The following is a 57,671-nucleotide window of genomic DNA, read 5'->3' as shown; positions in this document are numbered from 1 at the left end:
GTTTTTTCTTTTCCCACTCCCCAAACTCACTCCCATCATCCGCTTTAAAACGTATCTGCTGGCTAAACAGCTTTTGCATCATGCCCTGTTTATATTGGCTCAATAGTTCATGTTTTTGAGTTAATTGGCTAATTTTTTCATCCACAGCGGAAAGAAAAGAAGCGATTTGGGTTTGTTCGTCTATTGATGTTATCGGCATCTGAATACGATAAAAATCTGAGTGATTAAGATCAGGGATCGTCGACGCCCCTGCATATTTCAGAATCAAATGCTGAGTCGTATTTTTTCTTAAAAATTCAACAAAGAAGTTTTTATCAACCTGCCTTCTGTCAAAATCGATTTTAAAAAAGTTATTATGAAACGCACCTTCGACATTTGTAACTACTTGACCAGTATTTCCTGTTCTAGTCATCAAAATATCGTCTGATTTACATCTTACTGAGATAGGTGGATTCTCAATAAAATAACTTTTTTTAGCACTCTCTCTGAGAAATTCATTTGTAATATAAAAAAATCTATTTTCACCATTTTCTAGAAAACGATCTTCAATCGCAATTTGTAATCCTTGATTAATTTTACAGAGTTTTTTTAAAGGTAATATAAACCAATCCGCTTCAAACTCTTTAAACCGTAACTTAGGTGAAGCCATTACTTCACCTCCGCAAAAGGTGAATCAATGCCGAGTTCTGCACAAAACTTAGAAATTTCTGCATCAGTTTTTAGACTTTCCACTTCTAAGGCTTGAAGCTGTTTCGCTATTGCATCTAAATCAATTTCAGCTTCCGCTTCAAAAGTATCGACATAACGAGGAATATTCAAATTGAAATCATTGTCAGCAACTTCTTGCAGACTCGCTACGTATGCATATTTTTCAATATTCTGACGATTTTCAAATGCACCAACAATATTATCTAAATGCTCTGGCAAAAGCTTGTTTTGATTCTTTTGCTTATCAAACTCGTTGCTCGCATCAATAAATAAAATATTGTCGCTATGCTCACGGTTTTTCTTCAACACCAACACACAAGTCGGAATAGTCGTGCCATAGAAAATATTGGCAGGCAAACCAATAATCGTATCAATCACATTTAACTTTTCAATTAGATGCTTACGAATATGCCCTTCACTCGAACCACGGAACAAAACCCCATGCGGCAGTACAATCGCCAAAGTCCCATTTTCATCTAACTGATAAAGCATGTGCTGTAAAAACGCCATATCGGCCTTAGAACTTGGGGCTAACTTACCAAAATCACGGAAACGCGGATCACTTAAGTATGACTCACTCGCAGACCACTTTGCCGAAAATGGTGGATTCGCTACAATCGCATCAAATTTCAGTTCCATATGCTGTGGACGTTTTAAAGTATCTTCCTGCTTAATTTCAAACTTTGAATAATGCACATCATGCAAAATCATGTTCATGCGCGCCAAGTTATAGGTCGTACGATTCATTTCTTGACCGTAAATCGCATCTACATCACCAACTTCACGCTTTACACGTAGCAATAAAGATCCTGAACCGCAAGTCGGGTCATATACACTGCGTAGACGTTCTTTACCTAAGGTGACAAGTTTTGCAAGCAAAGTAGAAACCATTTGCGGTGTATAAAACTCACCTGCTTTTTTACCAGCACCTGAAGCAAATTCACCAATGAGAAACTCATAAGCATCGCCTAAAATATCAGACTCAGTATTCGATAGATCAAAATTAATATCGTCCAAATGTACGATCACACGGCTAATCAGCTCATTGCGGTCATCAGGCGTATTTCCTAACTTGGTCGAACTTAAATCCATGTCTTCAAACAAATGCGAAAAATCATCTGCCGCATCTGTACGCAGCGTACTTTGTCAATTGCCTTAAGGGTTTTAATTACATCATCCAAAATGTATTTTTTTGCTCGAGCCAATGTTGCCATACTATGGAACAATTCTTGTGGCGCTAAGAAATAGCCCATACTGGCAAGACATTCTTCACGAACAGCACTCAAATATGCTTGATTAATTTCAGTATCTTCAACCAATTCTGCAAACTTAATTTGATCAGGTGATAAAATTTCGTTGGCATTATTTTGAATTTTTTCAGACAAATATTTGTAGAAGATCAAGCCCAAAATGTAATCACGGAATTCATCTGCCCCCATTTTACCACGCAAAGTATTGGCAATATTCCAGAGTTGTTTTTGCAGTTCTTGAAGCTGGACTTGAGTCATTGTTGTACCAAAAAATGTTTTTAATTAATCATAAAAAAAAGCCGAACCCGAAGGTTCGACTTTTTAGAATTTTGGTGGAGATGGCGGGAGTTGAACCCGCGTCCGCCAGCACTACGCTCGAGAATACTACATGCTTAGATATCGTCTATTGATTTAGCTCTTTGTGACCCGACGAACAGGGTACAAATCGCGATCCTTTAAGATTTAGTATAAGACCCCAAGGCTTGATCTTATACGGACTTGTGTGCGTTCGCTTCAGTCGGGACCCCTAACCACAAGTATTCAGGGATGCGGACAAGCTGCCCTTAGGCAGCTAGAGCGTAAGTTTCGTCGTTTGCGACTAAAATATGCAAATTTGATTTACGAGAGAAAATGCGCTCTCGACATGCATCTATGAGTTTCATCACCAGCGTCGAAGCCAGAAACATCCCCAAAGTAGCGTCATCATAGCATAACTGCAAAAAATTGCGATGCAATTTCGAAACAATTACACATTGATCTGCGCTTAATTACATAATTGCGTTAATATTTTATTTTTCAAGACCGCAAAAGAAAAATATATGAGCTATTTATTGGCACTCGATCAAGGAACGACTTCAAGTCGTGCGATCATTTTTAACGAACATGGACAAGTTCAAGCTACAGCTCAACGGGAAACCCACATTCAAACTCCACATTCAGGCTGGGTGGAACAAGATGCTCAAGAAATTTGGAGCTCTCAAATTGCCGTCGTGCAACAAGCGCTCGCCTCTGCTCGTATCCTTGCCAAAGACATCAAAGCCATTGGCCTGACCAATCAACGTGAGACCACTGTGGTTTGGGATAAACGCACAGGTCAACCACTTGCTCCTGCAATTGTTTGGCAAGACCGCCGTGCAACCGAGTGGTGTGGGCAACTAACTCAACAAAACCTCAATGACCTCATTCACAAAAAGACCGGTTTACGTATCGACCCCTATTTTAGTGCTGGGAAATTGGTCTGGTTATTAGAACACACCCAAGGTCTACGTGAACTCGCAGAGCAAGGTCATGTGGCTTTCGGCACGATTGACAGTTGGTTGGTGTGGAACCTGACACAAGGTGCAGAGCATGTGATTGAAGCCAGCAATGCCTCACGAACCATGCTAATGAACTTGCAGCAACAAGCTTGGGATGAAGAACTCTTAGAATTATTTGATATTCCCCTTTCGGTCCTTCCTAAAATCATTAGTTCAGATGAATATATTGCAGATACCGCTACAGGTTTACTTGGCGCAAACATTCCCATTACCGGCATTTTAGGTGATCAGCAATCTGCGCTATTTGGACAGTCATGCTTTGAAGCAGGAACAGCAAAAAACACCTATGGTACAGGCTGTTTCATGCTCTTTAATACCGGCACCGAAGTTCAATATAGCCATAATAAATTACTCTCAACACTTGCATGGCAAGCTCAAGGTCAAACCCATTATGCACTTGAAGGTAGTGTGTTTATGGCTGGCGCAATCGTGCAATGGCTAAGAGACGGTTTAGGGATTATTCAAAAAAGCAGTGATGTTGAAAAACTCGCGTGCCAAGTGGAGCATACCGATGGCGTGGTTTTGGTTCCAGCCTTTACTGGACTAGGTGCTCCGCATTGGGACAGTGATGCCCGCGCCCTCCTATGTGGAATGTCACGTGGTACAAATAAATCCCACATTGCTCGAGCCGCCCTAGAGGCCATTGCCTTTCAAGTGTCGGATGTATTGACCGCCATGCAGTCAGATCTGTCTAGTCCACTTAAAGAACTCCGAGTCGATGGCGGTGCCAGTAGCAATGATATGCTGATGCAATTTCAGGCCGATATTTTAAATGTGCCTGTACTGCGTCCTAAACTTTTAGAATCAACAGCATGGGGCGCTGCCGCAATGGCTGGACTCAAAGCGGGTGTGTTTTCAAATCTTGATGAAATTGCCGCATCATGGCAATTAGAACGTGCTTTTGAACCAAAAATGAATGCTGATCAAAGTGAATTTCATTTGGCTCAGTGGCAGTCTGCACTCAAACGGGCGCGCTCGGACCTTTAATTTTTTCCAATCAACGCCGTACGCAAAAAAACCGCTCGAATGAGCGGTTTTTTATACTTGATGATATTTAGTGTGCATGACCACCACCCACACCTGCTTTAGGTCGTGGACAGAGCCAAATGATCAATGCAGCGAATATAAATATACCCGCCAGTACTAAAAACACATGATTGGCTGAAAGCGTTAAGGCTTCTTTATCCACTAAACTGGAGATATATCCCAAAGCAGCTTCTGAACTCATTCCATGATTCACCAAGGTATTTTGTACCTCAGTAACATGTAAATTACTGACCATTTCACTGCGTGCGACTTTGGTGTGATCATCCCAAATGGTTACTGCAATCGACGCTCCAATCGCCCCAGCCATGGTTCTTAAGAAGTTCATCAAACCTGCTGCAGATGCCATGTCTTGTGGCAGTACAGATGCTAAGGCCATATTTGACAAAGGAATAAAGAAAAATGGCACGGCAAAACCTTGTAATATTTGCGGTAAAGCCAAAGCCATAAAGTCTGCATCCGTGGTCCAAAAGGCGCGCATAAGGGTGACTCCGCCCAAGATACTTAAACCAAAACTCGCCAAAGCACGTTGATCGTATTTGGTTGCAAACTTTGCAACAATTGGCGACATGGTCAAACTACCGACGCCCATAGTTGCAGTAAGATAACCGGCCCACGTTGCGGTATAGCCCAAGTTAATTTGTAACCACTGCGGAATCAGGACAATACTGCCAAAGAAGGCACCAAAACCAAACGCCAAAGCCAAGACCGAAATGGTAAAACTTCGGTACTTAAACAGCAGTATATTCACCACTGGATGCCGCTCAGTCAGCTCCCAAATCGTGAAAATGATCAGCCCAACAAATGCCGTCAGTGCCAACACCACGATAAATGGATGATTAAACCAATCTCGCTCATGGCCTAAGTCCAACATCAATTGCAAGGCACCGATCCACAACACCAACAGCAGCAAGCCACCGCGGTCAATTTTCAATTTCTGTGTTGGAGTTTCAGCCGTTTTCAGTAAGCGCATCGCTGCGATAGCACAACCGATTCCGACAGGAATATTGATAAAGAAAATCCAATGCCAAGATAAATTATCACTGATCGTACCACCCAAAATTGGACCTAAAATGGGACCAACGACGGTAGTCATTGCCCACATCCCCATGGCTTGGGATTGCTTTTCAGGAGGGAAAATGCGCATTAACAACGTTTGGCTCAGTGGCATAATCGGACCACCAAACAAACCTTGCCCAATTCGGCAAAACACCAACATTTCCAAACTGGTCGATAAACCACACAGTATCGAAAATACAGTAAAGCCAAACAGGCTGATCACAAAAACCCGTACAGAACCAAAGCGCCCAGCGAGCCAACCGGTTAATGGCACACAAATCGCTTCTGCCACAGCATAGGAGGTAATGACCCATGTCCCTTGGGATGCCGATACTGCAAGGCTACCGGTAATATGCGGCACAGATACATTGGCAATGGTCATGTCGAGCACAACCATAAAGTTCGCCAATGCCAAGACCAAGGCAGCGAGAATCAGACGACCACCTTTCAGGTCAGTCATTTGCATTTGCTGATTCATAGGCAATTACTTCGATTTCAAGTCAATCGTCGCTTCCATAGACAGCCCCACACGGAGTGGGTGTTCTGCCAACTCTTTTGGATCTAAACGTATCCTCACAGGTAAACGCTGAACCACTTTAATCCAGTTTCCTGTGGCATTTTGTGCTGGAATCAAGGCAAATGCTGAACCTGTGCCACCAGAAAAACCAGTGACTATGCCATTAAATTTAACTTTGTCACCATACAGATCAGATGTCAGTTCAACTTTTTGACCCGCTTGCACCCCTGCCAATTGGCTTTCTTTAAAGTTGGCATCAACATATAACTGAGAGACTGGCACCACCATCATTAATGACGTTCCCGGTGCAATGCGTTGCCCAACTTGAATATTACGACGTGTCACCACACCATCAAAAGGTGCTTTGATTTGTGTACGTTCTAAGTCTAACTGGGCTTGTTGTAGACGTGCTTGCGCAACTAAAACATCTGGGGTTGAGTTTTCATTGCTGTCTTGAATTAATGCATCATTCGCAGCTTTATTACTTTGTGCCGCTTTTTGACTAGATTTGGCTTGAGCGAGCCCTGCTTGAGCCACATCAAAGCTGGCTTTAGCGGTATTCACAGCACTTTGCGCTGTGCTTAATTCTTCTTTAGAAATCGCACCCGAAGCAGCCAATTGTTGACGACGTTGTAATTCATCTTGTGCTTTATTCAGATCGGCTTGTGCTTTGGCGACTTGTGCGCTTGCACTATGAATCGCATCATCACTGACAAAGATTTGTGAGTTTAAAGAGCTACTATTCGCCGCAGTTTGTTTGTATTGGCGTTTTGCTTTAAGTAATTCAGCCTGAGCTTGAGCTAAGGCAATTTCAGCATCACGAGCATCAATGCGAACAAGCACATCGCCTTTTTTCACTTGCTGCGTATCACTCACCAAAACCTCTGCCACTTGCCCCGTGACCATCGAGGTAATCGACGCTGTTTCTGCACCGACATAGGCATTATCGGTACTGACGGAATGATTTAGAAATATTGACCAAATCAAATACATCACCAAAGCAATCACGATCAATACAGCCACTATACCAAGGCCTTTTTTTCTGCGTGCTTTTAATTCCTGATCGGTGGGCTGCTCTGTAGATGGGGTTTCTGGCAGGTTACTAACGGTATCTGTCATAGATTTGTCCTAAATCTAGCAGACTTGGTCATGGCATCATGAGCTTTGCAAAGCATGTCAACTTTGCTGTCAGATAATGGTGTCGTGAGAAAGTCTATCTTCTTCAATTTTCCGGCATTTTAAAGCTAAAAAATCATATCCTGAGAATAGAAAATATAACTCGTCAGTCTTTTTTTCGTCGGCAACAGGATAAAATCATGCCCTGCTGCCAATACTGGACTTTATTTTTTCATTATTTTGAATGTGTTAACTTAAGAATGGCTTAATAGGCATACGATGCAATCGCTGTTGCAATCGCTTTACCTTCATCATTGACCATGGTCATACGCATGGTGCAGCCCTTACGACCTAAACGTAAGGTTTCAGCTCGTGCAACGAAATACTGTCCACGTCCTGGCGCTAAATAATCCACACGCATATCGACGGTCGCTAAGCGAGATACCTTTTTACTCGTTTCTACTAGATCTTCAGCTGTGGCCTTTTTATACAATTCTGCCATTGCAGAGATACCACCGATACTGTCGAGTAAGGTTGCCGCTACACCACCATGTAAAATTTGGAATGCGACATTTCCAATTAAATTACTGGCCATGTCGACACGTGCTTCGATCTGACCATCAATCACCGTCATTTTCATGGCATTGTGTACAAAAAATGGGGAGCTGTTAAATGCTTGAGCAATGTTATTTAATAAAGTATCGATTTCAATCTTCGAGTTTAGGTCAATATTACCGGTCCAACTCTTATTTACATCTGTCATAGCCTACTCGAATCGCTGTCATTGAATAAAAAAATAATACGGGGTGCGCCAAACCCTCATTATGCGTCTACAATAGTCAAAGTTTAATACTGATCAATGAGATTGTTATGACCTATACGTTCAATCGTCCAGCTTTTCCTGCCACTCGCATGCGTCGCATTCGTAAAAATGACCAGCTTCGCGCTATGGTGCGTGAAACTCAACTGACGACTGATCATCTCATTTATCCAGTATTTGTGTTGCCAGGCCAGCAACAAACTCAAGATATTCCAAGCATGCCAAACGTACAGCGTCTATCTGCTGACTTGTTACTAAAAAAGGCAGAACGTTTACTCGAATTGGGTGTTTCAAAATTAGCTTTGTTCCCAGTTACACCACAGGAAGATAAAAGTTTAACGGCTGAAGCAGCTTGGCATGAAGATGGCTTAGTCCAAAGCACCATCCGTTTATTAAAAAAAGAACTACCAGAAATGGTTCTCATCACTGATGGTGCGCTCGATCCATACACCACACATGGTCAAGACGGTATCATTGATGATACCGGCTATGTACTGAATGATGAAACCGTTGAATGCTTAATTAAACAAGCGCTCAGCCATGCCGAAGCGGGTGCAGATGTGGTTGCACCAAGTGACATGATGGATGGTCGTATCGGTGCAATTCGCCAAGCCCTTGAAGCCAATGGCCATATCTATACCAACATCATGGCTTATTCTGCAAAATATGCGTCTAGCTTTTACGGGCCATTCCGTGATGCGGTAGGTTCTTCAAGCAACCTCAAAGGTGGCAATAAATATAACTATCAAATGGACATCGGTAACCGTGCAGAAGCTTTACATGAAATCGCACTGGATATCCAAGAAGGCGCCGACATGGTGATTGTAAAACCGGGTATGCCGTATTTAGATATCGTCCGTGAAGTCAAAGATAATTTCGGTGTTCCAACATTTGTCTATCAAGTGAGTGGCGAATACGCCATGTTGGCAGGTGCCATTCAAAATGGTTGGTTGTCTGAAAACGTGATTATCGAATCGCTTATGAGCTGCCGCCGTGCAGGTGCAGATGGGATCTGGACTTACTTTGCTGAAGATGCAGCACTCATGCTGAAAGACATGAAATAACCTGCAAAGCCTTCCTGTAATGGTGACATTCAGGAAGGCTTTTTTATATCTGTAATAGTCAAAAACAGTCATGGACGAAAAACTTCGGCATAGCTGAAGTTTAGATCAAACTCATACATTCATCGGTTAAAAGAACATGAATATTGCCATTATTGGGGCGGGGGTTAGTGGTTTACTCAGCGCATTAGAATTGGTTGAACGTGGTTGTACGGTGACGATTTTCGACCAACAACGCACAGGTTCTGCTGCATCATGGGCCGGTGGTGGCATCCTCTCCCCGATGTATCCGTGGCGATATCCCAATGAAGTCAATGCGCTCGCACGTTATGGCAAGCAGAGCTACCAAAAATGGAATGAAAAATTAAAACCGATCACCGGGATTGATTTTGAAATTCATGAAACTGGCATGTTGATTTTTGACGAAAATGATTTTGAAATCGGCTTAGATTATGCCCGTTTGCATCAAGACCCGATGCAACAGGCGGAATATTTACAATCCGAGCAAATTGAGCAGATTAATCCTCACATTTCAGCACGCTTTGCACATGGCATTTATTTTTCACAATTAGCCAACATCCGTAATCCACGACTTTTGCAGTCATTAACGGCTTATTTACAGCAGCATCCCAAAGTTCAGATTTATGAACATTGTCTGATCCACCAATTAAACCGTACGGACAATCGTATCCAGTCCATCACCACCGCAGATGGTACACAACATACAGCAGATCAATTCGTTATTGCCACGGGCGCTTGGTCAGCCGCGTGGAGTGAACAACTGGACATTGAGATACCCGTACAACCCGTACAGGGACAAATGCTTCTCTTTAAAACCCCGCAGAACTGGTTGCCGACCATGTGCATGAATAAAGTCATGTACTTGATTCCACGCCAAGACGGTCATGTGGTTTGCGGCTCAAGTATGCGCCAATGTGGCTTTGATACTCAGACAACAAATACAACCTTGCAGCATATTCAAGAATCATGCTTTGACATGGTGCCAGAGCTTGCCAACTTTCCGATTGTGAAATCTTGGGCTGGCCTGCGTCCATCTTCCCCTGAAGGGATTCCGTATATTGGGCAGATGCCAAATTTCGACAATCTATGGGCAAATTTTGGGCATTTTAGAAATGGTTTATGTATGGGACCTGCTTCAGCTCAGTTATTGGCTGAACTGATGACTGGGGAAACGCCTTCATTCAATGCAGACAACTATAGTCCAACTCGCCTGTTTCAAGATGCATTGTTAAGCGTCGAATAATGGTCAATCCGTCAAATTCAACTAAGCCAATAAATCCTGCAAGGCTTCTTTTAACGTCGGAAATTTAAACTCAAAGCCTTGCTGTAATAAAGCAACTGGCTGAACCAATTGACCATTTAAAATTAATTGCGATTGCTCACCCAATAAAATTTTAAAAACAATTGCAGGCACATTGAGCCACGGCTTTTTGGCTAATTGACGTGCTGCAATCTGCGCAAATTGAGCCTGTGTCGTTTTTTCAGGCGCAACCAAATTGAAAATATGCGGATCGATTGGCGTGGGTTCAAGCAATGCATGTTTTTTCTCTGCTTGTTTCATTAAAAACAGCATACTTCGGATCACATCTTGTATATGTATCCACACAAAAGGCTGCCGACCGGAACCTATTTTGTTGACCAAATTGAGCTGAATCGGTCGCAGCATTTGCGGTAAGATCCCGCCACCTTCAGCCAAGACCACACCTAGTCGTGTGATAATGGTATTTTGTTCAGGAAATTGGCGTGTGACTTGCTCCCAACTTTGGCATAGCTCTGACATAAAAATGGCTTGTGGTGCAGCATTTTCATCGCACACTTTTGTCCATTGTTCTTCAATATCAATACCATAATAGCCAACAGCCGAACCTGAAATAATGCATTTCGGAAAAATTTTACGTTTTCGTAAATATTGATACAGCGCTTCCGTGGTTTTGACTCGACTTTCTAATAATTGCTGTTTACGCGTCTCTGTCCAGCGACCTTTGCCGATACTTTCACCTGCAAGATTAATCACATAATCAATTCTGTCATGAGGAATTTGATCAAGCTGCTGTACCCAAGTTAAATGTGGTGATTTAGAAATACGCCCAGCCTTACGACTGAGCCCAATCACTTTATAATCCGCAGCTAAAAGTGCCTTGATGAGATGTGTGCCAATAAAACCGCTGCCACCCGTCAGCAGTACTGTGGGCTGATGCATAATTTGTTCTTATCTATATGAAATAATACTGTTATCTATAGAACAAGATCACCAGATGATCAAGCTTTATGCGCCAAACTTTTGAGAAGCCATCCGCTGTGCTTGCGGACCATAAAACCAATAGGTGATTAAATACAAAGGGATAGCCATCAGTAATAACATGATCACCATTAAACTCATAAACTGAGGATGTTGAACATAGAGCATTAAATTTTGCCAAATTTCAGGATCTTTTCTTGAAAAAATTGCGATACCCAAAAGTACAAAACCAAAATTATATAACCAAAAAATCAGGCTAAAACCTAGGGTAAATTTTTTACGTTCTGCCTGTGTCGGTGCTCTCTGATTTTTATTTAAAAACCGAAATAACACCACGATCATGGCAATCAGATAGGGTACGACCGTTAAAATACCACCCACACCCTGTGGCAATAATGCTGCGATCACACCGCAAATACAGGTCATGATTAAACAAATGAAAAAAAACAAGAAAAAATAACGTGTTAAAGACACCATGACCCTAACCCAAGAAGAAGTTGACACCTAGTATAAAAAAAAATGCAATTTTTTTCATTTTCATGTCAACCAATCTGTAAACGGCTACGTTATATAGGGTACAAGGTCTGTAGCAACCGATGATTTGGACGGCATCCACAATGTTTCGGTGACCTTTTTAAAAGCAATAAGCTTCATTTTGAACTTTACTGATGAACAGCAGACATCAATTCAGTTCAAAATAAATTTTTTGACCGGCGATTTCACCATCACTCGAATCGTCGGTCTTTTATTTTGTGCCTTATGTATTCAGCATTTAATTTTTATATTCTACACCCAAAAAAATCAGCCGATAAAATATCGACTGACTAAAAACTTGCTGCAACTTTAAAATAAGTCACAACAGCAAAGCCATGTTATGCAGCACAATAGCGATTACGCCCCTGTCTTTTCGCTACATAGAGGTTTTTATCGACCTGATCCAAAAATTGCATTCGATTATCTAGATCTGATGGAATAATGGTTTTTACCCCCATGCTGAGTGTGACGAGTTCAGACACCGCTGAAGCTTTATGCGGTAATCGTGCAGCACGCACGGCCTCTATAATTCTATCGGCCATCACTGCTGCTGCTGCCTCATTGGTTTCTGGTAAAATCCAAGCAAATTCCTCACCACCAAAACGCGCGACTAAATCACGAGGTCGTGTACAACAAGATTCCAAACTTTTCGCAATTTGACGCAGACAGGTATCCCCAATCACATGACCATTCAAGTCGTTGTATTGTTTAAAATAATCCAAATCGATCAGAATTAAACTCAGTGGCTTTTGTGTGCGTATCGCGTTCAACCATTCGCGTTGATAAAAGTCATCAAACAAACGTCGATTGGCAATACCGGTTAAGCCATCTTTATATGAATATTCTTCGAGCTGACGTTGCAATTTTTGTAACTGTTCTTCTTGTTTTTTACGTTCGGAAATATCAAACATAAAGCCGACAAGACAATCTACATCACCATTTGGTTTACGCACGACATGCACAACATCACGTATCCAAAGATATGAACCATCCTCTTTAAGTGCGCGATAATCTACCTCATGATCTATACCAGCCATCGACTGCGAAACACAATAATTCAGCACAAAATCACGGTCTTCCTCATGCATACGTGATGCCCAGTCCTGAACGGTGCGCCAAGTATTTTGCTTCCAACCGAGCAACTTTTCAATTTGCGGTCCAATATAGCTGAATGTTTTACTGTCCCAATCAATACACCAAGGAATGGCTAATGTAGACTCTAATAAAGTCTTATACACCATACTATTTGCAAGTTTTTCTTCATCAAAAGGATTATTTGGCATGTTGCATCTCCTGCTACCCCAAATGCAGGTAATACACCTGCTGTACAACAATTGATCTATATACAGGATTAGAACAACATTTTATATTCCTATTTCTTGGTATTTTTTAACCTAATTTCAAATCACTGTCATTTGAAATGTGCAATCCATCAAAGAAAGAGTAATAACAATGAACCAGCTTTGCTATTTTGAAATTCAAAGTTCTGATCCAAAGCGTGAGGTTGCCTTTTATTCTGCGGTTTTCGGTTGGTCGTTTACCCCAGTCGAAGGGCTGCCAATTCAGTACTTCCGTATTGAAACTCAAGGCATTCATGGTGGCCTGTTAGAACGCCCTGCTCAGATTCCACCGATGCACTGCGGCACCAATGCATTTACCTGTAGTTTTGAAGTTGAAGATTTCGGCCATATTGCTGAGAAAATTTTGGCGCAGGGTGGTCAAATTGCTATGGAAAAATTTGCGATACCCGGTCAATGTTGGCAAGGCTACTTCTTAGACCCAGACCACAATACCTTTGGCCTTGTGCAAGTCGATTCAAATGCACAGTAACACAGTTACCGCTTGGTTTAGATTTGGGGCGTTGTAACAGTCGAGAACGGCTTAGTTTGACGTATGAATGATTAATCGCCCTCGAAAATGTGACCATCTGTGATACTTTATAGCCCAATCAATTTTTTGATTTTTTGGTGCTTGCATGACTGTTCGTTTTTTTCATACTTCAGATTGGCATTTAGGACAATTTTTTCATAATCATGAGCGTGACTACGAGCACAACCAATTTTTAAATTGGTTACTTGAGCAAATCCAAGAAAAACAACCGAATGCATTACTGATTGCAGGCGATATTTTTGATGTGGTGAATCCAGCATCCAGTGCACAAAAACAACTGTATCAATTTTTAACCGATGCCCATGCTATTGCCCCACATATGCAAACCTTGATGATTGCAGGTAACCACGATTCGGGTTATCGCATTGAACAGGTTGAGCCTTTTTTAGCGAAGTTTAATGCCAAAGCCGTGGGGATTATTTCAAAACAAAACCAGCAATTTGACCTCGATCGTTTACTTGTCCCGATTTATGATGCTAATAAAAACATCATTGCATGGTGTTTAACTTTACCTTATTTACGCAGTGCTGAAATCACAGGTTTAAATGAGCAAACCACCAACAGTCAAAATGCCATTGCTTATTTACATCAGCAGTTGATTGCGGCAGCAAAAGCTCGTAAACAGCCTGATCAGGCTTTGATTCTGATGTCACATGCACATATGCAAGGTGGTGAAACGTCTGATTCGGAACGCCCGATTGTGGTCGGTAATGAAGAAGCCTTATCAACAGCATTGTTTGATGATGTGATTGATTATGTGGCACTTGGACATTTGCATAAACCGCAAAAAGTGGGACAGACGCATATTCGTTATAGTGGCTCACCGATTCCCCTGTCATTTAGTGAAATTAATTATAAGCACCAAGTGCTTGAGATCAGTATTGATCCAACTCAAACAGATGAATCACGCTTTCAAATGGAGTCCTTAGCAATTCCGCGCAGTGTGCAATTGCATCGCATTAAAGGCACAATTCCAGAAGTTTTGGCACAATTATCTGCTTTGGCAAGCGGTGAAATTGAAGATATTGATCAGCGTGAATATGTCGAAATTGAATATCATACCGACACCCCGCCTGCACCTAATTTAAGACAGCAGTTTGAAGAGGCTTTAGCGCCAAACCGTTATCGTTTGGTGCGCATCAGCCGCCGTTATTTAAATTCAGATCAAAATAATCAGCAGCAAGCTGCTATCAACCTTGATCCGCCTACGCCTGCAAAATTATTCCAAAATCTTTGGGAAAAACAAGGCTATGGTGCGGATGACACCGTAATGAAAGATTTTTTAAGTTTGGTCGATGAAGCTCAAAAATCACTAGAAGATGATGCGAACGCTTAAGGAATTGCCATGAAAATTTTATCTATACGTATTAAAAACTTGGCATCTTTAGCAGGTGAGCATTTTATTGATTTTGAATCTGAGCCTTTAGCCAGTGCAGGTTTGGTAGCAATTATTGGTAAAACAGGTGCAGGTAAATCCACCATTTTAGATGCCATGTGTTTGGCGTTATTCAACGAGGTACCACGTCTAAAACACAGCGATGGTAAACTGATCGATATCGATGGTTCAGAGTTGCCAACCAACTCACCGCAAACCGTATTACGCCGTGGCACAGGTCAAGGCTTTGCCGAACTCAGCTTTGTTGCTCAAGACCAAAAAGTCTATGCTGCGCGTTGGGAAATTAAACGTGCCCGTGAAAACCCAAATGGTAAATTGCAAAGCGTACAGCGTTCACTGAAATGCTTAACGGATGGCAGTGTCGTTGCAGATAAAACCAAAGCGGTTGAGAGCCAAATTTTACGCATTACTCAGCTCAGTTTTGAACAGTTCACCCGTGCCGTTTTACTGGCTCAGTCAGAAGTGACCGCTTTTTTAAAAGCGCGTGATAATGAACGTGGCGAGCTATTGGAGTATCTAACCAATTCCAGTATTTTCGGGAAAATTGGTCAATTGGCCTTTGAAAAAACCAAGCAAATTGCCAATCAGCGTAAGGCTTTGGAAGTTCGACTCGGTGATATTGAAATTTTATCGGATGAAGATCTTGCCTTATACACGGCGAATTTTCAAAGTCATACAGAGTCTTACCAAAAATTCGAAAGTGAAAAGCAGCAATTGCTCAAACAGCAGCAATGGTTTCAACACAAAGATAAACTGATTGCGGATATTCAGCAACGTGAGCAATATTTGGCTGTTCAACAGCAGCAACTCGATGCACTGCAGCCGCAGAAGCAGCAATTGCAGCAACTGGAAAAATTCGCCTCAATCCGTCCAAGCATCATTCAACGCAAGAATTTAAGTACTGAAATAGCAACGCTGCAGCCTCAATTGGCTCAAGCACAGCAGCAGTTCAGCGCAATTGAAATTAAGTTTAATCATGAAAAAACTCAATTTAAACAACTTGATCTACAGCAAAAACAGCAGCACCAATTTGAAGTTGATCATCAAGATCAAATTGATTTAGTACGTGCGCGGATTGCCGACCGCCGAGTGCTAGGCGATCAGCTCATTGCTGTGAAAGATGAACTCAAAAAACTGCAAGAGCAGCATGCCCCGCTACTTCAATCCGAACAGCAATTGCAACAAGTGCAGCAGCAGTTAGAACAACAGTTAGAGCAGCAAAATACCCTACTGCTGCAAACAGCACATTTTCAAGTTTTAGATGAAGCGCTGTCTGCACATCTCAGCCCTTTACAGCGCTTTATTCAAAGTTATGTGCAATTTGAGCAGCAATATGGTGATGTCGCTCAAGCCACGGAGCAACTCGCACAAAAACAACAGCAACTTGAGCAGCTCATCCAGCAATTTGGTCATGACCCAGCGCTTAACACTAAAATTACGGGCTTACGTACAGCGCGTGAAGAGTTATTACATCGTCTCAATCAATTGGATGTCACAAAGAGTCATTGGCAACGTTACCACGCTATACATCTTGAACATCAGCAAAAATTGCAAGAGCAACAAAAACTGCAAAGTGATCTCGCACAGCATCAGCAGCAATGCAGCACAGCTGAAACTGAGTTTCATACACAAAAATCGGCTCGAGAAAGTTTGCAAACAGTGTTGCAGCAGCAGCGATTACTGCATGCAGAAAATATTGAACAGCTCAGAGCTAATCTGGTCGCAGGAGAAGCATGTTTAGTCTGTGGTAGTACGGAGCACCCATATACACATAACCAAGATGAGCTTTCCCATGAACTGTTGAAACTGCAAGAACAGCAGGAACAGCAAGCGCTAGCGCAGGAAAAAGTAGCCTTTGATCTGTGGCAGCAACTGCAAAAAAAATGCACACAGCAATCCACTGCATTTGAAGCCAATGCACAGCAACTCATCGCAATCAGCACACAACAAAGTAATGTCCAAACCCAGCTTGAACAATCACTTAATGCACTGAATATTCCATACGATTTGCACTCAGATTTGAGCTTGCTTGAGACGGCTATAACGCATCATATTGCACAAACACAGCAGTCTTTGCAGCAAACAGAAGCTGATTTAAAAACCCATGAACAGGCGCAGCAAAACAGCCAAACTTTGTCTCAATACATTCAGCACACGACAAAACAGCTGACCGATGTACAGCATGCAGAACAAAATATTCAGCCTATTTTGTCTATACTCAATGACACTGAAAAACATGCATGGCAGCAATCGACCCGCACCGCTGCTGAACAGGTTTATGAGAAACTACAGCAGCGCCTTCATACGTTAAAACAACGCAATGAACTGAATACACAACTGAATCAAAAAACACAGCAGCTGGAACAGGCGAAACAGCAAAGTAAATTCAGTCAAGAGAATATTGCTGCAACTGAAAAACGAATTGCGAAACTGTTAGAAGAAGGTAAACAAAATAGCGATCTTGCAATCCAAGCTATTTTTACCATGACCCAAGTAACCGTTGAAAAACCGCATGAATGGTTATTGCAGTTTGAGCAAAATCGACAACAGCTGCAAACTCAGTTTAATACGGTACGTCAACAATTTGAGCAGCGACGCCAAGCCTTTGATACGGCACAAGCAACACTGCAAAAATATCAGGCACAGCAACTACAGTTGCAAACTCAACAAAATGCAGCCGCGTTGAGTATTCAACAGTGGTTAGCGCTGCATATTGATTTTAATAACACCTTGTTGCAGCAGCTCAGTGAAATTACACATGAGCAAGAGCTGCAACTGAAACAGCAAATTAGCTCGGCTGAACGTGCATATAGCGATGCTCAGTCTGCTAAGAAAACATTGGATGAGCAACTACAGCAGCACTTAATGCTGCAGCCTGAAATCGAATTTGAAGCACTACTCTCACAATTACAAAGTTTGGTTGAACAAATAACCCAAGTGATGGAACAGCGTGATGAAGTGAAACTCAAACTCGAAGTACATCAACGCAATGTAGCAAAACAGCAGCAATTTACCGATCAGATTCAACAGATCCAATCTGAGGAACATCGTTGGAATAAGATTTCGAGCTTAATGGGCGATGCAACGGGCAAGAAATTCCGTGATTTGGCACAGCAATATAACCTCGATATTTTAATTGAATATGCCAATCAGCAATTGGCGATGCTTTCACAGCGCTATACCTTAAAGCGCCTTGAAAACTCATTAAGCCTAGCCATTGTCGATCATGATATGGATGGTGAAACCCGCTCGGTCTCTTCGCTTTCAGGCGGTGAGTCTTTCTTAACCGCGCTCGCTTTATCCTTAGCCATTGCGAGCATGGCATCAGGTACAACAAAAATTGAAAGCCTATTTATTGACGAAGGATTTGGTACGCTAGACGCTTCAAGTCTGCACATGGTGATGAATGCTCTGGATCAGCTACAAAACCAAGGGCGTAAAGTCGTGCTAATTTCTCACATTCAAGAAATGCACGAACGAATCCCTGTGCAAATTCAAGTCAATCCTGTCGGAGCAGGTGCAAGCACCATCCAAATCGTATCTTAAAAAAAGCCTGCTTAAAGCAGGCTTTATAATTTTTGATTCTCTAGATCATTACGTCCCGAGTGGACGTAGCGTTAAAATCTGTTCACTACGCCCAAATGGGCCATGGACATCATGCAATACAGAACTACTCAAACCAACACCATCCGCTCCATACTGCTGCACGGTTTCCAGACCTAACCACTGTCCCTGTGGTAAACGGTGCAAATGGATTTGTAGATCCAGATTTGGAAAGCCCCAGCCAAATGGCCAATCCTGACGCGGAACAATACCATTGGCGGTATCAACCATGCCCATTAAACGGACAAAATCAGCAGTCGGCTCACCTTCAACCATGTCATGCTGTGTTCTCAGCCACACAATGCCTTGACCTGCACGGCGCCCATGGCTTCTTGCTTCAATCGACTGAATATATCCCCCCGGCCACTGACGGATACCGTCCCAAATCGGCGCAGTTTCTGGCCCAGTCACATCAGCATCCTCCAAACCTTTCACGGACTGGCTATTTTGCGTCATCATGCGCCAAGTGCGTGCCACAATGCAGGTTTTGCCCTGAGCCCGCATTTCAGATTCAATCAGTTCAATGGTTTTTCCCGGACGAATCACTTGCGTGATTATTTCAAACTCGCCAGCAGGAATTAAGCCCAAAATATCGAGGCTAATGCGCCCGATACGCATATCATGACGTGGTGAAAAACGGTCTAATTCAGCACAAATAATGCCTGTAGCTGGTGCCATGTGTTGCTCATGTGCATTCCATGCACCTTGTGCTAAATTGGTCGAATGGTAATGTGCCGTGACACAGCCTTGCGCATCTACGTCGCGTTGAATCAACTGATAATATGCCGTCATGAACTTCCCTATTTGTCCAAGTGTGAATTACTTCAATATCAAAAACATCCTGATTATTTTGTACTCAACTTTAATGGAAAGTTCAAATTAAAAGGCTCACTTTGAACCCATAGGTTTCATCTATTGTGAAAATTTATCTGCTGTGCTTACACTTTATAAGCCTAGTTTTTGAAAGCAGGCTGAATCTTCTGTCCTATTTTGAATAATCACGTGCGCCAAACAATGCTGTCCCCACGCGAACCATCGTTGAACCCGCAGCAATCGCATCAGTCATATCGCCTGACATCCCCATACTTAATGTATCCCAATCTTCAGGTTTCGCATGCTGTGCTTTGACGTGTTCAAAGAGCATTTTGGCATCAGCAAACGCTTGCGGATTGTTTGGAGCAGGAATCACCATCAGTCCACGTAAGCGTAAATTCGGTAGCGTAGAAATCTGTGCGACCAAACCTGCTACTTCATTCGGCTGACAGCCATCCTTCGTATCTTGCGCATCAATATTGACTTGTAGGCAAATATTCAAAGGTGCTTGCGTCGCTTCTCGCTGGCTTGATAAACGCTCCGCAATAATCAAACGGTCTACCCCATGCACCCAAGCAAAGTTTGAAGCCAAATGTTTGGTTTTATTGCGCTGTACATGACCAATGAAATGCCAATCAATCTCTAAATCTGCCAAAGCCTCAATTTTTTCAAGCGCTTCTTGCAGATAATTTTCACCAAATGAGCGTTGCCCCGTTGCATACATTTCTCTTAGCATTTCAGCAGGATGCGTCTTAGATACAGCCAACAATTCAACCGATTGCTGTGGTCGACCCGCAAGTTGGCAAGCCTGCTCAATTTGCTGCAAGACTTGATTTCGTGCTTCTTGAAGTTTATTCATTGACGGGGTTCTCATTTCGTTCATCTTTTTTTGCATTGCTCTGCAACTAAGTGTTGGTTAAGCTGTGGGAAAGCCTTATTATTCTATCAAAATAATTAAGATTTAATTTTTATCTCGGGGATTTTATGGACATTACAGAACTATTGGCCTTTGCTGCCAAAAATAACGCTTCGGATTTACATTTATCTTCTGGTATGCCACCAATGATTCGTGTGGATGGTGAAGTTCGTCGTATCAACCTTCCTGCTCTTGAACACAAAGAAGTGCACAAATTGGTTTACGACATCATGAACGATAAACAGCGTCGTGATTACGAAGAAAAATTAGAGACTGACTTTTCATTTGAAGTACCTGGTGTGGCTCGTTTCCGTGTGAACGCATTTAACCAAAACCGTGGTGCTGGTGCCGTATTCCGTACCATTCCTTCAAAAGTACTAACCATTGAAGATCTTGGCATGGGCCAAATTTTTAAAGATATTTGTGAATATCCACGTGGCATCGTACTGGTGACTGGTCCAACGGGTTCGGGTAAATCTACCACGCTTGCTGCGATGGTCGATTACATTAACGACAACCGTTATGACCATATTTTAACGGTCGAAGACCCGATCGAATTTGTACACGAATCTAAAAAATGCTTGGTCAACCAACGTGAAGTACACCGTGATACGCACGGCTTTAACGAAGCACTTCGTTCCGCACTGCGTGAAGACCCGGATATTATCTTAGTCGGTGAGATGCGTGACCTTGAAACCATTCGTTTGGCGCTGACAGCTGCTGAAACCGGTCACTTGGTCTTCGGTACACTCCATACAACCTCTGCCGCAAAAACCATTGACCGTGTGATTGACGTATTCCCTGCTGAAGAAAAAGACATGGTTCGTGCCATGTTATCTGAATCACTTCAAGCCGTAATTTCACAAACCCTACTCAAGAAAAATGGCGGTGGTCGTGTGGCTGCCCATGAAATTATGATTGGTATTCCTGCGATCCGTAACTTGATTCGTGAAAACAAAGTTGCGCAAATGTATTCAGCGATTCAAACGGGTGCCAACTACGGTATGACCACACTCGATCAAAGCCTAAAAAATCTTGTCGCAAAAGGCATTATTAGTACGCAGACTGCACGGACTGCAGCGAAGCAACCCGAATCTTTCTTGTAATTTTTTTATTTTTTGGGGCGATCGTTATGGATTTTAACGGCTTACTTGATTATATGGTGGAGAAAAAAGCATCGGATTTGTTTATTACAGCCGATGTTGAACCCTCGATTAAGATCAATGGGCAAATTTTGCCAATTGGCTCGACTAAGTTACCGGGCCCGACTGTCGGTCAAATCTTACATTCGATTATGTCTGACAAACAGCGTAAGGAATTTGCCGATACGCGAGAATGTAACTTTGCCATTAGTAATACCAGTAAATCTGCTCGTTTTCGTGTCAGCGCCTTTCAACAACGTGACCAGCCAGGTATGGTTCTGCGTCGTATCGAAACCGTTATTCCAACGATGGATGAGTTGAAATTACCGCCGATTTTAAAAGAATTAGCGATGACCAAGCGTGGCATTATCATTTTCGTAGGTGCAACGGGTACAGGTAAATCAACCTCTTTGGCATCTTTGATTGGCTATCGTAATGAAAATAGCAAAGGTCATATCATTACAATTGAAGACCCGATTGAATTTGTACACCAACACCGAGGCTGTATCATTACCCAACGTGAAGTGGGTATTGATACCGACTCTTTCGAAGTTGCCTTAAAGAATACGCTACGTCAGGCACCTGACGTGATTCTGATTGGTGAGATTCGTTCACGTGAAACCATGGACTATGCGATTGCCTTTGCTGAAACGGGTCACTTGGTTTTTGCTACTCTGCATGCCAACAACGCCAACCAGGCCATCGACCGTATCATTCACTTCTTTGAAGCGGATCGTCATAGTCAGCTGTTCATGGACTTGTCTTTGAACCTAAAAGCCATGGTTGCGCAGCAGTTGATTCCAACCATTGATGGTAATTCACGTCGTGCAGCCATTGAGATTTTGATCAACTCACCTTTAATTTCAGACTTAATCCGTAAGGGTGAAGTGCATGAAATTAAAGACCTGATGAAGCGTTCTCGTGAACTGGGTATGCAAACCTTTGACCAAGCTTTATATGACCTATATAAAGCCAAGCAAATTAGCTACAAAGATGCGCTCAAACATGCCGATTCACCGAACGACCTGCGTCTACAAATTAAATTGTCTGAAGAAGGCGGTGAGCATTTACTGCGTGCAAATTCAAATATTACCTTTGATGGTCAACATTAATTTTGCTTAAACGCTTTCGGAAATAAAAAACAGACTTCACATGAAGTCTGTTTTTTATTCATTCTCATCCGCATCGGATTATTTTTTACGATATGCTTCTTGGCATTCAGGCGCATCACAATAGCCATAAAGATTTAATGAGTGGCCAGTCAGTTGGAAACCAAATTTTTCTGCCACTTGATGTTGCTCATGCTCAATCACATCATTAGTAAATTCCACCACTTTATTGCAGTTTTGACACACAATATGGTCATGGTGATCTTCTTGCATAATCTCAAAAACAGAATGATTGTTTTCAAAATGATGGCGTTGAATAATACCTGCAGCTTCAAACTGTGTTAACACGCGATACACAGTTGCTAAACCCACATCTTCACCCTGTTCAAGTAAAGTCTTATAAATATCTTCTGCGCTTAAGTGATGTTGTCTTGAATTTTCAAGCAATTCCAATATTTTAATTCGTGGAAGTGTAACTTTAAGTCCAGCTTTACGTAAATCTTGATTTGAAATAGGCATGAAAAAAGGTCTCTCAACAAAATTAAAGTTGGAATATGCAACAAAGTTTAGATGCAGTATGATCTATCCTTGGATCAAATGCATCATAATTAATTTGGGATAGTTTAGCAAAATGCAAAAAATCATGCTGACGTTATTTGTCACTTCATTGCTCGTAGGCTGTTCAACCTTGGGCGTTTATAAAGTTGATATTCCACAAGGTACACCTTTAACTCAAGCACAAGCGGCTAAAATTCAAGTGGGAATGAGCCACCAACAAGTTCGCTTTTTGCTAGGTAGTCCAACTGTTGCCGATCCAATGAATCCGTTACGTTGGGACTACATTTATAAGTATACCCCAGGAACATATGCTAAAAAAGCCAAGATTCCTGCTGCACATGGTCAACACTTAAAAATCTTCTTTGACCAAAACGGTATCGTTCAAAAAATTGAAGGCTTAGAAACCATTCCAGAGTCTCAACCTGGCTTACCAGGTTCTAAAGAAGCGATTTTAACTGCGCCACCACTATAGTCGCTTTCAGATAAAAATAAACCCCTAAATTTAGGGGTTTTTTTTATAAGTACAATTGTTTGAAACGATTGCCTCGACAATAACGACCAACGGGATTTTTCTTGGCGCGATTACGACGAATATCTTTCGGATTAATGGTTAATGCACGATAGATTTCGACACGATCACCTGCTTCAAGTAACTGAGATGAATCGCTTACACGCGCCCCGAAGATTCCTAGTGTTAATACTTCTGGTAAATCTACTTGTTTTCGAATGCCACTTTGCACAATAGCATCTTCAACCGTCATACCGGGATTAAAGATTAGAGGAATTAATATCTGCTGTTCCACGCTCGCATAAGCCACCCACACTTGTAACTGAGCTGTCATTAGAATAACTGCCCAATCACAGCCACCAATGCCAATATTATTGACAAGGGCACTACGATACGTACAGCAATACGCCAAATATTATAAAAGGTTTCATGACTGAAGTTCATTGACTTACGTAGATGACTAATCTTCATAATCCAACCTGCGAAAATCGCATAAATCAGACAAATAATTAAGCCCCAAATCAACAAGGCAATATTAAATACTGGAACAACAGTGCTCAGTGCCCATACAAAAACCGCAACCAATAAAATCGCCCATTGCACCACTATGGCCAATTGGCGTTGTTGTAATTGTTCACGTGCCATTTGAATCAGCAATGCTGAAGCTGCGACTAAACCCACAACCAGTGCTAAAGCAGATACTTGTGCTTTTGCTGCGAAAAAGGCAAAAGCAACCACTGCCAAAAGTTGAGCGATCCAAATCGGAAATACCGTTTTGCTTGCAATCTCTTGTTGCTTCACGGCTGGTAAACTTGACTGCCAATACAAGCCCATCCCCAAACCACTTGCTACGAGCGCCAAGACAGTTGCATTGCCCCACTCACTAAATTCGAGCGCAGTCATTTTCCACTCTGGCAATGCCGTTCCCATAACATTCGCTAAAACTACTGCAGCAATCACACCAATAGCGGTCAAAATCACTAAAAATTGGCGTGGTACAAACGACAATGCAAATGCAATGACCGCAAGGACAGCCAAAATAATGCTATAGGCAAAGCCATTAGCTGTAAAAATTGCCACATATTGCGACGCGGCTGAAAGCATGGCACCTGCTAAAAATGGAATAAATACTACGGCAAGCCAACCGACTATACGCCATTTGGGTGAAGCATCCGCATCACGTGTTAGCGAAGACAGTGCTTGAACTGCTGTAATTTTTGAACGTTTTGCTAAAGCAATTTCCAAATAACATAGCGGTAAAGCTAAAATAAGCATTGTACCTAGCCACAACAGCCAGAAATCTAGCTGACGTTCAATTTGAATACCTGTTACCGGTGCTAAAGTTGCAATAATGATAAAAGATAAACAGAACGCCATCAGTGGCGATAACCATTTCGACATCGCATTGTCCTGCATGACAAATTCCTTTGAAAATTCTAGCGCTATTTTGCCTTGCTGTGCCTTGAAAATCAAAAACAAAAAGCAAATCACCTTAAAGGTGATTTGCTGCGCAAATGATATTATTAGAATTTAATTGTTTTTATTTCATTTTTTGAGGTTATGAAAAGAAACGTGCAAACCAATTTTTGCCTTTTTTCTTTTCTTTTTCTTTGATGATACCCATCATATTTTCTTTAACCGCACCGACATAATCAGCATCATCGTGCTGAATATGGTTAATCAGCCATTTTGAAAGCACTTCATGTAATTCATTTTCAATCGCATGCCCCATTTCAAAACGGTCACGGTAAGATTCAATTTTTTTAATAAATAAATCATGTACGCGTTTATGTGGCACACGATATTTATAACCCGCTTCTTCTTGTAAAGATTCTTCGAAGGTAAAATGTGATTGCGTGTAATCAATAATGTTTTCCAGAATTTGTTTTACACGATCACGATCTGTATTTGCGTCAATGCCATCAATTTCATTGATGTAGTCAAGAATCCGTTTGTGTTGATCGTCAATCACATCGATACCAGTATTGTATTCTGGAACCCATTTCATTTTCATTACGACCACCTATAAATATGAAGGACTTATCACGTAAATTTCATCATATAATTAAAGAACTTAAATAAAAATGAAGTAAAAAGGTTGGTTTTAATTGAAATACTGCCATTTATATTGTAATCAATTGTTTTTATTATGTTAATTTATTTAATCCCGAGTATAAAGCTAAGATATTTTTTAATCAATTCAATATCTTAGAAAACACCCTTAATTCAATAAAGTGTAAGATATTCATTTTTATCTCTGTACACGACAAATTTCATAGGATCCTTGTCCTATCAGGCTTTTTCTTTCTTAAAATTGCTAGCACTTTCTTAAATTCTTCTTTTTTTCCAAAACCAATCAAACGTAGAATAGCCATTTGAACATAGTCCAAACCGTAGCGAAATAAACTTACTGAAAGTCGTCCATGCTTCTTTATTTTTATCGCTTTTTTCCGATCATGTTGCCATTCACCTGTTAAATAGCACCAACAGAAACCGATAGCTAGCACTGCTATCAATTTCTTGACTCGTCTAGGGTCTGTTAAACGAGTATTTTCAAGATTGAATCCACGTCCTTTGAGACAACTAAATAAGGTTTCGATTTCCCAGCGTAATGCATAATCACGAATAGCAGAAGCATTAAACATAGGAGAAACAACAAGTAAAAGTTCTCCATCTTCTAATCGTAGCGCACTAATATACAGTTTTACTCGACCAACCCAAATACGTCGTTTACGACATTCAGTTTGACCAACTTGAAGATGACGAAATAAATCACTAATTTTATGATTCCTGGCTAAGTGATTGGTCACAATAAAGTTTTTTTAACACGTATACAGAAGTTAATGTCATTTTCAATTAACCATGTAAACCATTTCTCACCGATAAATTCTCTGTCTGCGAACACATTCACAATACGGTCTTTACCAAAAATAGAGATAAAGCGTTGAATCAAAGCAATACGCTCTTTTGTATCTGAATTTCCACGTTTATTGAGCAATGTCCAAACAATAGGTATCGCTATTCCACGATAGACGATGGCTAACATCAAGATATTGATATCTCGTTTTCCCCATTTCCAATTGGTTCTATCTAAAGTCAGTTGCACTTTGTCGAATGAAAATATATTGAAAATTAACTGAGAAATTTGACGATAATCAAAATACTGACCTGCAAAGAAGCGTTGTATACGTCGATAAAATGATTGTGGTAAGCACTTGATGGGTAAGGCTTTAGATGCAGAAGAAAGATTACATGTCTGTTTTACAATTAATGCAATCATAATCAGTGTAAAACATTTTACATGTGACTTGTTCCACTTTAGATATTTGTTTAAGATGAGATGTAACTCATTGAAATGTGTCATCATATTCGTCGTCAGAAAACAAGTATTATGCCATTATTTCAATGAGTTATCTTTTTTTGTCGTGTACAAAGCATTTTTATAATGAATATCTTTCATTCAAAATTAATACTGATCTGCACGTGTGACACGTTTTAAAGATGGGTCCAGCCGCTCACGTTCTAAACGTTCAACAACCGTCTTTGCAGCACGAATTGGACGACCATGTTGAAATAAAATCATTTCACCCGGCTCAAATGCTGTCCAAACTTCGTTTTGCGTTAGGGGTTCAGTGGTAATCACGGCAACACGGTCTTCAGGCGTAGTGACTTCACTAAAATCGACTTCAACATCAATATCAATCAACTGTGCAGGCTGAAATGGAAACTCTCGAACCAGCCAATGCAGCTTGGTAATCGCATAACTAAATAGCGCCTGCCCATTCGACAAACAAAAATTAAAGGTGCCATGTTCTGCAATTTTAGGAGAAATTTCTAATAACAGATCAAACACCTGATCGAGTGTAGGTTCGGTATAACCAAAACGTTTCACCATTTGCTCGAGCAAATAGCAAAAGGCCAATTCACTGTCGGTATTGCCGACGGGGCTGAAGCGCCCTGTGAGCTCAGGCTGAAAGCCATGTAGGTCGCCATTATGTGCAAAAATCCACTGTCTGCCCCACAATTCACGACTAAATGGATGTGAGTTTTCAAGATTAATTTTGCCTTGTGTCGCTTTACGAATGTGTGCAATCACATTGCGAGATTTAATCGGGTAGTTTCGGATCAGCTCAGCAATCGGAGACTCTACAGCAGATTGATTGTCGACAAATAAACGACATGCTTTATCTTCAAAAAAAGCGATACCAAAGCCATCACAATGATCTGAGGTAATTCCTGCTCGCTGCGAAAATCCCCGAAACGAAAAAGTTATATCGGTAGGAGTCGCACAATTCATTCCGAGCAGCTGGCACATATCGATCATTTCAGCAGTAAATCTATGATTTCTCTATTGTGCATGACAGTTTTAGTTGTTGTAAATCTAAAATCGGCGCCATTGTAAGAGTTTTTATAATCCAACAGGGCAAATACATTATTTGATCTTTTCAAAAGTTACTTAGCCAACTGATAAATAATAAAAAAGCCTCAAAAGAGGCTTTTTTATATCAAAAAATGCTAAGTATCTTAAGCTTTTTTCACATTGGTTCGATTGGTTATTAATGTACCCACACCATGATCCGTAAAGATTTCAAGTAATGTTGCATGAGGTACACGACCATCAACAATATGTGCGCTGATTACGCCGCCTTTGACTGCATCTAATGCACAGCCAACTTTCGGAATCATGCCGCCATAGATCACGCCAGTTTCAATCAAACGATCGACTTCTTGGGTGGTTAACCCAGTCAGCAGATTTTTATTTTCGTCTAAAACACCCGTGATATTGGTCAATAAAATTAGCTTTTCCGCACCCAATGCTTCAGCCACTTTACCTGCAACCAAGTCAGCATTGATGTTATAGGTGTTGCCGTCTTCGTCTACACCTAATGGTGCAATCACAGGAATAAAATCGCTTTGGGTAAACATTTCAAGTACGTCAGTTTTCACACCAACCACTTCGCCAACTAGACCTAAATCAATCTGTTTTACTGAACCATCTTCGGCTGTTTTTTCCATCAATAATTTTTGCGCACGGATCAAATTACCATCTTTACCCGTTAAACCAATTGCACGGCCACCGTGTTTATTGATTAAGTTCACAATCGATTTGTTCACGCTGCCGCCCAAGACCATCTCGACAACTTCCATCGTTGCAGGATCAGTCACGCGCATACCGTCGATACGATCAGACTCACGGCCTAATTGTTTGAGGAATGAATCCACTTGTGGACCACCGCCATGAACCACAATCGGATTTAAACCAACCGTTTTCAGCAGCACGATATCACGTGCAAATGAGCTCTCAAGCTCAGGATCGGTCATGGCATTACCACCATACTTCACTACCAGCGTCTTACCCGCAAAACGTTGAATATACGGCAAAGCTTCCGTCAGGATTTGTGCTTTGTCGATGCCAGTATGTTGATGTGGCATTTGCCTCTCCTTATTGAGCATCTGGAATGTCATGAGCAATGTCTGGATAGTGCTCAACTAACATGGAAACAAACAGATCTCGTATTTCTTTTAAGCGTGCTGATGAGTTGGCATCAAAGCGTAAAGTGAAATACTCACCTGTATTCGATGCTCGAATGATGCCAAATCCATCATCAAAATCAAGGCGTATTCCATCAATTTTACTGATTTGTGCCAGAATTCGCGTAGAATTGGCTTCAACCTGCTTTAAAACTTCCGCTGGATCATGCTGATGCGTACTGACATATAAATCTTCGGTACTAAAGCGCTCTGGATATTTCGCCAAAGCTTCTGACAATGTCAGCCCCTGAGTTTGAATATATTCTAAGACCCTTAAGGCAGCATATAGACCGTCGTCATAGCCACCACCACGACCGTCATTAAAAACATAATGCCCTGCGTATTCACCACCAAAAACCGCTTTGCCTTTAGATTGGGAAATATATTTTCGCAAGAAACTACTGCCCGTTCGAATCATGACAGGCTGCGCATCTAAATCGCACACGGTATCCCGAATCATTGTTGAACATTTCACATCAAATACCACCTCTGCATGTGGTTTTTGAGTCAAACAAATTTCAGCAAATAAACACAATAATCGATCTGCAGAAACGACTTTGCCAGTTTCATCAATCAGCACTAAACGATCACCATCACCATCTAAAGCAATGCCAATATCGGCTTTTTGTAGCTGTATGGCTTGGCGGAGATGGGTTAAATGTTTGAGCTGTGATGGATCTGGAGCATGATCAGGGAAATGTCCATCAGCTTGGCAACGTAATGCCAAAACTTCACAGCCTAATTTATTTAATAATAAGGCTGCACAATGCCCAGCTGAACCATGCATGCCATCGATCACAACTTTAAGTGGTTGCTGTAAATGAATGTCATCTAAAATAAATTTCTGATAGGCCAAACAATATTCAGGCTTGATTTCGTGTGGCTCAATTTCAGTCATCAAATGCACACGTTCCGATGAAAAACAATTTCGTGCTTCGACTGCAACGTGTTGAATCATCTCTGGACAAGGTGGCTCACCTTTGATAATCCACTTGATACCATTATCTGATTTTGGATTATGGCTCGCCGTCACCATAATGCCATTGCCTTGAAATTGTCCCGCAATAAAATACAACATCGGGCTTGAGCAGCAGCCAATAATTTCCGCTTCAAGGCCAGCCTCATGGCAGACTTTTTGAATTATTTTTGCATAGGTTGGACTGGTTAAACGCGCATCATAGCCAATGGCAAGTCTCTTTTGCCCTACATCTAAATATTGTTTGACTAAGCCACAAGCAATTGACTGAACTAAATCAGCATTTAAGAGCGATATTTTCCCGCGAATGTCATATGCACGAAAAATATGTTGCGGAAAGTGACTAAACAGTGAACCCATACTATGTTCTTCTAATTACATCTTTATTAATTAAAAAATCTTAAATTCTATTTAGAATTTAAGCTTTTAATTAAAGGATAAAATCCTGAAAAAAAGTGTAGCTTTTTTATAACAATTTTAGTTAATAATCAATTAATAATATTTAAACACTGATCAAAAACTTAAAATCAATCCAAAAACACCTATTATCTCTAAATTATTTTTTTAAATAAATCAAAACTTTACAATTTATAAAATATCAAACCACGCGTTCATCTATATTTATTTTACTTTTCAAACATTTTTAAACCCCTCTTCCACTCTGTACAAATATAGTAAATTGATTAAATTTAAATCAACAAACAAGGCTCAATTTATTCTTCTCTATTAAAATATAAACCGAGTAATTTCATCAGAATTAAATTTTTCGAGATAAGCCTATAAACGATATTGATAAAAGCCTAAACACTCTAAATATAGGTTTGATTTTTAATAAATTAAAATGATATAAATAAAAACCATCACGAGGATGGTTTTTATTAGCTACTTGATTGTAGGCATTTACTTGTCAACACACTGGATCAAAAGTCTTGCGCTGATTAGTTTTTACCTGTATGACCAAAACCGCCTGCTCCTCGTTCAGTGGCTTCAAACTCATCCACAATATCAAACTGAGCTTGTACAACTGGCACTAAAACATATTGTGCTAAACGCTCACCCGGCTCTAGGCTAAATGCCGTTTGGCTACGGTTCCAAACAGATACCATCAATTCACCTTGGTAGTCTGAGTCAATCAAACCGACCAAGTTACCCAACACGATTCCGTGTTTATGACCTAAGCCTGAACGTGGCAGAATTAAACCTGCAAAGTTAGTATCTTCGATATAAATCGATAGGCCTGTTTTTACCAGAACAGTTTGACCCGGTTCAATTACGGTGGTTTCTTCTACACATGCACGGAGATCAAGACCTGCCGAACCTGCTGTGGCATAAGTTGGCATTGGCCATTCCGTACCTAAACGTGTGTCGAGAACTTTAACTTGAACTTTCATGGTTCATTCCTGTTTCAATAAAACGAATTTCAAAAAATAAATAAAATATTCTACGCTTTAAGCTTTAACGCTTAATCAGCGCGCGTAAATTTTCTAAATAATGCTGTGCTTGCTGTTTAGGATCGATATCCCCTGCCAGCTTTTTCTTGCGGCCTAACCACTCCAATTCATCTTGTGGCAGTTCGTCCAAGAAACGGCTTGGTGTCATTTGTCGCATTTGACCACCGGCTTTACGTTGCTCTGCTAGAGTCATAGTTAAGCCTTGACGTGCACGAGTAATCCCCACGTACATCAAACGTCGTTCTTCCTCGACCGTGTCAGCAGCAATGGAGTTTTTATGCGGTAGAATTTCTTCTTCCAGACCAATCAAATAAACGAATGGAAATTCCAGACCTTTCGACGCATGAAGTGTTAACAAATTGACTTTATCGGTGTCTTCTTCTTCTTGTTGCTGTTCTAACATATCGAGCAGCACCATTTTACGAATCACACTTTCAATGTTCTTTTCATCTACATCTTCAGCGCGGTTTATCAAACTTTGAATACTGCTATATAGCACTTCAATATTATCCAGTTTGGTTTTTTCCTGCGCAGGAGTAGCTGCAGATTCTTTAACATAGTCGATATAACCTGCTTCAATCATCATGCGACGAATGATCGGAACAGGTTCATCATCTTCTAATAATTCACGAGTAAAGGTCGAAATAAAGTCCGCAAATTCGGCCAATTGGGTTGTGGCTTTTTTCGGAATCGCCATGCTTAAGCGCTGGTCACCTGCTGCACTGAGTAAGGATAAATTACTTTCCTGCGCAAATAAGCCAAGCTTTTCCAAAGTCACAGGACCAATCGCACGTTTTGGCGTATTGATAATTCGTAAAAATGCACTGTCATCTTCAGGGTTGATGATCAAACGTAAGTAGCTCATCAAGTCCTTAATTTCAGCACGAGCGAAGAAAGACTGACCACCCGATAATTTATACGGGATCTGCATTTGGCGTAGCTGTGTCTCTAGAGCACGCGCTTGGAAATTACCACGGTATAAAATGGCGTAGTCTTTCCAATTTTTACCGTTCATCAGCTTGTGCGTAATCAAGTCTTTTACGACGCGTTCTGATTCATCATCGTCATTACGACAAGTAATCACGCGGATTACTTCACCATGGCCTTTATCTGACCAAAGCTTTTTATCGAAAATATGTGGGTTATTGCCAATAACTGTATTGGCAGCTTTTAAAATACGACTGGTCGAGCGATAGTTTTGCTCAAGCTTAATCACTTTCAGATTACGGAAATCTTCCTTCAATAAAGCCATGTTCTCAGGCTTAGCACCACGCCATGCATAAATCGATTGGTCATCATCACCTACCGCAGTGAATTGTCCCATGACACCCACGAGTAATTTCACCAAAATATATTGCGCGGTGTTGGTATCTTGATATTCGTCGACCAATAAATAGCGGATTCGATTTTGCCAACGATCACGCACTTCTGCATTTTCTTGTAATAAGCGCGTTGGCATGACAATTAAATCATCAAAATCAACGGCATTGTACGCACGTAAATTACGCTCATACAGTTGATACAAATGCGCAAATTGAACATCTTCTGCTGTTTCACAAGTGGTGTGCGCTTGCTCAGGTGGAATCAGATCGTTTTTCCAATCTGAAATCATTTTCATGGCTTTGGCAATCAGCTCTTTACTTTCTGCACCGGATAAATTGTCGCGATGCATTAAGTCCATCAAAATGCGTTTGCAATCATCTGCATCTAAAATTGAAAAGTTATTTTTTAGCGGTGTATTTTTTAATTCCAAACGGAGCATGTTTAGCCCAAAGTTATGGAAGGTAGAAACCGACAGCCCTTTTGCCTCTTCACGGCTCATCAGCTTCGTCACACGCTCTTTCATTTCTCGCGCGGCCTTATTGGTAAAGGTCATCGCGGTGATGCGGTGCGCAGGAATACCACAATGCTTCACCAAATAGGCAATTTTACGGGTAATAACCGATGTTTTGCCTGAACCTGCCCCTGCAAGTACTAACAAGGGTCCTTGAGTGTATTTCATTGCTTCAAGTTGCTTGTCGTTCAACTGACTTGCCAGTGACATAGTCTTTCCTCTTTTTAATTCGAGGATGATTATAGTCATCTGAAACGATCTTGCCTAATGCAAAATGTATTTTATCGGTCATTAAAAATGCCATAAAAAAAGCCACCCGAGGGTGGCCTTTCGTTTCGAACTAAAACTTATTTAGTTTCGTAAACTGAGATTTCTACGCGACGGTTTTGTTCACGACCTGCAGCAGTTGAGTTATCCGCTACTGGAGAAGTTGAACCGTAACCACGTGCAGTAATACGAGTTGAAGAAATACCTTGAGACGCTAGGTAGTTTTTCACTGAGTTTGCACGGTTTTGAGAAAGTGGGTTGTTGATCGCATCAGAACCTGTGTTATCTGTGTGACCGTGTACAACGATTGCAAGTTTGTTTGCAGTACCGTCTTCACGCAATACTTTAGCAACGTCATTCAACGCAGATTGGAACTGAGATTGAATAGTTGAAGAGTTAGTTGCGAAAGTTACTGATGGCATAACAAGGTTGATCGAACCATCTGGATTACGACCTACGTCAACACCAGTACCAGCCAATTCTTGTTTAAGACGTTGTTCTTTCTTATCAAGAAGAAGACCAGCACCCGCGCCAACTACAGCACCAATTGCTGCTGCTTGACCCATTTTGTCTTTATCAGCATTAGAATAAGCAATACCAGCGCCTAAAAGAGCACCTAAACCAGTACCGATTGCTGCTTTGTCATATTCCATGTTTTGACAACCAGTAAGTGCCATTGCCCCAACTACTGCCGAAATTACTAGTGCACGCATTGCATGCCTCCTTCTTTGTGTTTTGTTGTATGGTTGAAATGATGAAGTAAAACAAATGGCTGAACCATTGATTTTTTGTTAATAATAAAACGTTTAGTTACAATTTGTAATATGAATACGAGATTTATTTGTTAATTCCATCACAATTTCTTCACAGTTCAGCAGATGCCCTTTTTTATTTAATCAACTCGAACTATATTTACTAGAATCAATCATTATTTGGACAATTTCCGCTAGGACTTTTTATATGTCATCTCAAACAAATAAGCAACCGACACTAAAAAAAATTAGCAAAGGACTTACCGTCGGTTCTGTTATGACAGGCAGTACTTTTTTCCATGGTCCTCCTGTTTTAGCCCTTGGTCTGACCAAACTCTTTAAAAAATCAAAAAAGGTTGATGAAACCAACATTAAAATCACCAACAGTTGGCTCACCGTCAATAATTGGCTGATTGACCATGTTCTGCCCAATACCGAATGGGACATTACCATCGATGAAGACCTCGATTTAAATTTGCAGGGTCGTTATCTCATGACCTGTAATCATCAAAGTTGGGTCGATACGACAGTCAACCAATATTTTGGTTTAACCCGTATGCCTCTGACGCGTTTCTTTACCAAATGGGAACTCATTTTCATTCCATTTGTGGGACAAGCTTTTAAAATTTTAGGCTTCCCAATGATGAAACGTCATAGCAAAGAACAAATCGCGAAAAATCCTGAACTTAAATATCGAGATATGGAAGAAGCGCGTAAATCTTGTGAACAGTTATTGAGCCAGCCTTTTACCCTGCTGAACTATTTGGAAGGCACTCGCTTTACCCCTGAAAAGCATGCGCAGCAGCAGTCGCCGTATCAAAACCTTCTTAAGCCAAAAGCGGGTGGTTTAGCACTAGCACTCAATATTTTAGGGGATCAAGTTGATGCCCTCGTAGATATGACCATCGTCTATCCAAATGGTGCACCAGGTTATGGCGAATTTTGGCTCGGTGAAGTTCCACGTATCGCCGTGGATTTACGTAAAATTGAAATTCCAACGTGGGTGCATGGCGGCAACTATGAAGATGATGCAGAATTCCGTGAAAAATTTCAGCATTGGGTAGATGAGCTGTGGACGGAGAAAGACCAACTCATTACTCGTATGAAAGCTAAATACTCAGTTACTGAATAATTAAGAAGAAGTTTTATGTCGCAGAACAGCATGCCGCAAAACAAGAAATCTAAATATCATCATGTCAATCCAAACAGTTGGTCATTCAAACTGTTTTTGATTTATGACATATTCATGGTGTTTATTATTGTTTTTAACTTGTTCTGCCTGTGCATGAACTTTTTCCTCATGAGCAATCTTGGCAGTTGGTTCTTTAACAGTATCCACCTGCCCGATGTGCTAAGTTTTTACCGTGAACATTTGCATCCATGGGTGATTACCACCGAAGCGTGGTTTATTATCTTTTTGATAGTCGAATTGTTGGTGCGCTGGGCGATTGCCATCATCAACAAGCACCATCAGCGCTGGTTCTTCTTCCCATTTATACATTGGTACGAAATTTTAGCCATTGTGCCGCATTTACGTTTCCTGCGTTTATTTCGCGCAGGCGTGATTGCGTATCGACTATATGAAATGGGTTATCAGATCGTGCCATCAGCATGGCAAAAGAAAGCTTTGTTTTATTATCGTGTGGTGATGGAAGAATTGTCTGATCGAGTGGTACTCACCGTACTCGATGGGGTTAGACATGAGTTAAACACCAGTACCACACATAAAGATTTGATTAGCAATGTCGTTCAGCATCACCGCGAATTATTCACCCAATTCTTGGCCGAAATTTTGCAAGAAAATTTAAGCAAAGAGCTGCGTGCTGAACGTGAATTGATTGCCAAAAATGTCGGACAGATTGTCAGTCAGGCCATTGAAGACACCCCAGAACTCACGCAGCTATTGCGTTTAGTGCCGATCGTTGGCAGCCGCATTGAACAGCAGATTCAAAGTATCGGGCAACGCTTAGGTGAAAATATTACCCAAGGTTTAATTTCCCCATTGGCTTATCCCAATACATCGACGGCTCAAAAACCCAATCTATATTTAGACATTTCACAGCGTGTTAGCCGTATTGAAATCGAAAATAATGCCCAGCTGGATGAGTTGGTTCGCTCTGCGGTTTTTGAAAGTCTAGAGGCTATTCGTAAGCAAGTGAAAGTAAAACAGTGGCAGCAGATTATGCAGGAACAGGACCAAGCTACAGAATAAACACTTAGTCAAAAATAATTGCGAACTCCGCTAGAGTATTCATGCAAATTGTTCTAGGATTTGCTCTATTTACAACATAACTACTTCGGCACAAAAGTAATAGTTAGAAGTCTCAAGGATTCAATATGGCTGATATACGGATAAAAGGCAAAATGGTCAATGCGATTCGCATTCACCTCGATACCAATGATCATGATGCGATCCGCCAGCAACTTACTCCAATGTTCCAAAAGGCTTTTCCACCTGGAACATTAGCCGTGATTGAAAGTACGGTTGATCAAGAACTAATTGCATTGATTCAACTACTTATTAGTATTGAAATTCAACCGATTGGTGTCACTGAAGGTCCGCTATCGGACCAAGCACGTGCTATCCAATTTCCCGTAGTTCCTGCGGATCGCAAACTACAACAAGTTAAACCGACACGCGAACAAGTGGTTGAAGAACCCGCGCCTGCAGAAGAAAAAACCGAAGATAAAATTGCTGCAGTCGAAGTACCGACCATTCGTCATGCTACGTCGTATCACAATGAAATCTTACGTACAGGTCAATGTTTAGTCCAAGACCATGGCGATATCATTATTAATGCTGGTATTAATAGCGGTTCAGAAGTAATTGCTTCAGGAAATATACATATTTATGGTAGTGCTCGTGGTAGAGTCATTGCCGGAGCTGGTGGGAACACGGCTGCACGTATTTTCTGCCATTCATTAGAAGCTGAATTGGTTTCAATAGCAGGGACTTACTGTGTCGCTGATGATATTCCACCTCATGTGGTCAAACAGCCAGTACATATTTATTTGAATGACCAGCAAGAGCTAGTATTTGAAGCTTTGCAATTTTAATGTATAAATAATCACCAAACCCCTAATTAAAAAAGGGGATTTAAACCATAACAGGAGTGGATTCGGTGGCGAAAATTGTTGTCGTAACATCAGGTAAAGGTGGCGTAGGTAAAACAACTACAAGCGCATCTTTTGCAACAGGTTTAGCCCTTCGCGGCCACAAAACTGTTGTGATCGACTTTGATGTGGGTTTACGTAACCTTGACTTGATCATGGGCTGTGAACGCCGCGTTGTATATGACTTTGTAAACGTATTGAATAACGAAGCTCGATTACAACAAGCGCTTATTCGCGATAAAGATATTGAAAATCTCTACATTTTGCCAGCATCTCAAACACGTGATAAAGACGCGTTAACAGATGAAGGTGTAGCACGTGTGATGGACGAACTTTCTCAAGAGTTTGATTACATTATTTGTGACTCACCTGCGGGTATCGAACGTGGTGCAATTTTAGCAATGTATCATGCTGATGAAGCGATCATTGTGACGAACCCAGAAATTTCTTCGGTACGTGACTCTGACCGTATTATTGGTATGCTCGACAGCAAAACCAAAAAAGTAGAACAAAACGAAGGTCGTATCCGTAAGCATCTCTGTATTACACGTTTCAATCCAGAACGTGCGGATAAACAAGAGATGTTGACGATTGATGACATTTCAAAAGATATTTTACGCGTACCGACTTTAGGTGTTATTCCTGAATGTAAAAGCGTTCTACAAGCATCGAACGAAGGTAAACCAGTGATTCTGTTTACAGAAGAAGCGGCTGGCCAAGCGTATGATGACCTTGTTGCACGTTTCCTTGGTGAAGAGCGCCCTTACCGTCACATTACGGTAAAACCTAAGGGTTGGTTAGCACGTCTATTTGGAGCGTAATCATGGCAGGATTCTGGAGCAAACTTTTTAGCAGCGACGAGAAACCGTCAAGCGCACAAACGGCAAAAGACCGTTTAAAAGTCATCGTGGCATCTGAAAATGGTCTGGGTAAACGCCTCAGCCAAGACAAGATCGACATGATGAAAAAAGAAATCATGCAAGTGGTAAACCGCTATGTTCGTGGTGTAGATGAGCAACATATTCAAATGTCTGTTCGTTCTGAAGCGAATATTGAAATGCTTGAAATGAATATCAATTTGCCTGAAGAACGTTAATCTGAATTCTGATTAGCCAAGTAAATTGAATCAAGGCAAAATGTGAGGCTGGATCAGTAAAGCGCTGCTTTACCCAGCCGCAAGACGAGAAGCTTTGCTTTGAGTGGGCTGGATTAGTTTTATTCCTTTGTCAGATCAAAAGTTTTGCTTCGGGTAAACGGGATAACAAAAAATAACTTTTGATCCAACCATAAAATGAGTCGCTTAACTTAGAGATGGCGAATAAAACCATTTTACTTGCGTACTCATTTTTGCCTTTTTGTATTTTTAAACCAGCAAGGAGATTGCGATGGCATTATCTCAGCCAGCAACGTTCAACGAAGAATGGTCAGATGAGCGTGTATTTGCCTACCTTACTCAGCTTCCTCCTGAAGGAGTGAATGGCGACTTTCACGTGCTTTACCATGCTTTCAAACATATGCGTCCAAATGACTATGAGCGTCTTTTGACTCAATTCGTTGCCGATGGCCGTGATGTGAACGCAACTAATCCTGAAGGTCAGCGTATTCATGACGTGATTGCTCAATACCCACGTCAAAGCGCAGGTTTCCTCGAAGTATTGGCAAAATTTGCTTAATTTCGAGTAACAAAAAAAAGCCCGCATGATGTGGGCTTTTTTTATCTGATTTAAAATCAGGGTGATAGTATTTCAGCATGATTAATGCACGATCAACATGAGCAATGGAAACATCAAGCCAAAACCAATGGTTTGTACACTAATAATGGCCGCCATCAGTTGTGAATCACCTTGATAATAGCGTGTCAAAATATAAGACGATGATGCAGTTGGCAAAGCAAAAAAGACCACTAAAATCATTCGCTCAAAATCAGTCAGACCCATCCAAGTACTCAATAGATAAGCAATACATGGCATTAACATGAGACGCCCTATCGTATTTAAACTTAAACAACGTAGATCGGCGCGCATTTGCTGAAACTGTAATGCTGCCCCAACAGAAAGTAGTCCGAGCGGTAAACTCATGGCTGCCAATATTTTTAATAATTCAGGTAAGCCATGAAACAGACTCAAGCCTGATAAATTAAACAATACCCCTGCCACACAGCCTAAAATTAAGGGATTTTTTGCGATGGACTGACAGGTCTGCCCCAATTGCTTCACACTTAAATTTGAAAAAGCCAATACTGAAATAATATTAACTAAGGGCACAGCAACGGCAATTAACATGGCAAACATTTGCATGCCTTCTGAGCCAAACAGCGCCCCCATTAATGACAAGCCAATATAGGTATTAAAACGAATATGACTTTGGATATACACGCCAAAACGCTGCACGGGGATATGCATAAACTGCTTGATCCCCCACAACACGATGCTGATCAAACAGGTGCCCGCAACCAGTACTGTCAACATTCGTGAAACAGTGTTCATATCCAATTGCACGGCTGATACATTCAAAAATAGCAGCACAGGAAATAAAACGTAGTAATTGAGTTTTTCTGAATTTGCCCAAAATTCATCCTGAACAAACTGTGTGTATTTAAGGATATAGCCCATCGCTATTAATGCAACGAGGGGAAACAATGCGACGACGATATTCATGCTGTACGCCTTGAAATAAACAAGCTATTTCATCTTTAACCATTTATGTAGCACAATATAATCCTCATCTAGACTCATAACAAAATGAGCAATTACTCATGGCAATGACATTTTCTCAGCTTGAAATTTTTATTAAAGTCGCAGAACAACAAAGCTTTACTCTCGCTGCTCGGCAACTGGGAATTACTCAGTCGGCTGTCTCTCATGCATTAAAGTGTTTAGAGCAACATTGGAATGTCAGCTTATTTAGCCGTGAGCAAGGCGAAATAAGCCTGACCCACATTGGTCAGCAGTTATTGCTGCATGCCAAAGAAGTCATCAATACCGCACAAATCATGCAACAAGAAGTGCATGCCGCACATGGTATTCAACAAGGAACACTGAGAATTGGTTCTTTTGGTTCTTCTAGTTCGATTCATCTGCTTCCAGAGCTATTAAAGGCGTATCGAGAACGTTATCCGCATATTGAGATCTATGTCGAGGAAGGCACCGATGCAGAAGTGTCTCGTTGGATTTCTGAACGTCAAATTGATGTGGGTTTTGCCGTACTCCCTAAGCCGCAACTGTTCACCTTCCCCTTAATCCAAGATATTTTCATTGCCTTGATTCCAGATAGTTATTCAGTTTCCAAACACAGTCATTTAAATATCCAAGACCTACAAAACTACCCCTTTATTATGACCCGTGCAGGCAGCCAGTCCCATGTCGAAAAACTGCTTAAACAACACCAAATACAACCTAAAATCACCTATCAAATGTCGCAACTGCTAACCATTTTAAACATGGTGAATTTACAGGAAGGGATTGCTATCGTTGCGGATATGGCGATGCCTGCTGAGCTGTTGGCGCTACATCCACATGTGGTTAAACGTCCACTCTTTCCAAATACCCAACGGCAGATTGGACTCGCCGTAAAAAATCAAAAACTCATGAGCCCGGCCTGCAAAGCTTTTATCGAACTGGCCCAGTCCATGTTCTACCAAGAAGAGTTCACAATCTAAAAATAAAAAAACCTGCCGAAGCAGGTTTTTTGTTTTAGGACTTAGACCAAAATATCTCGTTTACCATTTGGCCCCATCCCACTGACGATACCATTTTCTTCCATCTGATCAATAATCCGTGCAGCACGGTTATAGCCGAGACTGAATTTACGCTGTAAAGATGAAGTCGATGCTTTACGTGTTTCCAAAACGAAACTAACACATTGATCATACAGCGCATCACGGTCTGATCCACCATCACCATCTTCAAAACCGCGAGATGTCGGCTCTTCATCATAAGGCGTGAGGATCTCATCGACATAATTCGGTTCACCGCGCTCTCGCCATGCATCACAAATACGGTTCACTTCATCGTCTGAAATAAACGCGCCATGTACTCGTTCAGGTTCAATTTTACCCGGTCCGAGGAACAACATATCACCATGACCCAGTAAGTCTTCCGCACCACCAGCATCTAAGATAGTACGTGAATCCAGTTTACTGTTGACACGTAACGCAGCACGGGTTGGAATATTGGCTTTGATCAAACCCGTCACCACATCTACGGTTGGACGCTGTGTCGCCAACAGCAAATGAATCCCTGCTGCACGTGATTTTTGTGCAAGACGGGTAATCATTTCTTCGGCTTTTTTACCCACTTGCATGATCATGTCAGCAAATTCGTCGGCAACAATTACGATCAACGGCATTGGCTGTAAACGTGGCGCACGACTTTGGGTTGCAGAGTCATCTGGCTTCCAAGTTGGATCAATCAGATCTTCACCATTGGCCATTGCTTCTTCAATTTTGCGGTTAAAGTCAGTCAGCTTACGCACTTTCATCAAAGACATCAGCTTATAACGACGCTCCATTTCATTCACACACCAGTTCAATGCACTCACCGCATCTTTCATGTCAGTTACAACAGGCGTTAATAAATGTGGAATATCGTTATAGTTGGCAAGTTCCAACTGTTTCGGGTCAATCATGATGAGTCGCAGTTGCTCTGGTGTGTATTTCAACAACATCGACAACAACATGGCATTTACTGCGACTGACTTACCAGAACCCGTAGTACCCGCCACCAACATATGCGGCGCTTTCGCCAAATCTGCTAAGACAGGATTACCCGAAATATCTTTACCCATCGCCATACTGAGTAAGGCATTTGGATCACGGTATGCCGGCGTTTCTAACAGCTCAATAAGACGAACCATTTCACGTGAACTATTCGGAACTTCAATCCCGATATACGGTTTACCCGGAATGACTTCCACCACACGTACAGAAGCCATAGACATCGAACGTGCCAAGTCACGTGAAATATTGGTGACTTTAGACGCTTTCACACCAGGTGCCAAGTCAAGTTCAAAACGTGTTACGACTGGTCCCGGCTGTGCCTCTACAACTTTGGCTTTGACATTAAACTCTTGCAGTTTAATTTCTAAAAGTTCAGACAAGCGAGACAATTGCTCTGCAGTGAAATTGACTTTCTTGTTCGGATCTACAGGATCTAAGATTTCCAAGCCCGGCAAAGTCGGTAAATCCAAGCGTTTTTGTGCCACTTGCATCGCACGTGACATTGGACGACCAGAAGCATCAGTTAAAGGCGCATCAAAGTCAAAATCATCTTCGAGATCTAAATCGATGTCTTCTGGTTTACCCGCCGTTTCTTGCCACACTTCACGGAAGGCATCTTTATTCGAGCTGATTAAGGCTTTTTCATCATCAGATACAAAAGTCTGCGGCTGCGTATTAATTTCAGCACGAACCAAAGGCGTAGATTGCGCATAACGACTGGTTGTACGAACCGGCTGCGCCTGTTCTATTGCTTGCTCTGCTTCTTCAACCAGCAAATCATCGAGATCATTAAATTCAGTTTCAGCACTGATATTTTTCGGTGTGGTCAGCGGTGTAATCTGTGCAGCTGCCACACCTAAACCTGCAACTGTGGGAGCAGCACCTGTAGCAAACTCATTTGAATGCGTTGCAGGACTTTCACTTTGCGCTGTATTAAATGGGCTATGCACATCCGTCGCTGTTTTACTATTCGGGACAGCCGCTAACAGCTCATCGAAGATTTCATCATCATCCCAATCGACTGATTTTTTAGCAGGTTGCACCGCTTCTGTCGGAGAAGTCGAATGCACATCTGCTGTTTTGTTGAAATATTCAGTTTGATTGGCAGGCTGCTCTTCTTCTGCAGCTTTCAGTAAAGCATCAATATCTTGTTTGTGGCGTTGGTCATCATTGGAATGTAATGCGCGCCAAACTTCACCTGTTGCAACAACACGTTGTTTATCTTGTTCAAGCTGATGCACTTTCGCCAAGGTATGTTCAAAATCTTCATCAGATGGTGTAGCAGTCTCTGCCAAGTCGACTGCAGATGAATGTTGTGCGTTCCATTCTTTGTCTGCCCATTCTTTATCGGCAATATCATCAAATAAACGTTCAGCGACGCGATCACGTACCACAGGATCGACATCGACCGCATGATGTTCATCGGCTGGTGTTACTGGTGCAACCACTTTTGATGCATGCGCAGCAGCACTCTCTTTTTTAGTCGTTGGCACTGTACGGTCAAAAGCGGTATCGCCTTCAGGGACATTACGATAGAACAAATCTTGCAGATAAGCTGGTGTGGATTTCATGGTTGCCCATGTCTTATTCCACTTAATGCCAAAGGCCAAAGTGAACAACATGATCCAAAATGCAATAAGAAATATTGCTGCACCATAGACCGTTAATATTTGTTCAAGACTTTGACCCAGTTCATAGCCAATGATCCCGCCCGATGCATTTTCTAAAGTATCTTCAGGGACATTCCAAAACAGGAAAAGTAAACTTGAAGTTGCCAGTAAAATAAAGAACTGAGCGGCATAGCGAAATGGACGGTTTAGAAAACTACGTGGCCACCACACTTGAATTGCTTCGAGAAATAAATAGACAGGTATCAGCAGACTTGCCCAACCTAAAAATCCATAGAGTAAATCAGCGATCCATGCACCTGCGACGCCGCTGGCATTTGAAACTTGCTGAGTATCACTGGATAAATGCATCCATCCCGGATCAAATGGCGTATATGTGACTGTTGCAAGGAACAGATATATCCCAAATGAAACAAGGAATAAAGTCATTATTAAGCGCTGTGCATATGCACCCGACACCGCTGTCATATACGTTCCTGTAACCAATTCTTCATGAATGTTTTTGTCATTACCCACAACAAAAATGGGCTGAATCTAAACCTGTTATTATGCACCTGTTCAATAAAAAAGATGCAAGATAATTTAAGTATAGTTGTTAACTTTATTGTATATAGCTCAAAACGATTTCGATGATCAATAATATCGACTTTAATCTCACACAATCGTTTCAAACTTTGACGTATAATTCCACAAATTATCATATAAAAAAAGGATTCTACGGATGAGCGCTCGTCACTCACGTCTAATTATTTTAGGTTCTGGTCCTGCAGGTTATAGCGCTGCGGTATACGCTGCCCGTGCGAACCTGAAACCGACACTCATCGCAGGTATTCAATTAGGCGGTCAATTGACTACAACGACAGAAGTAGACAACTGGCCAGGTGGTGCAGAAGGTTTAACAGGCCCTGCCCTAATGGAACAAATGCAAGCTCATGCTGAACGTTTTGGTACAGAAATTGTGTATGACCATATCAACGAAGTGGACCTCAATGTTCGTCCGTTCGTGCTTAAAGGCGATATGGAAGAGTTTACTTGTGATGCATTGATTATTTGTACAGGTGCAACTGCACAATATTTAGGTCTTGAATCAGAAGCTGCTTTCATGGGTCAAGGCGTAAGCGCATGTGCAACATGTGATGGCTTCTTTTATAAAAATCAAAAAGTCATGGTTGTCGGCGGTGGTAATACTGCTGTGGAAGAAGCGCTGTATCTTTCAAACATTGCTTCTCATGTCACTCTTGTACACCGTCGTGACACTTTACGTTCAGAGAAAATCCTTCAAGATCATCTTTTTGCAAAAGAAAAAGAAGGTAAAATCAGTATTATCTGGAATCACCAAGTGGATGAAGTTATTGGCGATAACACCGGTGTGACTTCTGTACGTATTAAATCTACGCAAGATGATTCAACTCAAAACGTTGATGTCACTGGTATGTTCGTGGCGATTGGTCACAAACCAAATAGCGGTATTTTTGAAGGTCAATTGAACTTACGTGATGGCTACATCCAAGTTCAAAGTGGCACCGCAGGCAACGCAACACAAACGTCTATTCCAGGCGTATTTGCTGCGGGTGATATTGCCGATAGTATCTACCGTCAAGCGATTACTTCTGCAGGTTCAGGCTGTATGGCTGCACTCGATGCTGAAAAATACCTTGATGCACTCGGCGAATAATCTTTTGCTTCATTCATTTGCTTAGCTAAATAGTTTTAAAAATTAGTCGACCTGATGGTCGGCTTTTTTATGCATGATAAAAATCCGTATACCTCAATAAGAAGCTTGGCATGCCGATACTCCCTCCTTCTGAATTTACTTTCCCCGATCCTGTTGAATGCGATCCCGAAGGTGAAGGCTTAATTTGCATCGGTGCTGACCTCTCCCCTTCCACACTGTTTGAAGCCTATAGTCACGGTCTTTTCCCATGGTTCAGTGAAGGTGATCCAATTTGTTGGTGGTGTCCTGAACCCCGCTGCATTATTCGACCGCATGACTATCATCCGAGCAAATCGTTATTACGCAGCATGAAAAAAATGGACAATAAGATCACCATTAATCATGCGTTTGAAACTGTGATTCGCTCATGTTCTTTGCCGCGTAGTTATGCCAATGAAACATGGATTTCAGAAGATATTATTCAGGGATATTCTGCGCTGTTTGACGCAGGCTATGCTTATAGCATTGAAGTTTGGGAAAATGAGACCGTTGTCGGAGGACTCTATGGCGTCAATATTGGCCATGGCTGCTTTGGCGAGTCTATGTTTAGTACACGAACAGATGTCTCTAAAATGGCGTTTTACACCTTAATGCTCATCGGGCAAGAGAATCAGTTGCCATGGATTGATTGCCAATTGGTCAACGATCACCTCTTAAGCTTAGGTGCGAGTACACTTTCTCGCCAACAATACCTTAATTCGTTACAAGATGTTGTTAAACAACCCTCTATCGATTGGAAAAAGTATCAGGACAGTGTATTTTCAAGTAAAACAATAGCGCAATGGGCAAGTCTCAGCGCATGACAATAAAAGAGGGATATTACGATGAATTCCTATCAACCGAAGTCCCTGTTGAACGAATTACAGTACTACATCACGCCTCCGCATGATTGTAGCTACTTAGAAAATAAATCTGCTCGGATGGTCTTTCTTGATCCTGTCCATCGTATTGATGTGGTCACGTTATCTGAACTTTCCCGCATGGGTTTTCGTCGTAGTGGGGATTTTGTCTACCGCCCTGAATGTCATCTTTGTCGCCAATGTTTGTCCTCTCGCGTTCCTGTTCATGAATTTCAAATGAACAGCGTGCAAAAAAAAGCGTGGAAACGGAATCAAGATTTAACGGTGAAAATTAGCCGTCCTCAAGATGCCGATGCAAAGCATTATGCCCTGTACGAACGCTATATCAATGAACGGCATGCTGATGGTGATATGTACCCACCTAGCCAAGATCAATTTGAAAAATTTTTAATCAATAGCTGCACTGACAGTTTCTTTTTAGAGCTATGGTTGGATGAGCAACTAATCAGTGTATCTACCTGTGATCCACTCGATGATGGTATTTCAGCGGTATATACCTTTTTTGATCCTGATGAAAGCCGTCGCTCACTAGGGACTTTTGCCATTCTGAAACAAATCGAGCATGCACAAAAGCTTGGATTGCAATATGTCTACTTGGGCTATTGGGTGCCAGATTCGCAAAAAATGAATTATAAATCTCAGTACATTCCACTGGAACTTCTGCTTGATGGACAATGGCGTCGACTCAATCGACCACTGACCCAAGAAGAAATTAGCCAACTGGGGGATTCCCTGATGACCACCTTACCTTCAGGTTGGAATAATCCTATTATTAAATAAAAGGGATCAAACAAAAGATCTTCAATAAAAAAGCATTCGTTTATTCACGAATGCTTTCTTTAAATCTGATGACGCTTCACCGCTTTTATTTAAATAAAGCTGCAAAATCATCAATACAAGCCTTCACCATAATAATGGCGTGCTCACGAGTTCCATCGGCATTTGGATAATAATTCTTTCGCAAATCGATTTGATGAAAATCCGCTTTTTCATATAAACGGATCGCTGGTTGATTACCTTCTCGCACTTCTAAGAAGATTTGAATGGGGTTATTTTTGAGTAAGGCAATAGATTCATCGAGTAATTGAAAACCTAATCCTTTGCCTTGCTGGCTCGGATCGATCGCCATTAACAATAAATTTGCTTCATCTAAAACGGGTTGTAAAATGCAAAAACCTACAACTTTTCCTTGTCGCTCAATCACCGTACTTTGATAGGCAGCAATCGATTCTTGAAATTGTTTTAAGGTCCAAGGATGGCTTTGTACGCGGCGCTCGATATCGTAAACCTGCTGTACATCAGCGTCTTGCATCAAACGAATCATCTTCGTTTATCTTTCTATAGCTAGGGTATGCGCATTATAAAAAGTTTGCTTCTAAAGTTGAATAAAAAAAAGAGCGATTTACATCGCCCTTCTCAAAAAGTCACCACAGCGCTGTGATTAGAGACCCAAATATGCTTTCCACGTTTTTAACAAACCTGAAGTATCTAAATCATTCGGGTGAAAACCTGGTTTAAAATACATCAGCATTTCTTTACCCATACCAGTGATGATGCCTTTTGAAGGGCTATAACCATAGGTATAAATATCTTTTAATGCTTCAAAATTAAGCTTGTTATCTTCTTTTAATAAACGAGCAACAAAGTAGCTTTGTACGAAGAATAAAGTCACCATAGCGCCAATCAATGAGCCTGTTCGGAGTGCGTAGGCCTTAATTCCCTGACCAAAGACACCTTCAAAAACATCATAAGCCACGGCTTTATGTTCATTTTCTTCAATCGCATGCCACAACCACATATTTTTCATGGTTTCATCTGTCATTAAAGCTTGAATATGTGGGTTAACCAATAACTGTGAAGCGATGGTTGCAGTGAAATGCTCAAGTGCCGTAGTTGCGGTAAGATCTACCATTTCTTGAGTGATACCAACAGGTTTACCAATACGTGCAAAAACTTTTCGCACACCTTGGATAACTCGACCCGTTGCCTTATCAAGCGTTTCGACATCATGACCGTATTTTTGTGCAGAGGCATTGAAACCTTCATGCTCTTGCGTATGCATGGCTTCCTGACCAATGAAAGCACTAATTTCTTTTTGTAGGGCTTCATTATTTGCGATCGCGGGATGTTTACGTACTGCACGCACACTATCAATAAAGAACATTTCACCCGCGGGAAATAAAGCAGATAATGCGGTCATAAAATGTGTCAAACCAGCTGAGCCGTTCATCCAGTACTCTGGTACCGCATCAAAATCAAAATTCATGCGGCGTACAGGGAAACTTGCACCTGCTCGATTAGTAATCTTTACTTTAGCGTTCATGCCTAACTCCTTTTTGAGTTATGAAATACTCAAACTTTTATTGGTTTTCTTGAGTTCATATTACGGTTTTATTGACGCGTAATTATTTCAGTTAAGGACAGTGAATTATCACTAAAGGACAGCTTTAAAAAATATTGTCAGACAATTTCCCTATCACATTGAATAAACATAAAAAAAAGCGCCTCAAAGAGGCGCTTTTTTACACACATTTAGTGATTATGCAGTTACTTTAGAAACTACACCAGCACCAACTGTACGGCCACCTTCACGGATCGCAAAGCGTAAGCCAGCGTCCATTGCGATTGGGTGGATTAATTCTACTGACATTTCTACGTTGTCACCAGGCATAACCATTTCAACGCCTTCTTTAAGCGCGATCGCACCAGTTACGTCAGTTGTACGGAAGTAGAACTGTGGACGGTAACCGTTAAGGAATGGAGTATGACGGCCACCTTCGTCTTTAGAAAGTACGTATACTTCTGCGTCGAATTTAGTATGCGGTTTGATTGTACCTGGTTTAGCAAGTACTTGACCACGTTGAACGTCTTCACGTTTAGTACCACGTAGAAGAACACCACAGTTCTCGCCCGCACGACCTTCGTCAAGAAGTTTACGGAACATTTCTACGCCAGTTACAGTTGTTTTAACTGTATCTTTAATACCAACGATTTCAACTTCTTCGCCTACTTTCACGATACCAGTTTCAACACGGCCAGTTACTACTGTACCACGACCTGAAATTGAGAATACGTCTTCGATTGGCATAAGGAATGCTTGGTCGATAGCACGTTCTGGTTCTGGGATGTAAGAGTCAAGAGCTTCAACAAGAGCAACTACAGCATCTTCGCCGTATTGACCAGCTTCACCATTAAGCGCTGCAAGAGCAGAACCACGGATTACTGGAGTGTCGTCGCCTGGGAAGTCATAAGTAGAAAGAAGTTCACGAACTTCCATTTCTACTAATTCAAGAAGCTCTTCGTCGTCAACAAGGTCGCATTTGTTTAGGAATACAACGATGTAAGGTACACCTACCTGACGAGAAAGAAGGATGTGTTCACGAGTTTGTGGCATTGGACCATCAGTCGCAGCACATACAAGGATCGCACCATCCATTTGCGCAGCACCAGTAATCATGTTTTTAACATAATCGGCGTGACCTGGGCAGTCTACGTGAGCGTAGTGACGGATTGGAGAATCGTATTCTACGTGTGAAGTATTAATTGTAATACCACGTGCTTTTTCTTCTGGTGCAGAGTCGATTGCAGCGTAATCTTTCGCTTCACCACCGAATTTTTTTGCACATACAGTTGCAATTGCAGCTGTTAAAGTAGTTTTACCGTGGTCGACGTGACCAATTGTACCCACGTTAACGTGTGGCTTATTACGTTCGAACTTAGCCTTAGCCATGAGATCTTCCTTTTTAAACTACTCATGCAGGGATACTGCATGAGCATTTGGTTTTTAACTATGAATTAGTTTGGGCTTATAGTAATCGAAAGATTACTCGTCGTCACCTTTTTTACCGCCAGATTGGAACTTAGCGATGATGCCTTCAGCCACGTTACGTGGTGTTTCAGCGTATTTAGCGAATTCCATAGAATAAGTTGCACGACCTTGAGACATAGAACGCATATGAGTTGCGTAACCAAACATCTCAGAAAGTGGAACTTCTGCACGGATAGCTTTAGTACCACCAGGTAAATCGTCCATACCTTGAACAAGACCACGACGACGGTTTAAGTCACCCATGATATCGCCCATGTAGTCTTCTGGAGTTTCTACTTCAACTTTCATGATAGGTTCAAGCAAGATAGGATCTGCTTTCATGAAACCGTCACGGAATGCGTAAGAACCAGCCATTTTGAACGATAATTCGTCAGAGTCGACGTCATGGTAAGAACCATCGAACAATGTCGCTTTGATGCCAACAACTGGATAACCAGCTAGGACACCATTCTTCATACGTTCTTGGATACCTTTGTCAACCGCACCGAAGAATTCTTTAGGTACTACACCACCTACAACTTCTTCAGCGAACTCGTAATCTTTGCCAGCATCTTCAGCAAGTGGTTCTAAACGTACGTATACGTGACCAAACTTACCTTTACCACCAGTTTGACGTACGAACTTACCTTCTTGTTCAACTGATTTTTTGATCGTTTCACGGTAAGCTACCATTGGTTTACCAATGTTCGCTTCAACGTTGAATTCACGCTTCATACGGTCAACAATAATGTCAAGGTGAAGCTCACCCATACCAGCAATAATTGTTTGACCAGATTCTTCGTCAGTACGTACGCGGAATGAAGGGTCTTCTTTCGCCAAACGACCTAAAGCAACAGACATTTTTTCTTGGTCAGCTTTAGTTTTAGGCTCAACCGCAAGCGCAATTACTGGCTCTGGGAATTCCATACGCTCTAGTGTAATTACATTGTTTTCATCACATAATGTATCACCAGTCGTAGTATCTTTAAGACCTACACATGCTGCGATATCACCCGCACGAATTTCTTCAATATCGTGACGGTCATTTGCGTGCATCTGTACGATACGGCCAACACGTTCGCGCTTCATTTTAACTGGGTTATAGCAAGGGCTACCTGCTTTAAGCACACCAGAGTAAACACGTACGAATGTTAAGTTACCTACAAATTTGTCGTTCATGATTTTGAACGCAAGCGCAGAGAACGGAGCATCGTCAGACGCTTCACGAGAACCTTCAGTTTCGTCTTTGTCGTCAAGGATACCTTTAATCGCCTCGACATCAGTCGGCGCAGGTAAGAATTCAATTACAGCATCCAACATACGTTGAACACCTTTGTTTTTGAACGCTGAACCACATAGCATTGGTTGAATTTCATTCAACAATGTACGTGCACGTAAACCTGAAACGATTTCTTCTTTAGTTAACTCACCTTCTTCAAGGTACTTGTCCATGAGTTCTTCTGATGCTTCCGCAGCAGCTTCAACCATGTTAGTACGCCATTCGTTAGCTAGTTCAACTAATTCAGCAGGGATTTCGCCATATTCAAACTTCATACCTTGAGACGCTTCGTCCCAGATAATCGCTTTCATTTCGATTAGGTCAACAACACCCTGGAAGTTTTCTTCTGCACCGATTGGAACAACGATTGGCACTGGATTACCACCAAGACGTGTTTTAACTTGTTCAACAGCACGGAAGAAGTTCGCACCAGTACGGTCCATTTTGTTCACGAATGCAATACGTGGAACTTTATATTTATTTGCTTGACGCCATACAGTTTCAGACTGAGGTTGTACACCACCTACAGCACAGTAAACCATGCATGCACCGTCAAGAACACGCATAGAACGTTCAACTTCAATAGTGAAGTCTACGTGTCCTGGGGTATCAATTACGTTAATACGGTGCTGTTCAAATTGGTTACCCATCCCTTTCCAGAAGCATGTTACTGCCGCTGAGGTAATAGTAATACCACGTTCTTGCTCTTGTTCCATCCAGTCTGTAGTTGCAGAACCTTCGTGAGTTTCACCAAGTTTGTGACTCTCACCTGTGTAGAACAAAATACGTTCTGAAGTGGTAGTTTTACCAGCATCAATGTGCGCAGAGATACCAATGTTACGATAACGAGAAATTGGGGTTTGACGAGCCATGATTTCTAGCATTCCTAAATTTTGTTGTTTAAAACAGGACGCTTTAAGCTGCATAGCAACTTAAAGCGATTCGATGACAAAACAGTGACAACTGATTTGTCACCCTCCTGAATAGGGGCTGTTTTATCCGCTTAGAAACGGTAATGAGAGAAGGCTTTGTTGGCTTCAGCCATACGATGCACATCTTCACGTTTTTTGATCGCTGCGCCTTTACCTTCAGCTGCATCAAGCAACTCACCAGCAAGACGTAAAGCCATAGTTTTTTCAGAACGCTTAGCAGCAGCATCTACTAACCAACGCATAGCCAAGGCAGTACGACGGGATGGGCGTACTTCCATAGGCACTTGGTATGTAGCACCACCAACACGGCGTGCTTTTACTTCGACCATAGGACGAACTTTTTCAAGAGTAGTCTCGAAAAATTCAACTGGGTCTACTTTAGATTTTTCTTGAACGCGGTCTAAAGCACCGTAAACGATACTTTCAGCAATAGATTTTTTACCATCTTGCATTACGTGGTTCATGAATTTAGCGATTGTTTGGCTGCTGAACTTAGGATCCGGAAGGATTTCACGGGCAGCAACTACGCGACGTCTTGGCATTTTAATACACCTAATAAATATGACACTTCAGGTTACTCCAGCAGGTGCACAAAGTGTCATGTGCTTTCGCTGGCCTTACTATACGTCGCTTGGAATTTTCACAAAAAATGCAGAAATCAGACAAGCGAGACGATAAAGGATTGCAGTTCTAACGAACTAAGAAGTTAATCTTTTCAGATTATTTCTTAGGACGTTTAGCACCGTATTTAGAACGAGACTGGTTACGATCTTTAACACCAGCACAGTCTAAAGAACCACGAACGGTATGGTAACGTACACCTGGTAAATCTTTAACACGACCACCACGGATAAGAACAACACTGTGCTCTTGTAGGTTATGGCCTTCACCACCGATGTAGCTAGAAACTTCAAAACCTGAAGTTAAGCGAACACGGCAAACTTTACGCATTGCTGAGTTAGGTTTTTTAGGTGTAGTTGTGTAAACACGTGTACAAACACCACGACGTTGTGGACAAGCCTTCAACGCAGGAACTTTAGATTTTTCAACTAAAGTTGTACGACCCTTACGGATCAACTGATTTGTTGTTGCCATTTGGCAATTCTCCCGTTAATAAAAAGCCCCAAAAAATACTACTTTTTGAGGGCATGCAATTGTAAGCGAAGACTTAAAATTGGTCAACAATATATGATCATCGAAAACATTTATTCATCGTGATTTGCGCAATTTTTCACCCACAAATAAATAGTTTATTTTTCAGAAGAATCTGCTGATTTTTTTGTAACTTTATCTACGGCTGCTGTTTTGGCTTTACGCGGCTTAGTTTTGGGTGCAGCTTTTTCCACTGGGACATCTTCTTGCTGTACAGATTCCAACACATCAAACTCATCTTTTTCAGCTAAAGCAGGTTTTTGCGCAGCCCCGGGTGCATGAGGCTCAACAACTTTCTCCGCAAGTGCCTCCAAACCTTCTGAGACTTTTTGTTCCTGCTCTACTTCCACTTCGGCTGCATCAGCGGTTTTAAGTTGTGTTTTTTTAGTGACTTTTACTGCGCGAATACTCTCATGACCTGCAACATCTATGGTCTGATCTAGTACCGGCTCAGCCAAATCAATATCTTTCGCCTTAATACCTTCTAGTAATTTAGGTGTTGCTTGAGCAAGCAACTCAAGAGAACGCTCATAGGCATGTAAAGGTGACAAGCTAATATCCTGATGCTGCAAAATATATTGGCGCGCATTAGAAAAGACTTGCTGTGCCTTCTGATTCACTTCATCCACTAAACGGCGACTATACACCACACTTACACCAACACTCGCCACAGGAGATAATCGTGATAGCTGATTTAACAATGAAACTTTTGGCATTTGATTGAGCCATGCCCACTTAAACTGACCATTTTCATCTAGTACATATTTTTTCAATGCTGCTGCATCGGTGTCTGAACCCACCAATTGCTGTAACTGATGCAAATCACTATTTTGTAGCGTGCTACTCAGAGCTTTTATTGCCATAAGCAAAGTTTGTTTTTCTGCAATTAAACTCAAGTCGACCTGTTTAAAAATAAACTGAACAATATCTTGGTCACTTTCTTTGCTTAAGTCAAAACCATAAGAACGTCCAACTTGATAAATCACTCGCAGAATCATAATCAGTGAAGCAGGGATATCAATACTTGAACCAATGACACCTGTCGCACCTGTTAAAGCTCCTTGAATCGAAGCAATCCATTTATTTTGCTCGCCCAAGGCCTGACTAATACGACGCGAACGATCGACATCTTGTGTCAACTCTTCTAAATCACGTACCCCAGCTTCATCAAGCACCGCATCTACAGATGAAATATCCGAACTAAAATGATTAAGTCGATCAAATAAATAATCAGAAATTTTGTCACTAAATTGAGGAGCAACAAAATTGGCTACATTATTTACGGTATTAAAATGTCGACCGAATAATTGTCTAGAAACATTCGGAACGTGTTCACGCAGGATTTGCTGTGGATTATCATATTTTTTCACATAAAATACGCTCGTCTGACGTGACTGACCTTCCAAGGTTTGACCATTTTTTTGTGGTTGAATGACCTTAGTTACAGATTCGGGTGCAACATGATTGATAATAGACACCCCTGTAGAACTGAGCTTTTTAGCCACTCCAAAGGCGTTTGAGAGCAGACCAGCCGTTGGTTTATTATTCGTTTTCGCCATTCCCTACCCCATTCAGACTATTCTTGAAATTCTTGATAAATACTAGGTGTAGTCAAACTTTATCACAACTTGAATATGTATCTTTAAGTTAAGTTTTTTGCTGCATCGTTGCAAATTAGCTCAGTCAAAAATAGGCATAGGATTTGCCATAAGAATTCAAAAAGCTTTCTGCTATCATTATTCCAATCAAATTATATGAGTTCGTCTATTTAGAAAGTTTCCTTCGTATACTTTCAATAGCTTGCTCACACACTACCTATAAAGGATCTGTAGATGAAACGTGTTGTAATCACTGGTATGGGCATCAACTCATGCATTGGTAATACATTAGAAGATGTCACTCATTCTTTGCAAAACGGGATTTCTGGAACACGTTTCAACCCAAGTTATGCTGAACTTAATTTCAAAAGTCATGTCAGTGCGGCTGCAGAACAAAACTTTGACGGTATTGACCGCCGCTTAAAACGCTTTATGGGCGTATGCGCAATGTATGCATACAACTCAGCTTTGGCTGCAGTAGAAAATGCAGGCTTAACAGCAGAACAAATTGGTGGTAATCCACGTTACGGTATTGCTGGTGGTTCAGGTGGTGGTTCAACTGCATCTGTTGTTGAAATGAAAGAACTTCTAGACACTAAAGGTGCACGTAAAGTTGGTCCATTCTTTGTACCACGTAACATGACCAACACCATTACCGCAAACGTGGGTGTTGCATTTAAAATGCAAGGTATTGCACACACGATTACTAGCGCATGTGCAACATCTGCCGATGCCATTGGTTATGCATACAACCTGATTCAATTGGGCAAACAAGACTTAATGCTTGCCGGTGGTGGTGAAGAAGACCATTGGTCACAAAGTCTTTTATTTGATGCAATGGGCGCACTTTGTTCAAAATATAATGACACTCCAGAGACTGCTTCACGCCCTTACTCTGCTGACCGTGACGGTTTCGTCATCGCAGGTGGTGGTGGCTTCGTTGTACTAGAATCTCTTGAACATGCTCAAGCACGTGGTGCAAACATTTTGGCTGAAGTTGTCGGCTATGCAGCAAACTCTGATGGTGCTGACATGGTTGCACCATCTGGCGAAGGTGCGACGCGTTGTGTCCTTATGGCTTTAGAAGAAGCTAAACAACATGGTGTAGATACCATCGACTATGTTAATACACACGGCACATCTACTCCGGCAGGTGATGTTACTGAACTTAAAGCAATGGAGCGTGCTTTCGGTGAAGGGCAAGTTCCTCCGCTCAGCTCGACCAAATCGATGACCGGTCACAGTCTGGGTGCTGCAGGTGTACAAGAAGCGATTTACTCTATTTTGATGATGCAAAATGACTTTATTGCACCAAACATCAACGTGACTGAACTTGACGAAGGTGCAAAACCTTTTGATATCGTACTTGAAAAACGTGATGCAAAATTGAATACTGTGATGAGTAACAGTTTTGGTTTTGGCGGTGTAAACGCTTGCCTCGTTTTCAAAAAATGGGAAGCTTAATATAAAGTTTGCTGCTTTGGCGCTTCGGTGCCAAAGCACACACCCACCGCCCTTTTAAGGGTCAATATATGGATGCTCCATCAGATGCTTTCCTCTGGGTCAAAGCATTACATATCATCGCAGTTGTTTGCTGGTTCGCAGCGCTATTTTATCTCCCTCGCCTTTATGTCTACCATGCCATGAGTGATGATGCTACGAGTCATCAGCGCTTTCAAATCATGGAACGCAAGCTATATCGCGGCATTATGTGGCCCGCAATGATTGCTACACTGATCACGGCGCACTTCCTCGTCGATTGGGGTGATGCAACTCGACACTACCATGAAGCGCTTTGGTTCTACCTAAAAGTTGGATTAGTTGGACTATTGGTGATTTATCATTTTGTATGTGGTTATTACCGTAAAAAGCTTATCGAAAATGCACATTATAAATCGCATAAGTTCTGGCGTTTTTTTAATGAAATGCCAACTTTGATTTTATTTGCAGTGATCATTTTAGTGGTCGTGAAGCCAAGCTTCTAAACGACTGTAAAAAAGCCCCTACTCATTGGGGCTTTTTTATTTCTATACCAAAATGTTTATATACAAAAACTACAACTGCACACAGCTATCTAAAATATTCCAATTGTGTGCTCTAAATTGCTCACGCGGATACGGCACTTCAGCACACAACATCCCCTCTTTCTTAAAGAAACGTCGACCGTGGCTATTTTGACTCAACTGCATTAAATCAGTCGCACCCTGATTCAACAAATTAAAAATCATAATACGATCATTCAAAATGCGCCCTGCAAGCACAGAGCGCTCCCAAGGCACCCCCTCTATATTGGACAAAGTATTGCCCAAAGTAAGCGTCCGCTGAACCCCATGCCTATTTTTTAATTCGATTTAGGTTTCCAGCGGTGTGGTAGCAATTCTTCAATCTGAGTCACTTTATGTGTCGGCAACCTTTTCAGCACATCACTTAAATAGGC

General features: G+C 41.5%; 51 protein-coding genes, 1 other RNA gene and 3 pseudogenes (1 of these 55 running past the window's edge). 21 read left to right on the top strand and 34 right to left on the bottom strand.

All coding sequences use genetic code 11. From position 1 onward, the window contains the following. The 4 genes and pseudogenes from FTU05_RS18105 to ssrA form a co-directional block, all read right to left on the bottom strand. Positions 1 to 181, bottom strand: a pseudogene (locus FTU05_RS18105) (restriction endonuclease subunit S); its annotated part reaches 560 nt to the left of the window's first position; the annotation flags it as partial. Continuing rightward, positions 173 to 649, bottom strand: a pseudogene (locus FTU05_RS18100) (restriction endonuclease subunit S); the annotation flags it as partial. The pseudogenes FTU05_RS18100 and FTU05_RS18105, both read right to left, overlap by 9 nt. Then, a pseudogene (locus FTU05_RS08515) lies at positions 649 to 2,216 on the bottom strand (type I restriction-modification system subunit M). The pseudogenes FTU05_RS18100 and FTU05_RS08515, both read right to left, overlap by 1 nt. Before the next feature lie 72 nt (positions 2,217 to 2,288). Next, positions 2,289 to 2,648: a transfer-messenger RNA gene (gene ssrA / locus FTU05_RS08510) on the bottom strand. A gap of 128 nt (positions 2,649 to 2,776) precedes the next feature. Here ssrA and glpK point away from each other — a divergent pair. After that, entirely contained in the window at positions 2,777 to 4,261 is a 1,485-nt protein-coding gene (gene glpK, locus FTU05_RS08505) for a glycerol kinase GlpK (RefSeq protein WP_180164959.1), read from the top strand. Between the two features lie 67 nt (positions 4,262 to 4,328). Here glpK and FTU05_RS08500 read toward each other — a convergent pair whose 3' ends face one another. The 3 genes from FTU05_RS08500 to FTU05_RS08490 form a co-directional block, all read right to left on the bottom strand. Next, complete coding sequence (locus FTU05_RS08500; protein ID WP_180164957.1) at positions 4,329 to 5,855, bottom strand: DHA2 family efflux MFS transporter permease subunit; 1,527 nt, start codon at positions 5,853 to 5,855, stop codon at positions 4,329 to 4,331. Between the two features lie 6 nt (positions 5,856 to 5,861). Continuing rightward, positions 5,862 to 7,013, bottom strand: a complete 1,152-nt coding sequence (locus FTU05_RS08495; RefSeq protein WP_180010034.1) for an efflux RND transporter periplasmic adaptor subunit — start codon at positions 7,011 to 7,013, stop codon at positions 5,862 to 5,864. A 262-nt stretch (positions 7,014 to 7,275) separates the two neighbouring features. Then, positions 7,276 to 7,773 carry a thioesterase family protein gene (locus FTU05_RS08490; protein ID WP_180026566.1) on the bottom strand — a complete coding sequence of 166 codons (498 nt, stop codon included), beginning with the start codon at positions 7,771 to 7,773 and terminating at the stop codon, positions 7,276 to 7,278. A 107-nt stretch (positions 7,774 to 7,880) separates the two neighbouring features. On the opposite strand from FTU05_RS08490, the gene hemB reads away from it, so the two are divergent. Both hemB and thiO read left to right on the top strand, forming a co-directional pair. Then, positions 7,881 to 8,894, top strand: coding sequence for a porphobilinogen synthase (gene hemB, locus FTU05_RS08485; RefSeq protein ID WP_180010032.1), 1,014 nt, complete (start codon positions 7,881 to 7,883; stop codon positions 8,892 to 8,894). A gap of 136 nt (positions 8,895 to 9,030) precedes the next feature. Continuing rightward, entirely contained in the window at positions 9,031 to 10,155 is a 1,125-nt protein-coding gene (gene thiO, locus FTU05_RS08480; RefSeq protein WP_180164955.1) for a glycine oxidase ThiO, read from the top strand. A 21-nt stretch (positions 10,156 to 10,176) separates the two neighbouring features. Here the strand turns inward: thiO and FTU05_RS08475 are convergent, their stop codons facing one another. The 3 genes from FTU05_RS08475 to FTU05_RS08465 form a co-directional block, all read right to left on the bottom strand. Continuing rightward, positions 10,177 to 11,112, bottom strand: coding sequence for a TIGR01777 family oxidoreductase (locus tag FTU05_RS08475; RefSeq protein ID WP_180164953.1), 936 nt, complete (start codon positions 11,110 to 11,112; stop codon positions 10,177 to 10,179). 66 nt (positions 11,113 to 11,178) lie between these two features. Then, positions 11,179 to 11,628 (bottom strand): ABZJ_00895 family protein, encoded by a 450-nt coding sequence (locus FTU05_RS08470; RefSeq protein WP_168379056.1) that lies wholly within the window; start codon positions 11,626 to 11,628, stop codon positions 11,179 to 11,181. A 395-nt stretch (positions 11,629 to 12,023) separates the two neighbouring features. Further along, positions 12,024 to 12,968: a sensor domain-containing diguanylate cyclase gene (locus FTU05_RS08465; protein WP_180164951.1), complete on the bottom strand. Its 945-nt coding sequence runs from the start codon at positions 12,966 to 12,968 to the stop codon at positions 12,024 to 12,026. Positions 12,969 to 13,137: 169 nt separating this feature from the next. Here FTU05_RS08465 and FTU05_RS08460 point away from each other — a divergent pair, with 169 nt between their 5' ends. The 3 genes from FTU05_RS08460 (at position 13,138) to FTU05_RS08450 (ending at position 18,517) form a co-directional block, all read left to right on the top strand. Next, the gene (locus FTU05_RS08460; RefSeq protein ID WP_180164949.1) at positions 13,138 to 13,515 is read left to right on the top strand and encodes a VOC family protein; all 378 of its coding nucleotides are present in this window, start codon (positions 13,138 to 13,140) and stop codon (positions 13,513 to 13,515) included. Between the two features lie 145 nt (positions 13,516 to 13,660). Further along, positions 13,661 to 14,911 (top strand): exonuclease SbcCD subunit D C-terminal domain-containing protein, encoded by a 1,251-nt coding sequence (locus FTU05_RS08455; RefSeq protein ID WP_180164947.1) that lies wholly within the window; start codon positions 13,661 to 13,663, stop codon positions 14,909 to 14,911. A 9-nt stretch (positions 14,912 to 14,920) separates the two neighbouring features. Then, a complete protein-coding gene (locus FTU05_RS08450; protein ID WP_180164945.1) occupies positions 14,921 to 18,517 on the top strand; it encodes an AAA family ATPase in 3,597 nt (1,198 codons plus the stop codon). Between the two features lie 48 nt (positions 18,518 to 18,565). Here FTU05_RS08450 and FTU05_RS08445 read toward each other — a convergent pair whose 3' ends face one another. Together FTU05_RS08445 and FTU05_RS08440 are read right to left on the bottom strand one after the other, a co-directional pair. Further along, entirely contained in the window at positions 18,566 to 19,366 is an 801-nt protein-coding gene (locus FTU05_RS08445) for a thioesterase family protein (RefSeq protein WP_078193098.1), read from the bottom strand. 193 nt (positions 19,367 to 19,559) lie between these two features. Continuing rightward, entirely contained in the window at positions 19,560 to 20,246 is a 687-nt protein-coding gene (locus FTU05_RS08440; RefSeq protein ID WP_180040456.1) for a YggS family pyridoxal phosphate-dependent enzyme, read from the bottom strand. 125 nt (positions 20,247 to 20,371) lie between these two features. Here FTU05_RS08440 and FTU05_RS08435 point away from each other — a divergent pair, with 125 nt between their 5' ends. Then, positions 20,372 to 21,409, top strand: coding sequence for a type IV pilus twitching motility protein PilT (locus FTU05_RS08435; protein ID WP_078190026.1), 1,038 nt, complete (start codon positions 20,372 to 20,374; stop codon positions 21,407 to 21,409). Between the two features lie 26 nt (positions 21,410 to 21,435). Next, positions 21,436 to 22,557: a PilT/PilU family type 4a pilus ATPase gene (locus tag FTU05_RS08430; protein ID WP_168379063.1), complete on the top strand. Its 1,122-nt coding sequence runs from the start codon at positions 21,436 to 21,438 to the stop codon at positions 22,555 to 22,557. A 78-nt stretch (positions 22,558 to 22,635) separates the two neighbouring features. Here FTU05_RS08430 and fur read toward each other — a convergent pair whose 3' ends face one another. After that, the gene (gene fur / locus FTU05_RS08425; RefSeq protein WP_078193101.1) at positions 22,636 to 23,073 is read right to left on the bottom strand and encodes a ferric iron uptake transcriptional regulator; all 438 of its coding nucleotides are present in this window, start codon (positions 23,071 to 23,073) and stop codon (positions 22,636 to 22,638) included. A 112-nt stretch (positions 23,074 to 23,185) separates the two neighbouring features. Here fur and FTU05_RS08420 point away from each other — a divergent pair, with 112 nt between their 5' ends. After that, on the top strand, positions 23,186 to 23,584 hold the full coding sequence (locus FTU05_RS08420; protein ID WP_078193102.1) for an outer membrane protein assembly factor BamE: 399 nt from the start codon (positions 23,186 to 23,188) through the stop codon (positions 23,582 to 23,584). Between the two features lie 43 nt (positions 23,585 to 23,627). Here FTU05_RS08420 and FTU05_RS08415 read toward each other — a convergent pair whose 3' ends face one another. The 10 genes from FTU05_RS08415 to FTU05_RS08370 all read right to left on the bottom strand — a co-directional run bounded on the left by FTU05_RS08415 (position 23,628) and on the right by FTU05_RS08370 (position 34,393). After that, the gene (locus FTU05_RS08415) at positions 23,628 to 23,954 is read right to left on the bottom strand and encodes an RnfH family protein (RefSeq protein ID WP_180004252.1); all 327 of its coding nucleotides are present in this window, start codon (positions 23,952 to 23,954) and stop codon (positions 23,628 to 23,630) included. After that, positions 23,954 to 25,036, bottom strand: coding sequence for a hypothetical protein (locus FTU05_RS08410; RefSeq protein ID WP_180004250.1), 1,083 nt, complete (start codon positions 25,034 to 25,036; stop codon positions 23,954 to 23,956). The genes FTU05_RS08415 and FTU05_RS08410 overlap by 1 nt, the downstream gene beginning before the upstream one ends. 142 nt (positions 25,037 to 25,178) lie before the next feature. Further along, positions 25,179 to 25,634 carry a bacteriohemerythrin gene (locus FTU05_RS08405; RefSeq protein ID WP_078190032.1) on the bottom strand — a complete coding sequence of 152 codons (456 nt, stop codon included), beginning with the start codon at positions 25,632 to 25,634 and terminating at the stop codon, positions 25,179 to 25,181. Positions 25,635 to 25,893: 259 nt separating this feature from the next. Next, positions 25,894 to 26,984, bottom strand: a protein-coding gene (locus FTU05_RS08400) for an IS4-like element ISAba33 family transposase (RefSeq protein ID WP_152024001.1) whose coding sequence is annotated in 2 segments (ribosomal slippage) — positions 25,894 to 26,444 and positions 26,444 to 26,984 — 1,092 coding nt in all. Because the reading frame shifts where the segments join, the coding sequence is not laid out codon by codon here. Between the two features lie 102 nt (positions 26,985 to 27,086). Next, the gene (locus tag FTU05_RS08395) at positions 27,087 to 27,935 is read right to left on the bottom strand and encodes a class II glutamine amidotransferase (protein ID WP_111885279.1); all 849 of its coding nucleotides are present in this window, start codon (positions 27,933 to 27,935) and stop codon (positions 27,087 to 27,089) included. A 209-nt stretch (positions 27,936 to 28,144) separates the two neighbouring features. After that, complete coding sequence (gene argB / locus FTU05_RS08390) at positions 28,145 to 29,053, bottom strand: acetylglutamate kinase (RefSeq protein WP_078190033.1); 909 nt, start codon at positions 29,051 to 29,053, stop codon at positions 28,145 to 28,147. 10 nt (positions 29,054 to 29,063) lie between these two features. Next, positions 29,064 to 30,488 carry a phosphomannomutase/phosphoglucomutase gene (locus FTU05_RS08385; RefSeq protein ID WP_180050362.1) on the bottom strand — a complete coding sequence of 475 codons (1,425 nt, stop codon included), beginning with the start codon at positions 30,486 to 30,488 and terminating at the stop codon, positions 29,064 to 29,066. 578 nt (positions 30,489 to 31,066) lie between these two features. Then, entirely contained in the window at positions 31,067 to 31,519 is a 453-nt protein-coding gene (gene dut, locus FTU05_RS08380) for a dUTP diphosphatase (RefSeq protein ID WP_111885270.1), read from the bottom strand. 64 nt (positions 31,520 to 31,583) lie between these two features. Further along, positions 31,584 to 33,623 carry a UvrD-helicase domain-containing protein gene (locus tag FTU05_RS08375; protein WP_078193107.1) on the bottom strand — a complete coding sequence of 680 codons (2,040 nt, stop codon included), beginning with the start codon at positions 33,621 to 33,623 and terminating at the stop codon, positions 31,584 to 31,586. Positions 33,624 to 33,760: 137 nt separating this feature from the next. Continuing rightward, on the bottom strand, positions 33,761 to 34,393 hold the full coding sequence (locus tag FTU05_RS08370; RefSeq protein WP_078190036.1) for an OmpA family protein: 633 nt from the start codon (positions 34,391 to 34,393) through the stop codon (positions 33,761 to 33,763). 247 nt (positions 34,394 to 34,640) lie between these two features. Here FTU05_RS08370 and FTU05_RS08365 point away from each other — a divergent pair, with 247 nt between their 5' ends. The 6 genes from FTU05_RS08365 (at position 34,641) to FTU05_RS08340 (ending at position 39,219) form a co-directional block, all read left to right on the top strand. Beyond that, complete coding sequence (locus FTU05_RS08365) at positions 34,641 to 35,564, top strand: acyltransferase (RefSeq protein ID WP_180110808.1); 924 nt, start codon at positions 34,641 to 34,643, stop codon at positions 35,562 to 35,564. Between the two features lie 15 nt (positions 35,565 to 35,579). Continuing rightward, positions 35,580 to 36,644: a preprotein translocase subunit SecA gene (locus FTU05_RS08360; RefSeq protein ID WP_373685280.1), complete on the top strand. Its 1,065-nt coding sequence runs from the start codon at positions 35,580 to 35,582 to the stop codon at positions 36,642 to 36,644. Between the two features lie 125 nt (positions 36,645 to 36,769). Next, the gene (gene minC, locus FTU05_RS08355) at positions 36,770 to 37,489 is read left to right on the top strand and encodes a septum site-determining protein MinC (RefSeq protein WP_078193110.1); all 720 of its coding nucleotides are present in this window, start codon (positions 36,770 to 36,772) and stop codon (positions 37,487 to 37,489) included. Between the two features lie 65 nt (positions 37,490 to 37,554). Continuing rightward, positions 37,555 to 38,367 carry a septum site-determining protein MinD gene (gene minD / locus FTU05_RS08350; protein ID WP_067670152.1) on the top strand — a complete coding sequence of 271 codons (813 nt, stop codon included), beginning with the start codon at positions 37,555 to 37,557 and terminating at the stop codon, positions 38,365 to 38,367. Positions 38,368 to 38,369: 2 nt separating this feature from the next. Further along, positions 38,370 to 38,642, top strand: coding sequence for a cell division topological specificity factor MinE (minE, locus tag FTU05_RS08345; protein WP_078190039.1), 273 nt, complete (start codon positions 38,370 to 38,372; stop codon positions 38,640 to 38,642). Positions 38,643 to 38,931: 289 nt separating this feature from the next. Then, positions 38,932 to 39,219, top strand: a complete 288-nt coding sequence (locus FTU05_RS08340; protein WP_067766167.1) for a PA4642 family protein — start codon at positions 38,932 to 38,934, stop codon at positions 39,217 to 39,219. An 81-nt stretch (positions 39,220 to 39,300) separates the two neighbouring features. Here the strand turns inward: FTU05_RS08340 and FTU05_RS08335 are convergent, their stop codons facing one another. Continuing rightward, entirely contained in the window at positions 39,301 to 40,203 is a 903-nt protein-coding gene (locus FTU05_RS08335) for an AEC family transporter (RefSeq protein ID WP_180164943.1), read from the bottom strand. 104 nt (positions 40,204 to 40,307) lie between these two features. Here FTU05_RS08335 and FTU05_RS08330 point away from each other — a divergent pair, with 104 nt between their 5' ends. Continuing rightward, positions 40,308 to 41,204, top strand: coding sequence for a LysR family transcriptional regulator (locus FTU05_RS08330; protein ID WP_180134782.1), 897 nt, complete (start codon positions 40,308 to 40,310; stop codon positions 41,202 to 41,204). 41 nt (positions 41,205 to 41,245) lie between these two features. On the opposite strand, the gene FTU05_RS08325 is transcribed toward FTU05_RS08330, so the two are convergent. Beyond that, a complete protein-coding gene (locus FTU05_RS08325; RefSeq protein WP_180164941.1) occupies positions 41,246 to 44,359 on the bottom strand; it encodes a DNA translocase FtsK in 3,114 nt (1,037 codons plus the stop codon). A gap of 253 nt (positions 44,360 to 44,612) precedes the next feature. On the opposite strand from FTU05_RS08325, the gene trxB reads away from it, so the two are divergent. From trxB to FTU05_RS08310, 3 genes are all read left to right on the top strand, one after another. Further along, positions 44,613 to 45,566 (top strand): thioredoxin-disulfide reductase, encoded by a 954-nt coding sequence (trxB, locus tag FTU05_RS08320; protein WP_180024006.1) that lies wholly within the window; start codon positions 44,613 to 44,615, stop codon positions 45,564 to 45,566. 110 nt (positions 45,567 to 45,676) lie between these two features. Next, positions 45,677 to 46,408, top strand: coding sequence for a leucyl/phenylalanyl-tRNA--protein transferase (gene aat / locus FTU05_RS08315; protein ID WP_180164939.1), 732 nt, complete (start codon positions 45,677 to 45,679; stop codon positions 46,406 to 46,408). 21 nt (positions 46,409 to 46,429) lie between these two features. Next, the gene (locus tag FTU05_RS08310) at positions 46,430 to 47,245 is read left to right on the top strand and encodes an arginyltransferase (RefSeq protein WP_078190044.1); all 816 of its coding nucleotides are present in this window, start codon (positions 46,430 to 46,432) and stop codon (positions 47,243 to 47,245) included. 85 nt (positions 47,246 to 47,330) lie between these two features. Here FTU05_RS08310 and rimI read toward each other — a convergent pair whose 3' ends face one another. From rimI to FTU05_RS08275, 7 genes are all read right to left on the bottom strand, one after another. Further along, positions 47,331 to 47,789 (bottom strand): ribosomal protein S18-alanine N-acetyltransferase, encoded by a 459-nt coding sequence (rimI, locus tag FTU05_RS08305; protein WP_180004229.1) that lies wholly within the window; start codon positions 47,787 to 47,789, stop codon positions 47,331 to 47,333. Positions 47,790 to 47,906: 117 nt separating this feature from the next. Further along, the gene (locus FTU05_RS08300) at positions 47,907 to 48,788 is read right to left on the bottom strand and encodes a metal-dependent hydrolase (protein ID WP_078193116.1); all 882 of its coding nucleotides are present in this window, start codon (positions 48,786 to 48,788) and stop codon (positions 47,907 to 47,909) included. Between the two features lie 216 nt (positions 48,789 to 49,004). Next, a complete protein-coding gene (gene tuf, locus FTU05_RS08295) occupies positions 49,005 to 50,195 on the bottom strand; it encodes an elongation factor Tu (protein WP_180002848.1) in 1,191 nt (396 codons plus the stop codon). 93 nt (positions 50,196 to 50,288) lie between these two features. Continuing rightward, complete coding sequence (gene fusA / locus FTU05_RS08290; RefSeq protein ID WP_180004228.1) at positions 50,289 to 52,424, bottom strand: elongation factor G; 2,136 nt, start codon at positions 52,422 to 52,424, stop codon at positions 50,289 to 50,291. A gap of 131 nt (positions 52,425 to 52,555) precedes the next feature. Continuing rightward, positions 52,556 to 53,026: a 30S ribosomal protein S7 gene (rpsG, locus tag FTU05_RS08285; protein WP_005011815.1), complete on the bottom strand. Its 471-nt coding sequence runs from the start codon at positions 53,024 to 53,026 to the stop codon at positions 52,556 to 52,558. Positions 53,027 to 53,204: 178 nt separating this feature from the next. Beyond that, positions 53,205 to 53,579 (bottom strand): 30S ribosomal protein S12, encoded by a 375-nt coding sequence (gene rpsL, locus FTU05_RS08280; RefSeq protein ID WP_000246374.1) that lies wholly within the window; start codon positions 53,577 to 53,579, stop codon positions 53,205 to 53,207. Between the two features lie 155 nt (positions 53,580 to 53,734). Continuing rightward, the gene (locus tag FTU05_RS08275) at positions 53,735 to 55,195 is read right to left on the bottom strand and encodes an EcsC family protein (RefSeq protein ID WP_180164937.1); all 1,461 of its coding nucleotides are present in this window, start codon (positions 55,193 to 55,195) and stop codon (positions 53,735 to 53,737) included. Between the two features lie 273 nt (positions 55,196 to 55,468). Here FTU05_RS08275 and FTU05_RS08270 point away from each other — a divergent pair, with 273 nt between their 5' ends. Both FTU05_RS08270 and hemJ read left to right on the top strand, forming a co-directional pair. Then, on the top strand, positions 55,469 to 56,698 hold the full coding sequence (locus FTU05_RS08270) for a beta-ketoacyl synthase N-terminal-like domain-containing protein (RefSeq protein ID WP_180164935.1): 1,230 nt from the start codon (positions 55,469 to 55,471) through the stop codon (positions 56,696 to 56,698). A 68-nt stretch (positions 56,699 to 56,766) separates the two neighbouring features. Further along, a complete protein-coding gene (gene hemJ, locus FTU05_RS08265; RefSeq protein WP_180041062.1) occupies positions 56,767 to 57,219 on the top strand; it encodes a protoporphyrinogen oxidase HemJ in 453 nt (150 codons plus the stop codon). A 69-nt stretch (positions 57,220 to 57,288) separates the two neighbouring features. Here the strand turns inward: hemJ and FTU05_RS08260 are convergent, their stop codons facing one another. Next, a complete protein-coding gene (locus tag FTU05_RS08260) occupies positions 57,289 to 57,531 on the bottom strand; it encodes a hypothetical protein (RefSeq protein ID WP_180055299.1) in 243 nt (80 codons plus the stop codon). 44 nt (positions 57,532 to 57,575) lie between these two features. Further along, the coding region (locus FTU05_RS08255) for a transposase domain-containing protein (RefSeq protein WP_179992416.1) at positions 57,576 to 57,671 on the bottom strand (96 nt) is incomplete at its 5' end.

Source organism: Acinetobacter sp. YH12049 (assembly GCF_013419875.1).
In the GTDB taxonomy this organism is placed as follows: domain Bacteria; phylum Pseudomonadota; class Gammaproteobacteria; order Pseudomonadales; family Moraxellaceae; genus Acinetobacter; species Acinetobacter amyesii.
This window is presented reverse-complemented; position numbering and strand designations above follow the sequence as displayed.

Coding starts and splice junctions, on each gene's coding strand:
- FTU05_RS08490 (WP_180026566.1), bottom strand. CDS start 7,773: ATGACAGATGTAAATAAGAGTTGGACCGGTAATATTGACCTAAACTCG.
- FTU05_RS08330 (WP_180134782.1), top strand. CDS start 40,308: ATGACATTTTCTCAGCTTGAAATTTTTATTAAAGTCGCAGAACAACAA.
- FTU05_RS08455 (WP_180164947.1), top strand. CDS start 13,661: ATGACTGTTCGTTTTTTTCATACTTCAGATTGGCATTTAGGACAATTT.
- FTU05_RS08475 (WP_180164953.1), bottom strand. CDS start 11,112: ATGCATCAGCCCACAGTACTGCTGACGGGTGGCAGCGGTTTTATTGGC.
- hemJ (WP_180041062.1), top strand. CDS start 56,767: ATGGATGCTCCATCAGATGCTTTCCTCTGGGTCAAAGCATTACATATC.
- FTU05_RS08470 (WP_168379056.1), bottom strand. CDS start 11,628: ATGGTGTCTTTAACACGTTATTTTTTCTTGTTTTTTTTCATTTGTTTA.
- fur (WP_078193101.1), bottom strand. CDS start 23,073: ATGCCTATTTCAAATCAAGATTTACGTAAAGCTGGACTTAAAGTTACA.
- FTU05_RS08460 (WP_180164949.1), top strand. CDS start 13,138: ATGAACCAGCTTTGCTATTTTGAAATTCAAAGTTCTGATCCAAAGCGT.
- FTU05_RS08370 (WP_078190036.1), bottom strand. CDS start 34,393: ATGCGTGCACTAGTAATTTCGGCAGTAGTTGGGGCAATGGCACTTACT.
- FTU05_RS08405 (WP_078190032.1), bottom strand. CDS start 25,634: ATGAAAATGAAATGGGTTCCAGAATACAATACTGGTATCGATGTGATT.
- FTU05_RS08335 (WP_180164943.1), bottom strand. CDS start 40,203: ATGAATATCGTCGTCGCATTGTTTCCCCTCGTTGCATTAATAGCGATG.
- FTU05_RS08385 (WP_180050362.1), bottom strand. CDS start 30,488: ATGGGTTCACTGTTTAGTCACTTTCCGCAACATATTTTTCGTGCATAT.
- FTU05_RS08415 (WP_180004252.1), bottom strand. CDS start 23,954: ATGACAGCTCAGTTACAAGTGTGGGTGGCTTATGCGAGCGTGGAACAG.
- dut (WP_111885270.1), bottom strand. CDS start 31,519: ATGAAAGTTCAAGTTAAAGTTCTCGACACACGTTTAGGTACGGAATGG.
- tuf (WP_180002848.1), bottom strand. CDS start 50,195: ATGGCTAAGGCTAAGTTCGAACGTAATAAGCCACACGTTAACGTGGGT.
- hemB (WP_180010032.1), top strand. CDS start 7,881: ATGACCTATACGTTCAATCGTCCAGCTTTTCCTGCCACTCGCATGCGT.
- FTU05_RS08465 (WP_180164951.1), bottom strand. CDS start 12,968: ATGCCAAATAATCCTTTTGATGAAGAAAAACTTGCAAATAGTATGGTG.
- FTU05_RS08450 (WP_180164945.1), top strand. CDS start 14,921: ATGAAAATTTTATCTATACGTATTAAAAACTTGGCATCTTTAGCAGGT.
- FTU05_RS08275 (WP_180164937.1), bottom strand. CDS start 55,195: ATGGCGAAAACGAATAATAAACCAACGGCTGGTCTGCTCTCAAACGCC.
- FTU05_RS08375 (WP_078193107.1), bottom strand. CDS start 33,623: ATGTCACTGGCAAGTCAGTTGAACGACAAGCAACTTGAAGCAATGAAA.
- FTU05_RS08440 (WP_180040456.1), bottom strand. CDS start 20,246: ATGAATAAACTTCAAGAAGCACGAAATCAAGTCTTGCAGCAAATTGAG.
- FTU05_RS08435 (WP_078190026.1), top strand. CDS start 20,372: ATGGACATTACAGAACTATTGGCCTTTGCTGCCAAAAATAACGCTTCG.
- rimI (WP_180004229.1), bottom strand. CDS start 47,789: ATGATTCGTTTGATGCAAGACGCTGATGTACAGCAGGTTTACGATATC.
- minE (WP_078190039.1), top strand. CDS start 38,370: ATGGCAGGATTCTGGAGCAAACTTTTTAGCAGCGACGAGAAACCGTCA.
- FTU05_RS08310 (WP_078190044.1), top strand. CDS start 46,430: ATGAATTCCTATCAACCGAAGTCCCTGTTGAACGAATTACAGTACTAC.
- FTU05_RS08395 (WP_111885279.1), bottom strand. CDS start 27,935: ATGTGCCAGCTGCTCGGAATGAATTGTGCGACTCCTACCGATATAACT.
- FTU05_RS08365 (WP_180110808.1), top strand. CDS start 34,641: ATGTCATCTCAAACAAATAAGCAACCGACACTAAAAAAAATTAGCAAA.
- FTU05_RS08360 (WP_373685280.1), top strand. CDS start 35,580: ATGTCGCAGAACAGCATGCCGCAAAACAAGAAATCTAAATATCATCAT.
- FTU05_RS08340 (WP_067766167.1), top strand. CDS start 38,932: ATGGCATTATCTCAGCCAGCAACGTTCAACGAAGAATGGTCAGATGAG.
- FTU05_RS08270 (WP_180164935.1), top strand. CDS start 55,469: ATGAAACGTGTTGTAATCACTGGTATGGGCATCAACTCATGCATTGGT.
- thiO (WP_180164955.1), top strand. CDS start 9,031: ATGAATATTGCCATTATTGGGGCGGGGGTTAGTGGTTTACTCAGCGCA.
- argB (WP_078190033.1), bottom strand. CDS start 29,053: ATGCCACATCAACATACTGGCATCGACAAAGCACAAATCCTGACGGAA.
- FTU05_RS08430 (WP_168379063.1), top strand. CDS start 21,436: ATGGATTTTAACGGCTTACTTGATTATATGGTGGAGAAAAAAGCATCG.
- aat (WP_180164939.1), top strand. CDS start 45,677: ATGCCGATACTCCCTCCTTCTGAATTTACTTTCCCCGATCCTGTTGAA.
- FTU05_RS08420 (WP_078193102.1), top strand. CDS start 23,186: ATGCAAAAAATCATGCTGACGTTATTTGTCACTTCATTGCTCGTAGGC.
- FTU05_RS08445 (WP_078193098.1), bottom strand. CDS start 19,366: ATGACGGCATATTATCAGTTGATTCAACGCGACGTAGATGCGCAAGGC.
- trxB (WP_180024006.1), top strand. CDS start 44,613: ATGAGCGCTCGTCACTCACGTCTAATTATTTTAGGTTCTGGTCCTGCA.
- glpK (WP_180164959.1), top strand. CDS start 2,777: ATGAGCTATTTATTGGCACTCGATCAAGGAACGACTTCAAGTCGTGCG.
- FTU05_RS08495 (WP_180010034.1), bottom strand. CDS start 7,013: ATGACAGATACCGTTAGTAACCTGCCAGAAACCCCATCTACAGAGCAG.
- FTU05_RS08300 (WP_078193116.1), bottom strand. CDS start 48,788: ATGAACGCTAAAGTAAAGATTACTAATCGAGCAGGTGCAAGTTTCCCT.
- FTU05_RS08325 (WP_180164941.1), bottom strand. CDS start 44,359: ATGACAGCGGTGTCGGGTGCATATGCACAGCGCTTAATAATGACTTTA.
- rpsL (WP_000246374.1), bottom strand. CDS start 53,579: ATGGCAACAACAAATCAGTTGATCCGTAAGGGTCGTACAACTTTAGTT.
- FTU05_RS08500 (WP_180164957.1), bottom strand. CDS start 5,855: ATGAATCAGCAAATGCAAATGACTGACCTGAAAGGTGGTCGTCTGATT.
- rpsG (WP_005011815.1), bottom strand. CDS start 53,026: ATGCCAAGACGTCGCGTAGTTGCTGCCCGTGAAATCCTTCCGGATCCT.
- fusA (WP_180004228.1), bottom strand. CDS start 52,424: ATGGCTCGTCAAACCCCAATTTCTCGTTATCGTAACATTGGTATCTCT.
- FTU05_RS08410 (WP_180004250.1), bottom strand. CDS start 25,036: ATGCAGGACAATGCGATGTCGAAATGGTTATCGCCACTGATGGCGTTC.
- minC (WP_078193110.1), top strand. CDS start 36,770: ATGGCTGATATACGGATAAAAGGCAAAATGGTCAATGCGATTCGCATT.